We start from the raw sequence: 47,960 nt of genomic DNA, 5'->3' as shown, positions 1-47,960 counted from the left end.
AGGTTCGGATAGATAGGGAATCTGGCGCAGAGGTCGGCGACTTCTGCTTTGACCTTGGCCTCGACCTCGGCATTGCCGTCTTCGCCATTGGCGGCCAGACCGTCGACCACTTCGATGATCCAGTCCGCGATCTGGCGGAATTCGACCTCGCCGAAGCCGCGCGTGGTGCCAGCTGGAGAACCCAGACGGATGCCCGAGGTGATGGTCGGCTTTTCCGGATCAAACGGCACGCCGTTCTTGTTGCAGGTAATATGCGCCCGGCCCAAAGCCTTCTCGGTCGCGTTGCCCTTCACACCTTTGGGGCGCAGGTCGACCAGCACAACATGGGTGTCGGTGCCGTGGGTCACCGTGTCCAGACCGCCCTTGATCAGCTGATCCGACAGCGCCTGCGCGTTGGTAATGACCTGCTGGATATAGGTCTTGAACTCGGGGCGCAGAGCCTCGCCGAAGGCAACCGCCTTGCCTGCGATGACATGCATCAGAGGACCACCCTGAATGCCGGGGAAGATCGCCGAATTCACTTTCTTTGCGATATCTTCATCATTGGTCAGGATCATACCACCACGAGGTCCACGCAGGGTCTTGTGGGTTGTCGTGGTCGCCACATGCGCGTGCGGGAAGGGGCTTGGATGCTCGCCTGCGGCCACCAGACCGGCGAAATGCGCCATGTCCACGTGCAAATAGGCGCCGACCATGTCGGCGATCTCGCGCATGCGGGCAAAGTCGATCTGACGCGGGATGGCCGAGCCACCTGCGATGATCAGCTTGGGGTTATGCTCTTTCGCCAGCGCCTCGACCTGATCGTAGTCGAGCATGTTGTCTTCTTTGCGGACACCGTATTGCACGGCGTTGAACCACTTGCCCGACTGGTTCGGGCGGGCACCGTGGGTCAGGTGACCACCGGCATCCAGGCTCATGCCCAGAATGGTGTCGCCGGGCTGGATCAGCGCCTGGAACACGCCCTGGTTCGCCTGGCTGCCCGAGTTCGGCTGCACGTTGGCAAAGCCGCAACCAAACAGCTCTTTCGCGCGGTCGATGGCCAGGTTTTCGGCAATGTCGACGAACTGGCAGCCGCCATAGTAGCGACGGCCGGGATAGCCTTCGGCGTATTTATTGGTCATCACCGAGCCCTGCGCCTCCATCACGGCGGCAGAGACAATGTTTTCCGACGCGATCAGCTCGATCTCGTCGCGCTGACGGCCCAGCTCGGACGTGATCGAGCCAAATAGCTCAGGATCACGGTCCGATAAAGACTGGGTGAAAAAACCTGTGTCACGGAGATTGGCGTTCATGATAGCTCCACATGTCTGGGGTATTGCTTGCGGATTTCCTATCGGAAACCCTGCCGAGGCAACAGCTTTAAAGCGACGAATTGCACGGCGTGGGCGTCAACTCTGGCCTATTGGGGAAAGGTATGTTTGTTTCGGAACCAAATGTGCAGCACCGGAAACCGGAAAATGAAAAAGAGAATCGCTTTTCTCGCAAGCGAGGCTGATGTCGCGCAATCAGCCCGCGAGGTCCTGGTCGCCAAATACGGAAACGCTGCGCCACGTGATGCGGATGTGGTGGTGGCGCTGGGTGGCGATGGGTTCATGCTGCGCACGCTTAAGAACATGCAGCACCTCGATGCGCCGGTATACGGGATGAACCGCGGGACCATCGGGTTCCTGATGAACACCTATTCTGACACTGATCTCTTGGAACGTCTCGATGACGCCGAGGTGGAGGTCATCAATCCTCTGGCCATGCGCGCCATGGATCAATCCGGGAAATTGCATGAGGCGCTGGCGATCAACGAGGTCTCCTTGCTGCGCGCAGGTCCGCAAGCAGCGCGTCTGAAGATCAGCGTCGATGGCCGCGAAAGGATGGGAGAGCTTGTCTGTGACGGCGCGCTTCTGTCTACGCCTGCGGGATCGACAGCGTATAACTATTCGGCCCACGGTCCGATTTTGCCGATCGGGGCGGATGTGTTGGCCCTGACCGCGATTGCTGCATTTCGACCCCGTCGGTGGCGCGGGGCCTTGCTGCCCAAAACCGCAACAGTTCGCATAGACGTGCTGGATGCCGACAAACGCCCGGTGATGGCCGATGCCGATTCTATTTCCTTTCCTGACATTGATTGGGTCGAGATCTGCTCGGAATCCGAAATCACCCATCGCATTCTTTTCGACCCCGGACATGGCCTTGAAGAGCGCCTGATTTCTGAACAATTCACTTAGAATTTCGTCAGTTTTGAAAAATAATTTTTCCTTGTGTGAACAAGTTCACATGCGAGTGAGCATGCAATAGGTAATGTGATCTTGCCTGGAGAACACGCTTAGGTGGGAGTGAGTGGCCACCAAACAGCGTTTTCGACATACTTGCGCATTTTTTGCGCTGGCGAGGGTGGGTGGTGCCACGCTCGTTATCTGAAATCCAGGCATATTTAAGCAAGCGGACCCCGGGCACAAAAACCCGGGGTCGATTTTTTTGGGGGGGTCAGTCGGAGCGGGTCATTCGCTCCCAAAGAGGTTTGCACATCTGCCCGACCCGCGCCTCGATCGCCGCTGCCGCATCGACTGCCAGATCTTCACGCCAACGACGCGCTGCGATCTGAACATTGATGGGCTGCAGGCCGTTGGGCAATTCTGCCAGTCTTGCCGGAACGCAGGCGGCAGGCAGGCCAAGGAAGTTCATCGCATAGGAATAGACCGCGCAGCCGAGAACCTCATGCACGCCCTCGGCCCCTTCGGTGTCGCGGTCCGGTTTGAAAAAGGGTTGAGGCAGGAACGGGGACAGGACGAGGGGGTAGTCTTCCATAAACAGCGACCATTCACGGGCATAGTGGCTGCGTTTGGCGAGCATTCGCAGCAGCTCGGTCTCCACGATAGGTGGGAATTCCTGAAAATAGACCTCGAAGATATCCTGGATGGTTTGGGAACCGGCCGCCTGGATATCGGATTTCAGGAGGGTCAGAACCTCACCCATCAATGTGCGGTATCCGATGCGACCACATTCGAAGACATCAGGGGGATCGACCTCGTCGACCCGATAGCCCGCATCGACCAGCGCGTCGCGCGCAGTGTCCAGCGCCTTTTCGACCTCTGTATGAAGGGCGTATCCGAATGTGTTCTTGGTAAAGGCCACTTTGATCGGAGCGTCCAGAGCCTCACCCCACCATGGCAGAGGAACATGAAACGGGTCGCGCGGGTCCGAGGCGATCAGGCTGGGCATCGACAGGGACAGGTCTGCTGCGGACCGGGTGATCAGGCCCTGAACGGACATGGATTGGGCGAGTATTCCTCGCTCGGCCGTTTGGCTGGGGTTCCAGGCGGGAACGCGACCAAGGCCGGGTTTGACTGTCAACGCTCCGTTGGCGGCAGCCGGAAACCTGAGGCTTCCGCCAATGTCGTTTCCATGCGCCAACGCGCCGATCCCGGCCATGACGGCCGCCCCGGCACCGCCCGATGACCCTCCGGCCGAGATATGCCGACCCCAGGGGTTGTGCGTGCGCCCATAAAGCGGATTGTCCGTGTCGGCGCGGAAGGAAAACTCGGGCGTGTTGGTGCGACCGATCACGATGGCCCCGGCATTCTGAAGGTTTGACACAACCGGCGCGTCATTAGGGGCGATGACATCCTTCAGCGCCACTACTCCATTTGTCGTCGCGTGGCCCTTTTGGTCGACATTTATCTTGATGGTCACCGGCACCCCATGCAGCGGCCCGGTCGGTGCCCCGGCCGCCCGCGCCTGATCTAAGGCGCGCGCGCGTAGCAAGGCTTGCTGGCTCAGATCCTCGACCACGGCGTTCAGGCCGGGATTGACGGCGTTCATGCGAGAGATGGAGGAGGCCACGGCGTCTTCCGCGCTTAGATCGCCATTGCGGGTCAGGGTGGTCAGCTCAGTGGCGCTGAGTTGCCAGATTTTGCTTTGAGTCATGGGCCCTCACTGTCTTAGCAAGACAGTAAGGGGCCTGTTTCAGGTTGCAAGAGGGGGCCGCGCTACTGAGCGTAACCAATCGTCTGCAACGCGTCCTTGATCTCGTCCAAGATGGCTGGATCGTCGATGGTCGCGGGCATCTTGTAGTCTTTGCCATCGGCAATCGACACCATGGTGCCTCGCAGAATCTTGCCCGAGCGGGTCTTGGGCAGGCGGTCCACCACCACGGCCAGTTTAAAGGCAGCCACAGGGCCGATTTTGTCTCGGACCATCTTGACGACCTCGTTCGACACCTCGGTATGGTCACGGTCGGCACCGGTATTCAGGCACAGGAAGCCCACCGGCATCTGACCTTTCAACTGGTCGGAAACGCCGATCACGGCACATTCGGCGACGTCAGGATGGGCGGCCAAGACCTCCTCCATCCCGCCGGTCGACAGTCGGTGGCCCGCAACGTTGATCACGTCATCGGTACGCGCCATGATATAGAGGTAACCGTCCTCGTCGATCATGCCCGCATCGCCGGTCTCATAGTAGCCGGGGAAATGGTTCAGGTACGAGCTTTTGAACCGCTCTTCGGCGTTCCACAGCGTCGGCAAAGTGCCCGGAGGCAGCGGCAGCTTGACCGCAATCGCGCCCAACTCGCCCGGTTTCAGCGGATGGCCGCCTTCGTCGAGGATCTGAACGTCATAGCCTGGCATCGGCTTGGCCGGAGATCCCAGCTTGACCGGAAGTTCCTCGATCCCCAGCGGGTTTCCTGCAATGGCCCAACCGGTCTCGGTCTGCCACCAGTGGTCGATGATCGGAACGTTCAGCGCGTCCTGCGCCCAGGTGATGGTGTCGGGGTCGGCGCGTTCGCCTGCAAGATACATGGCGCGCAGACCGGACAGGTCGTACTTGCCAATCAGCTCACCCTTGGGGTCTTCACGCTTGACGGCGCGGATCGCGGTGGGGGCGGTGAAGAAACTGCGCACGTTGTGTTCGGAGATCACCCTCCAGAAGGTGCCCGCGTCGGGGGTGCCGACGGGTTTGCCCTCGAACACGATGGTGGTGTTGCCGTGGATCAGCGGGGCGTAGCAGATGTAGGAGTGCCCAACGACCCAACCCACATCCGAGGCGGCCCAGAACACATCGCCCGGATCGACATTGTAGATGTTTTTCATCGACCAGTTCAGCGCAACAAGGTGCCCCGCGGTTGGACGCACGACGCCCTTGGGCGCGCCTGTGGTACCAGAGGTGTAAAGGATATAGGCCGGATCATTGCCTGCGACCGGCACACATTCGGAGGGCTCGACACCGTATTGGAACCCATGCCAGTTGAAGTCGCGCCCCTCGATCAGCTGAGCCACTTCCTGTTCACGCTGGAAGATGACGCAGAAATCGGGCTTGTGGCTTGCCAGGTCGATGGCGCCGTCCAGCAGAGGTTTATAGTGCACCACGCGACCCGGCTCCAACCCGCAGGAGGCGGCTATGATGGCTTTGGGCTTGGCATCGTCAATCCGCACAGCCAGTTCGTTGCTGGCAAAGCCGCCGAACACCACCGAATGCACCGCGCCCAGACGGGCGCAGGCCAGCATCGCTTCGAGCGCTTCGGGGATCATCGGCATGTAGATGATGACGCGGTCGCCTTTTTCAACGCCTTTGGCGCGCAGCGCACCGGCAAGCGTTGCCACCCGGTTGCGAAGTTCGACATACGAGATTTCGCGCTTGGTATGGGTGATAGGGCTGTCGTAGATGATGGCGGTCTGTTCGCCGCGCCCATTTTCCACGTGGCGGTCGACGGCGTTCCAGCAGGTATTTACCTGAGCATCGCTGAACCATTCATACAGAGGAGCGTTGTCGGCGAACAAGGCTTTGCTGGGTGCCGAGACCCAATCAATGCCTTTGGCGGCATCCATCCAGAACGCCTCGGGGTCGTTTTTCCAGCTATCGTAAACGTCTTGATATGCCATCAGGCCCTCCTCCCAAAATCGCTGCGATAGTTGTTAGGCAGCGAAAGGGCAGCGGGCAAGCGGCGCGCGTGACGGCGCGTCAGTTTATCGCGAAATATTTGCAGGATGGTCGAAAACAGCCTGCAAATTTTTGCAAACATCAAGATTTTATGGAATTTAGCAGGTTCAAAATAGGAATTTGCAAACCTGCAAATTTATGACTGCAAAGGGCGCAGGCTGAGTCGGGCAGCCAGACACCCATTGGATGTCTGGCCTAGATCTAGCCGCTCTAGCCGTAGTGGGTTACGGGCGTGCCGGCGATTGCTGCCATGTTCAGCAAGCCTCTGGAGGTGATCGAAGGGGTCACGATATGTGCCTTGTTGCCCATGCCCATCAGGATCGGGCCAACTTCGATTCCGTCGGCTTTCATCTTCAGAACGTTGCGCACGCCACTTGCGGCATCCGCATGCGCGAAGATCAGGACATTCGCGGCACCTTCGAGGCGTGAGGCGGGGAAAATACGCTCGCGCAGTTCGGGGTTGAGGGCCGTGTCTAGGTTCATCTCGCCTTCATAAGTGAAGTCGCGCGGTTCGCTGTCCAGAATGGCAATTGCCTCACGCAGTCGCTTGCCCGAGCCTTCAGCTTGGTTGCCAAATTGCGACTGCGAGCAGAAGGCAATCTTGGGCTCAAGCCCGAAACGCCGCACGTGGCGGGCTGCGCCCAGGGTAATCTCGGCCAGTTCCGCCGGATTAGGCAATTGCCGTACATGAGTGTCGGCGATGAATAGCGGGCCGTCCTCTAGAATCATCAGCGACAAAGCCCCGTGTGGGCGCAGGTCAGGGGTGCCCAGAACCTGTTCGACGTAATTCAAATGCCAGCGGTATTCACCGAACGTGCCGCAGATCATGCTGTCGGCTTCGCCGCGATGAACCATGATAGCGCCAATCGCGGTAGAATTCGTACGCATGATCGCCTTGGCCAGATCGGGTGTGACGCCGCGGCGCTGCATGATCTGGTGGTATGAGTTCCAGTAGTCGTAGTAGCGCGGATCGTTTTCCGGGTTCACGATCTGCAGATCCTTGCCAGGACGGACGACCAGACCCAGACGCTCACAACGGGCCTCGATCACTTCGGGGCGGCCAATCAAGATCGGAGTTTCGGTCGTTTCTTCAAGGATGGCCTGTGCAGCGCGCAATACACGTTCATCCTCGCCCTCGGCGAAGACGATCCGGCGGCTTGAGGCTGCGGCGGCCTCAAACACGGGGCGCATAAGAAGGGCAGATTTGAAGACGGTCTGGTTCAGCTTTTCCTTGTAGGCCTCAAGGTCGTCGATCGGACGTTTGGCAACGCCGCTCTCCATTGCGGCCTTGGCGACCGCCGAAGATACGATCCCCACAAGGCGTGGATCGAAGGGTTTAGGGATCAGGTAGTCCGGGCCAAACGTCAGTTGCTCACCCTTGTAGGCAGCGGCGGCCTCGGCGCTTGTGGTGGCGCGGGCCAATTCGGCAATGCCTTCGACGCAGGCAATCTGCATCTCGTCATTGATCTCGGTCGCGCCGACATCCAATGCCCCCCGGAAGATGAATGGAAAACAGAGCACGTTATTGACTTGATTTGGAAAATCACTGCGTCCGGTCGCGATGATCGCATCAGGCGCGACTTCACGCGCGGCTTCGGGCAGGATTTCGGGCGTCGGGTTGGCCAGAGCGAAGATGATCGGGCGGGCGGCCATTTTCTCGACCATCTCGGGCGTCAGAACATTTGGGCCGCTTAGGCCCAGGAACAGATCGGCCCCACCAATCACGTCGTCCAAGGTGCGTAGGTCGGATTTCTGGGCGAACTGATCTTTGTGTGGGTTCATATCCTCGGCGCGGCCCTCATAGACCAGCCCGTGAATGTCGCACAGCCAGATATTCTCGCGTTCGACGCCAAGTTTAACCAGCATGTTGAGACAGGCGATCCCGGCCGCTCCGCCACCGGTCGAAACGATTTTAATGTCCTCGAACTTCTTGCCGGCGACGTGCAGAGCATTGCGGGCGGCGGCTCCGACAACAATGGCGGTTCCGTGCTGGTCGTCGTGAAAAACGGGGATGTTCATGCGCTCGCGACAAAGCTTTTCGACAATGAAGCAATCGGGGGCTTTAATGTCCTCAAGGTTGATTGCGCCAAAGGTCGGCTCCAGCGCGCAGACGACATCGGCCAGTTTTTCGGGGTCAGGCTGGTCGACCTCAATGTCGAAGCAGTCGATTCCGGCGAATTTCTTGAACAGGACGGCCTTGCCCTCCATCACCGGTTTCGAGGCGAGGGCACCGATATTGCCCAGACCCAGAACAGCGGTTCCGTTCGACACCACTGCCACAAGGTTGCCGCGCGCCGTATAGTGTTCCGCGTTCGAGGGGTCGGCCTTGATCTCAAGACTGGCCTCGGCCACGCCCGGCGAATAGGCGCGGGCCAGATCCCGGCCGTTTGCCATCGGCTTTGTAGCCTTGATTTCAAGCTTTCCGGGCTTGGGATGGGCGTGATAGTCAAGCGCGGCCTGCCGCAAGCTGGGTGTGTCAGACATCGGCGGTAAAGCTCCCTTCAAAATTTGATTTAGCCTTAAACTATTTTTTTCGACTTGGCTATGCCGCGTCTGAAGCTTGGCAAAGCCCGACCGTTTCCTTGATTAATTGTCGCAAAATTTTTACAAACCGCAAATTCCTGCGAATTGCCCTGAGACCCCAAAATGCCCAACGACCTCAAAATGACATCCTCCGAGGTGTTCTCGCCATCCCGCTTCCGCTTTGGGGTGGACCGGTTCTGGTTCTGGGCTGCGCTGGGCGTTGCGGCTTTGATCCTCGGGTGTATCGCCTTGTTCCCCTTGCAGGCTGAGGTGTTCAATCAGGAAGGCGGATTGATCGAGACGATCTCGGCGGCTGGCTTGTTCACGGCTGGGGTTGTGGCCTTGGTTAAATACCGAGGCCTCGCCCGGCTTTACATCGGCGTGGGGTGCCTGCTTCTGGCCGAGCGGGAGCTTGAGGCGGATATTTACGCGGAAGGCTCTGTGCCATTTGCGGTGCTAAGCGGCTTGGACAGCCTGCTTGACATGACGCTGGTGCGTGTTGCCTTAGCGATCGTCGTGCTGGGGGGCGTGCTGTGGCACGGCATTCCCAACGCGTGGCGGGCGGTCAGGGTTCAAGCGCCCTTCCTGGCGATCTTCGTGTTGGCCGGGCTGGCTGCAGTTGTGGCGCAGGGAATCGAAGAAATCTCGGGCCTGTATGAGGCCACGATGTCCTCGGTTATGAAGACGCGGCTATTTGTTCTGGAAGAAACGCTCGAGATGTATTTTTCGATTGGCATTCTGGCGTCGGTTCTGATCGGATGGCCGAAAGAACCGACTGACGAGAGCTTGCATGACCCAGACAGCGCACGCGGCGAACACCCGCGCTGAAATCCGTTTGCCGACGCAGGAGCTGCGCGACGATATTCCATTCTACACCAAGGTGTTGGGGATGCAGATGGATATGATCTATCCTGCTGACGATCCTCGAACTGCCGTGTTTTCCGGCCATGGCCTAAGGGTGCGGATCGAGAAGGACGCGCCCGAAACCCCCGGCACCTTGCGCATTCTGACCGAAAACCCCGAGGCGTTTGCCAACGGCGACCGGGTTCTGGTCGCTCCGAACGGCACACGTATCGAAATCGAGGACCTCGACCCCCCGCTAGTGATGCCCGAAACGGTGCATTCCTTTGTCGTGCGCAGGCTCAAGGATCAGGCGCCGTGGATCATCGGGCGGGCCGGGATGCATTATCGCGATCTGGTGCCGGATCGTTTGGGCGGGTCGATCATTGCCAGCCATATCCGCATTCCCGATGGTGGCCCCGTGCCGGATATGGTGCATTTCCATAAGGTCGGGTTCCAGCTGATCTTCTGTATCCATGGCTGGGTCGATGTCGTTTACGAAGATCAGGGCGACAAATTGCGTCTGACCGCCGGGGATTGCTTTATCCAACCGCCGGAAATCCGCCATCGCGTGCTGGAAGCCTCGGACAATGTGCAGGTGATCGAGATTGGGGTTCCGGCCGAACATGTCACCGAAATTGATCACGAAATGGAACTGCCGACGCCGCATCTGCGCCCCGACCGGGAGTGGCAGGGGCAACGTTTTGTCTACAATCAGGCGAAAGATGCGGATTGGGTGCCGTTCCGACTGCCGGGTTGTATCTGCCGCGACACTACGATTGCCGAGAACACCAAGGGCGTTGCTGGTGTTCAGGTCGTCCGGCGCGGGCAGGGCGAGCCGGTCTGGGCCAGCCACGACACCGACATCCATTTCACCTTCGTCATGAACGGAGAGGTCACTCTGGAGGGCGAAGGCCGTGACCCCTATCAACTGGAGCAAGGGGATGCCTTTGTGATACCACCGGGTATGCGTACACGCTTGTCGCAGCCCTCTGACGATGTTGAACTGCTCGAGGTGACCTTGCCGGGGGTGTTCAAGACGGTGCTGGAATAAATGCGTGGTGGGGCTTCTATTCGCCCCTCGTTTTCCGGTAGGGTCTGAATTTCTGACCAACTGATCAAAAAATGGGGAATCGCCATGTCGCTTAAAGATGCCGCCTTGAAGGTCCGCGAAAACGCCCATGCGCCTTATTCGAACTTCAAGGTGGGCGCGGCGATCCTGTCGGGCTCGGGGGGGCTCTATGTTGGATGCAATGTGGAGAACGTGGCCTATCCCGAAGGCACCTGTGCCGAGGCGGGCGCAATTGCTGCCATGGTCGCTTCGGGCGAGACTGAACTGGCCGAGGTCTATGTCGTTGCCCAAAGCCCGCAGCCGGTGCCGCCTTGTGGTGGCTGCCGTCAGAAACTGGCCGAGTTTGGCGCGCGGGACGTAAAGGTCACTTTGGCGACAACCGACGGCGCCGAGCTGGAAACCACGATCGGACAGCTTTTGCCCGGCGCATTTGACGCCTCGCATATGCAGGACAGCTGACCGCATGGATGCCCGTTCGATCATCGCTAAACTGCGCCGCAGCGAAGTGCCCACCGGGCCAGAGCTTGCGTGGTTTGCCCAAGGCCTAGCCGATGGCAGCGTCAGTGACGCGCAGGCTGGGGCCTTTGCGATGGCCGTCTGCATGGGAGGGCTGGGCGCGCAGGGTCGTGCCGACCTGACCGTGGCGATGCGAGACAGTGGTGACGTGTTGCGCTGGGATCTGGATGGCCCGGTGATCGACAAACACTCCACGGGCGGAGTTGGCGATTGCGTCAGCCTGATCTTGGCTCCGGCTCTGGCCGAATGTGGGGCCTATGTGCCCATGATCTCGGGCCGTGGGCTGGGCCATACAGGCGGGACGCTGGACAAACTTGAGGCGATTCCGGGCGTCACCACTCAGATCGGGCAAGAGCGTCTGGCGCAGGTATTGCGCGACACCGGGGCCGCGATTGTCGGCGCGACGGGGCAGATCGCGCCTGCGGACAAGCGCCTCTATGCGGTGCGGGATGTGACGGCGACCGTGGAAAGCCTCGATCTGATCACGGCCTCGATCCTGTCCAAGAAACTGGCGGCAAGTCCTGATGCGCTGGTACTGGATGTCAAAACCGGCAGCGGTGCGTTCATGAAGACCATTCAAGACGCGCACGAGCTAGCTCAGGCGCTGACCGCAACTGCTAACGCTGCCGGCTGCCGAACCTCGGCCGTTATTACCGATATGAACCAACCACTCGCCTCGGCGCTGGGCAACGCCTTGGAGGTGGCCGAGGTCATGAAGGTCCTGACCGAAGGGTGCACGTCTCCTCTGGCCGAAATCTCTGCCGAATTGGGCGGGGTGTTGCTGGCGGATGCGGGTATCTCTGAAACAGTGGATCAAGGCCGCGCCAAAATCGCGGAGATCATTCTGGATGGCAGCGCCGCTGAACGGTTTGGTCGCATGATGGCCGCCGTTGGAGGCCCCGTGCGATTTGTTGAGACGTGGTCACGGTTCCTGCCCGAAGCCAGCGTGATCACCGAGGTTCCATCACCGCGCGACGGGTACATCACGGCCATTGACGGCGAAGCTTTGGGGCTGGCCGTGGTGGCTCTTGGCGGTGGACGTCAGGTGGAAAGCGATGTGATCGACCCGGCGGTGGGTCTGTCAAACATGGTACGGCTGGGCGAGCGGATCACCAAAGGCGCGCCATTGGCCGCTGTTCACGCGGCGCGTGAGGACGCGGCGGCTCAGGCGACCCAGAGCGTATTGGCGGCGATCACGATCGGAGATACTCCGGTTGCCGTGCCCGATCTGGTGCATGAGAGGATCACGGCATGAGCCGCGCCTTTCTCGTCGTGATGGACTCGGTCGGTATCGGCGGAGCACCTGATGCAGGCGCGTTCTTCAACGGGGATGTGCCTGACACCGGGGCCAACACACTGGCCCATATCGCGCAAGCCTGTGCCGAGGGGCGGGCTGAGGACGGGCGCAGCGGCTTGCTTGCGCTGCCCCATCTGGATGCGCTGGGTCTGGGTGCTGCGACGCGTCTGGCTTCGGGCGACGCAACGCCAGGGCTGGCGGCTCAACCAACTGGCCTTTGGGGATGCGCGCGCGAACTGTCGCCGGGCAAGGATACGCCCTCGGGCCATTGGGAATTGGCAGGGCTGCCGGTGCCGTGGGACTGGCACTATTTTCCCGACAGGCAGCCCGCATTTCCTCCCGATTTGAGTCAAGCAGCAGCGCAAGCTGCGGGGACCGAGGGTATTCTGGGCAATTGCCACGCATCTGGAACAGCCATCATTGCCGAGCTGGGGGCCGAGCATATGCGCACCGGCTGGCCGATCTGCTACACGTCCGCTGACAGCGTGTTTCAGATCGCCGCGCATGAGGGAAACTTTGGCCTCGATAACCTGCTTGCGATGTGCCGGACACTCGCGCCCCGTTTGCACGAGATGAAGGTGGGCCGTGTCATCGCGCGGCCCTTCGTCGGCTCGTCGGATGCGGGGTTCACGCGCACAACGAACCGCAAGGACTTTGCCATCTTGCCGCCCGCACCCGTGCTGACGAACTGGGTTCAGGACTCAGGCCGCCGCGTGCATGCCGTTGGCAAGATTGGCGACATCTTTTCGATGCAAGGCATCGACACGCTGCGCAAAGGCTCCGATGCCGAATTGATGGGGCATCTGTCCGACCTGGTGGATGAGGCCGAGGATGGCAGCCTGAGTTTTGCCAATTTCGTCGAGTTCGACAGCCTCTACGGTCATCGTCGCGATATCAGCGGCTATGCTCGTGCGCTGGAATGGTTTGATCGGGGAATCGGAGCCATCCTACCTAAGCTGCGCCCGGATGACATGCTGGTATTGACGGCGGATCACGGCAATGACCCCAGTTGGATCGGCACCGACCACACCCGAGAACAGGTGCCGGTTTTGGTGGCCGGAAATGGCTCAGGCCAACTCGGTCAAATCCATTTCACCGATGTTGCCGCCAGCATCGTCCATCACCTGAATGTACCGGCGCAAGGACCGGGAAAGAGCTTTTTATGAGTGTCGCAGACCTTCCGAAAATCGAATTGCACCTGCACCATGAGGGTGCCGCGCCGCCCGCATTCATCCGGCAGTTGGCGCATGAAAAACGCATCGATCTGAGCGGCATCTTCAAGCCCGATGGCAGCTACGACTTCCGCGACTTCGCCCATTTCCTCAGCGTCTACGAGGCCGCGTGTGAGGTCCTCAAATCGCCCGAGGATTTTCGCCGTCTGACCCTGGCAATCCTTGAGGAAAGCGCCGCCAATGGGGTGGTGTATTCCGAGACCTTCCTCAGCCCCGATTTCTGCGGCGGTGGCGATCTACACGCGTGGCGCGACTATCTGAACGCCATTCAGGACGCCGCCGATGAGGCCGAGCGCAAGTTCGATATCACTCTGCGCGGCGTGGTCACCTGTGTCCGCCATTTCGGCCCGGATCAGGCCAAGATCAGCGCCCGGTGCGCCGCGGAAACCGCAGGCGATTGGATCACCGGCTTTGGCATGGGCGGAAATGAGTCCATTGGTGCCCAGGGCGACTTCAAATGGGCTTTCGATTGCGCCCGCGAGGCCGGTTTGCGCCTGACCACCCATGCGGGTGAGTTCGGTGGTCCAGAAAGCGTGCGTGACGCGGTCCGTGACTTGGGTGTTGAACGTCTCGGCCACGGCGTTCGCGCCATTGAAGACCCTGATCTGGTGCATGAACTGATTGACCGGGATGTCACGCTTGAGGTCTGTCCGGGATCAAACGTGGTTCTGGGTCTCTACCCGGATTTCGCTGCGCATCCGATTGCGCGGTTGCGAGACGCCGGGGCGAAAGTCACCGTTTCCACGGATGACCCACCATTTTTCCATACCACAATGCGGCGTGAATATGAGATGTTGCAGGCAGCCTTTGATTGGGGTGCCGAAGACTTCGCAGCCCTGAATGAAACGGCCCTGAACGCCGCCTTTTGCGACGAAGACACCCGCGCGCGGGTCAAGAAAAGACTGGAGAACACATGAGCGAACACCTGACCGTCGTTGACCACCCGCTGGTGCAGCACAAACTGACGCTCATGCGGGACAAGGGAACCTCGACCGCCGAATTCCGCCAGTTGCTGCGGGAAATCACCCTGTTGCTAGCCTATGAGGTAACTCGCGAGCTTAAGCTGACCACCCGCCATATCGAAACCCCGATGGAGGAGATGGACGCACCTATTCTGGCTGGCAAAAAGCTGGCCCTGGTCTCGATCCTGCGCGCCGGGAACGGGATGTTGGACGGGGTGCTGGAACTGATCCCGTCGGCCCGTGTGGGGTTCGTCGGGCTTTACCGCGACGAAGAAACGCTGAAGCCGGTTCAGTATTACTTCAAAGCGCCCGAGGGCCTGAAAGACCGGTTGGTCATCGCAGTTGACCCGATGCTGGCCACCGGCAACAGCTCGGCCGCGGCGATTGATCTCCTGAAAGAGGCGGGCGCAACCGAGATCCTGTTCCTTTGCCTGCTAGCGGCACCAGAAGGGGTGGCGCGGATGAAAGAGGCCCATCCGGACGTGCATATCGTCACGGCAGCGCTGGATCGTGAGCTGAACTCGAAAGGCTATATCATGCCCGGCCTCGGTGATGCCGGAGACCGTATGTTCGGCACCAAATAAGCTCGATCACTCGCTGCAGATGTTTTGAAGCTGGACCCAATCGCGGTCCGGCAACACCTGTTCCAGCGTGCGTCCGGCCATCGGGTCGGCCTCAATCAGGCCAAGAACCGTTTCCCCGGTCACATCCCGCGCATAGGCATATGGGGTCGAGGGCAGGGCGGCCTGTGCAAAAACTGCCAGCAGCGCCTCATCCGTCAGGGACGGACGGGGTTCCGACAGGACTTGCTCGGTATAGCTGTCGACGATCTCGGGCGTCAGGCCTCCGGTCGTCAGCAGGCGAAAGGCCGAGGACGCGCCGGTTCGGTCCAGAACATCATCCAACGGGTCTTGTGCCGCGATACGGGCGCGCTCGGCAATGACATAGCCGGCGGCCACGGCGGGATCTTCATGATCCTCGACCAAGGCCCGGTTCAACAAGACCGTCCCGCCCGGCAGGCTAAGGCTGTCTTGCACTCCTGCAGGCAGAATGATGATTTGCCGCACGCCCGTGCGCTTGGCCAGCCGATCCAAAGAGGCCCGCGCATCGCGTGAGGCACAGGCGCGTCCCGAAACCCGCTCGATTCGTTTCAGAATCTCATCGCCGATGTCCTGCCGTTTGACCTCGGGCACAACCGAGACCACGTGGTTTTGCAGTGCCCCGGGCAACCAAAGCAGCAACACCGCCAAAACCGCGGCGACGACGCCTGCAACGCTGACCCAACGCAACCGACCGGGATGCGGACGCGAGCGGTCGATGGCGCGCTGCAGCCGGTCGATAGCCTCGAGCATCGTCTTTTCGCTTTCGGCCAGTTCCAGCGTTTCCTCCGGGTCGCCGTCAGGGTTGAAAATCGCAGGGAAACTGCCCGGATTCTGCCGCTCCAACGCGGCCAGAGACCAGTGCGTCAGTGCTCGGTCATTGAAATCCAAGATCGTCAGGGTCGCCTCACCGATTGAGACCACAACCTCGCGCCGCTGTTCATCGGGCGAGGAGCGCCACAGACCGGTGGCTTCGATCCGCTGATACTGTTTCAGGGCCGTCATCTGGATTGGGCTGCTCGTGTTTTTCTTTTGCCAAAGCATAGCATGTGGAAATCGCGGGGCGCAAACCTGTTGCGCAGGCTTTCAGAAATATGCTGGATGGCACAAGCGCTGTTGCGCGCATCTAACCCGAGACAGGACATGCAGCCAGGCAAAGAAACGCTCCCCTTTTTGGCCTCAGTGCTGATGGTCTCGGCAATGGCCATTCTTGGTGTGATCGACAACGTGGTGATCCTGCTGGCCGAAACCATTGGGCTGTGGCAGTTCCACCTCAGCCGTGCCGTTTTGATGTTGCCTCTGATCATCGGGCTGTCCCTGTTGGGTTTGGGAAGTCTGCGGCCAAAACGGCTGCGATTTGTCTTGCTGCGCAGCGTTCTGATCGCGACGGGCATGCTGTTCTATTTCGCCTCGCTGGCGTTGATGCCGATTGCGCAGGCCCTGGCGGGCTTGTTCACCTCGCCGATGTTTGTGCTGTTGATTTCTGCATTGGGCCTAAAACAGGTCATCGGACCCTGGCGCATCGGCGCGGTTCTACTGGGGTTCGTGGGCATCCTGTGCGTGTTGCAACCCAACCCGACCGAGTTTGATGTCAGGACCTTTTTGCCGGTCGTTGGAGGGTTCTTCTACGCGCTCAGCGTGATCGTCACGCGGACCTATTGCTCGGACGAAAGCACAGTCGCCCTTCTGGCCAACAACATGCTTGTTCTGGGCATTGCCGGGGCCATCGGTTTAATCGTTTTCACGGCCTTTCCCGTGTCCGGACCCGACGGTCCCGAAGGTTTTGTGACCCGTGGTCTGGTCCTTGATATGCGCGCTGCCTTGCCATGGGTCGTGGTGCAGGCCGTCGGGTCCACCGTGGCCGTCTTCATGATGATCAAGGCTTATCAGGTCGGAGAGCCCTCATTCGTTGCCGTGTTCGAATATTCGATCATGATCTTCGGTCCTCTGTTCGCCTGGGTCGCTCTTGGACAGACGATCGGAGTGATGCAGATCTTTGGCATCGGTCTGATCGCAACAGCCGGCGCGGTTTTGGGCTGGAGAGCCAGGCGCGCGGCCCCCGAGCAGGAGGTCGCATGATCATTTCTCGCGGCCGCCGCTACGTGTTCGTGCACATGCCCAAGACGGGGGGAACCTCACTGGCCTTGGCGCTGGAGCAGCGGGCCATGAAGGATGACATCCTGTTAGGAGACACGCCTAAGGCCCTGAAACGGCGGCGCCGCGCCAAGGAACTGACCGCGCGGGGGAGGCTGCACAAACACGCGACGCTTGCGGATATAGACGGGGTGTTGCCAGAGGGTGAACTTGAGGCAATGTTTGCCTTCACGCTGGTCCGCAACCCGTGGGACCGCATGGTCAGCTACTATCACTGGCTACGTTCTCAGAGCTTCGCGCATGAGGCCGTCACCCTGTCGCAGCAATTGGAGTTCGAGCCTTTTGTCCTGCACCCAAACATCCGTCGTTCATTTCAGGATCATCCGGCGCGGCGCTACATGACCCGCGCGGATGGGGTCGAACAGTGCCAGCTGTTCCTACGGTTGGAACAGTTCGAACAGGACGCGCAACCTCTGTTTCGCCATCTGGAGTTTGAGGTGGAATTGCCCCATATCAACCCCTCGGAGCGGCAGGCAGACTATCGGGCATACTATTCCGACAGATCCGCCCAATCCGTGGCAGAATCCTGCGCAGAAGACATCGAGAGATTCGGCTACGCTTTTGACGTGACTTCCAGCCTATAGTTTCCGATCGGTCGATAAACCCACTCCTGCACTGCTTTCTGTCGCGAAAAACCCCTCGTTTTAACCCAAATTGGGCGTAAATACGGCCAAACTAAGACGGAAAACCGCTGCATCTGCTATCTCTTGAGATGTGAGTATTTGTGCCAAAAGGGGGTTCGGCACGTGTTGGAAGTAGTGAGTTTTTCGGATGTTTCCGAGTATCATGACGATGCGGATCTGCCAGTTGCGCTGGACGCAGTGTCATCGCGCAGAGGAGGGTTCCTGCACGGAACCAAAATCGCGACCACCAGTGGATGGAAGCTGATCGAACGTATCGCCGCTGGCGATCTGGTTCGAACGCTGGATCACGGTTTCAAAGAAGTCCGCAGAGTCTCGACCAGTTGGGTCAATATCCCGGCAGGTGAGAGGCGGTCGGCCCATCTACCGATCTTTGTGCCTGCGCGGGCGGCCTATAACGGGCGCGCGGTTTGGTTGATGCCGGAACAGGGTGTCGCGCTGGATCGCGGCAAACTGGACCTGACGGATCAAGGTGTTTCTGTTTTGCCTGCGCGGGTTCTGGACGGCGCATGTCGGTTATCATCGCAATCTCCGGGATCGTCGTTCGAGGTCACGACACTGTTCTTCGACCAGGACGAGGTGATCTATATCGAAGGTGGTTTGCAAGCCTATTGTCCTTCAGGGCGCTTCAGTCGCACGTCTGGTCAGGCAAAAGAGTACACAGTGGCTGACGAGGACGCTGCGACTGCATTGGTCGGTGCGCTCGCTGCAAGTGGTGAGATTTCGGCACTGGCAAACCCATTGGGCGCTTTGCCTGCTCCGATCCCGACGGATCCGATTTTCCCGATCCGCCCCGCGGCGGGTATTCGCAGGCCCGGTCGGCCGGGTCGACCAAGTGCGCCGGTTCTGTTTCTCCGGCCTGAATGGCAAACCGCTCCGGCTGTTCAGTAAGGAAGACGCAGGCGCAAGGGGAGTTGCGCCTGCGTCGTTGTTTTAAGCGGCTTTGGCGTCCGGGTTGAACCGGCCATAGAAGCTCTGACCTTTTTCGGCCATTTCACGCAGCAGCGGCGGGCAGGCGAAACGCGCGCCATAGGCCTCGGCCAGTTGATCACAACGCTCGGCCGCGTAGGGCGTGCCGATGATGTCCAGCCAACTGAGCGGACCACCGGACCAAGGCGCAAAGCCCCAACCCAGAATTGCGCCCACGTCACCTTCACGAATATCTTCCAGAACGCCTTCTTCCAACGCACGGACGGCTTCCAGAACCTGTGCGAACATCAGACGTTCCTGCACTTCGATCAGGTCAGGCTGCTCAGCGGCCAGAGGGTACTTGTCCTGCAGACCCTTCCAATATTCGACGCGTTTGCCCTTCTCGTCATAGTCGAAGAAGCCTGCATTGGCTTTGCGACCCAAACGGCCCTGTTCCTCCATCCAGAAGATCAGATCGTCCGAGGGGCTTTCGGGATAGGCATTGCCCATCGCCGCTTTGGTTGCACGTGCAATCTTGGCACCCAGATCAATCGAGGTTTCATCGGTCAGCTGGATCGGTCCCACTGGGAAGCCCAACTGACGCGCCGCGTTGTCGATCAGGATCGGGCTGACGCCCTCGGTGATCATGCGGGCACCTTCGTTGATGTAAGGGATGATGCAGCGGTTGGCGTAGAAGAAGCGCGCATCGTTGACCACGATCGGCGTCTTGCGGATCTGGCGCACGTAGTCCAGAGCCTTGGCGACCGCGCGATCACCAGTTTCCTGGCCTTTGATGATCTCGACTAGGAACATCTTCTCAACGGGTGAGAAGAAGTGGATGCCAATGAACTGCTCGGGCCGGACGGAAGCCTTCGCCAGATCGGTGATCGGGAGGGTCGAGGTGTTCGAGGCAAAGATGCAATCCTCGGGGATGATGGCCTCGACCTTTTTGGTCATATCGGCCTTGACGTCCGGGTCTTCGAAAACGGCCTCGATGATCAGGTCGCAGCCTTTCAGACGCTCTAGATCAGGGGTTGCAGTGATCTGCGCCAGAAGGGCCTCTTTTTTCTCAACCGTGGCTTTACCGCGCTTGATACCCTTGTCCATGTAGCTTGCTGAATAGGCCTTGCCCTTGTCGGCGGCAGCCTGATCACGGTCGACCAGAACAACCTCCATCCCGGCCTGCGCCGAGACCAGAGCGATACCGGCGCCCATCATGCCTGCGCCCAGAACGCCGACCTTTTTCACGCGTTGATCGGCCACATCCTTGGGGCGGACCGCGCCTTTCTCCAAGGCTTCCTTGTTCAGGAACAGCGACCGGATCATGGCCGACGACGAGGGGTTCATTAGGACGTTGGTGAACCAACGCGCTTCGATCTTCAGGGCGGTGTCGAAGTCGACCAGCGCCCCTTCGTAGATCGAGCTCAGCAGAGCCTTGGCCGCCGGGAAGGCGCCTTGGGTCTTGCCATTCACCATCGCGTTGGCGCCGACGAAGGTCATGAAGCCAGCAGGGTGGTAGGGCGCGCCGCCGGGCATCTTGTAGCCCTTGGCGTCCCAAGGCTTGACCAGATCGGCGTCCTTGGCGTTCAGAACCCATTCCTTGGCTGCTGCGACCGGATCGTCCGAAACATCGTCGATCAGCTGTGCGCCCTTGGCTTTCTTCGGGTCCATCATCTTGCCTTCCAGCAGGACCGGAGCGGCCGCCATTGCACCAACCATACGGCTATAGCGCATGGTGCCGCCGCCACCGGGGAAGATGCCCAGCAGAATCTCGGGCAGACCAATCTTGGCTTTGGCGTTCGAGGTCATGACGCGGTGATGACAGGCCAGAGCGATCTCGGTCCCGATCCCGGCGCAGGTGCCGTTGATGGCACAGGCGATCGGCTTGCCGCCCTTCTTGGTCTTGGGGTCCATGCCCGCCAGTTCCAACTTGCGCAGGATGTGGTGGCCGCCCATGACGAAGTCGAACAGCGCCTGCGCCGGTTCATCACCGGCCTCCTGACGGATGGTGGCCAGCGTGTTCAGGTCCATGCCACCCGCGAATGAGCCATCTTTGCCCGAGGTAATAACGATCCCTTTGATCTCATCATCGCTCAGTGCTTGATCGATCAGTTGGCTGACCTCCTGAAAGGCCTCGCGGGTCAGAACGTTCATGGATTTGCCCTGAGCATCCCAGGTCACAAACGCGACGCCGTCCGCGTCTTTGGTCAGAGTGAAATCAGTCATTGTCATCTCCAATCTGGTCAGCCGTCAGTGGGCTGCCGTCTTTCCGGGTGAAAGAGAATCCGTTCTCATCATCCTTCACCATCATGTCTATGTCGCTGTAGTAGCCGGTCTCGGTCGGGGTCCGTGTGCCCACCACCAGAAAGGTCGCGGGCGCATCGGTCTTGTTCACAAGGTGATGGCCGTTGGCCTCACCTGCTGGCCAAGCGGCGCAGTCACCGGGCAGCATCTCATACTCGCCATCGTCTTCGATCAGCACGCATGTGCCGGACAGCATGATGGCAAACTCATCCTGCTGCATGTGGTAGTGGCGTAGCGAGGACATCCCCGCAGGCTCCAACCGCACGATGTTAACCCCGAACTGGGTCAGCCCGCCTGCATCTCCGAGGCCCTGGTTGAAACGGCCCGAGACCGCCTCTGCCAGTTTGCCCGGATAAGAAGAGCCGCCTTGAAAGGGGATCTGAGAGAGATCCAGCTTGGGCATCAGACCCGCTCGATAATGGTTGCCGCGCCCATGCCGGATGCAATGCAGAGCGTTGCCAGACCGGTTTCCTTGTCTTGACGCTCAAGCTCATCCAGCAGCGTGCCGATGATCATGGCACCGGTTGCGCCCAGCGGGTGACCCATTGCGATCGAGCCGCCGTTGACGTTTACCAGCGCCGGATCGACGTCGAACGCCTGCTGGAAGCGCAACACGACCGAGGCGAAGGCTTCGTTCACTTCGAACAGGTCCAGATCGCTGATTTTCATGCCGTTGTCGGCAAGGATTTTCTCGGTTACCGGAACCGGGCCGGTCAGCATGATGGTCGGGTCGGTGCCGATCTTCGCGGTTGCCTTGATACGGGCGCGCGGCTTGAGGCCGTATTTCTCACCGAATTCCTTGTTGCCGATCAGAACAGCGGCCGAGCCGTCCACGATGCCCGAGCTGTTGCCCGCGTGGTGGATGTGGTTGATCCGCTCCAGATGCGGGTATTTCAGCATCGCGACTTTGTCGAAGCCGGGCATTTGCTCACCCATCATCTGGAAGGACGGGTTCAACGCGCCGAGGCTCTGCATGTCGGTACCGGGGCGCATATATTCGTCGCGATCCAGAATGGTCAGGCCGTTTTGGTCTTTGATGGTGATGACCGACTTCTCGAACCGGTTGTCTTCCCAAGCCTCTGCCGCGCGTTTTTGAGACTCTACGGCCAGTGCGTCGGCGTCGTCACGGCTGAACCCATACTCGGTCGCGATGATGTCGGCCGAGATACCCTGCGGTACAAAGTAGGTGTCCATTGCCAGCGTCGGGTCTACGGCAATCGCGGCACCGTCGCTGCCCATGGCCACGCGGCCCATCATCTCAACACCACCAGCGATATAGGCGTCGCCCGCGCCGCCTTTAACCTGGTTCGCGGCCAGGTTCACGGCTTCCATGCCCGAGGCGCAGAAGCGGTTGATCGCAAGACCGGGGATCGACTGGTCGAGGTCAGAGGCCAGAACCGCCGAGCGCGCCAGACAGCCGCCTTGCTCCATGACTTGGGTGACGTTGCCCCAGATCACATCCTCAACGGCGTGGCCTTCGAGGTTGTTGCGTTCCTTTATCGCGTTCAGGGTCAAGGCGGACAGGCGCACCGAGGTTACCTCGTGCAGGCTGCCATCCTTACGGCCCTTGCCGCGCGGAGTGCGCAGGGCGTCATAAATGTAAGCTTCGGTCATGGGTCTTCTCCTTAAGCTCGATCCGACGGGTTGCCGGGCATCAGGTCATAGGGGTGTTTCCAGCCGGGCTGCTCGGACAGGCGAGTCAGCCAGGCGTCGATGTTGGGCCAGTCGGCATGGTCGAAGCCGAATGGTTCGGGATAGTAGAGGTAGCCGCAGCAGCTGAGATCAGCGTTGGTCACGCTGTCCCCAACAATCCAGTCGCGGCCCTCAAGGTGGTTGTTCAGAACATCGTAGGCCGCTTTTAGACGGCCTTGGTTGAAAGCAATCACATCGGCATTGCGATGTTCTTCGGGCAGGAAGTTCATCAGAAACCGCGTCATGCCGGCCATCGAGCTGAGCTTGTGGTTATCCCACAGCACCCAGCGAAAGATCTCGTAATTCTCTTCCCGCGTCTTGCCGCCGAACTTGCCGGATTTTTCGGTGACATAAGCCTGGATCGCACCAGATTGGGAGGTTTTGAAGTCACCGTCGATCAGGAAGGGCGCTTCGCCCATTACGTTGACATCCGAGCGGAACTCGGGGCTGCGGGTGACACCTTTGAAGAAATCGACAAAGACCGGCTCCCACTCGAGGCCGGACATTTCCAGCGCCAGAGCGGCTTTGTATGAATTGCCGCTTTCACCGAAGCAGTGCAGTTTTATGGTCATGCGGTCGCCCCTCCCGTGGCGTTTTTTTGCATCGTCCGCCCAAGCTTTTCGGCCTTGGTGCCTAGCGCTTGCGTGCCTCCAACTCGGAATTGAAGAGGCGCAACCGATGGGTCAGGTTGTCTTCGTCAATGACGCTGTTGAAATTCTCGAACAGAAAAGACAGCGCTTCGCCTTCATCCAACCCGGCCTCGCGGGCGAAGCCGCGGAGTTTGCGATAGCCGTCCTCTGTCATGGCAACCGGGAAACGGCGGGTCAGGCGAAAGCGTTTGGGCATTCTGTCTCCTCCGAATAGTAGGGCCCAGGCGGTGTCGCCCGAGCCCAGACTTTGATCAGAAGTTCGCCGCGTCCAGAACCATCACCGTGTCTGCGCCGGTCTGAATGCGGGAAAGATGCATCGCTGTCGCGGGCAGGCGGCGGGCCATGTAGAACCGGCCGGTATTGATCTTGGTCTCGTAGAACTCTTTGTCCGAGGCCCCACCGTCCAGCGCGTCTTGAGCGGCCTTCGCCATCTGTGCCCACATCAGGCCCAGGCAGACGTGACCGAACATGTGCATGAAGTCATAAGACCCGGACAGAGCGTTGTTGGGGTTCTTCATGCCTTCTTGCATAAAGTACATGCCAGCGGCCTGCAGATCCTTGGATGCGGCTTTCAGCGGTTCGATGAAGGCTTTGTCATAGGCTTCGTTCTGGCCCGCGTTTTCCTTACAGAAGGTTTTGACCATTTCGAAGAACGCCATGACGTGCTTGCCGCCATCCTGCGCCAACTTGCGGCCGACAAGATCAAGCGCCTGAACGCCGTTTGCGCCTTCGTAGATCATGGCGATACGGGCGTCGCGGGTGTATTGCGACATACCCCATTCTTCGATGTAGCCATGGCCGCCATAGACCTGCTGCGCCTGAACGGTCATGTCGTAGCCTTCGTCCGTCAGGAAGCCCTTGATGACCGGTGTCAGCAGTGAGATCAGCCCATCTGCGTCCTTGTCGCCCGAGCGGTGCGCCTTGTCGATCATTGTCGCGCCCCACAGGATGAACGCACGCGCGCCCTCGGTGAAGCTTTTCTGATCCATCAGGTTGCGGCGGATGTCGGGGTGAACGATCAGCGGATCGGCGGGGCCGTCCGGGTTCTTCACACCTGTTACGTCGCGGCCCTGCAGGCGGTCTTTGGCGTATTCAACAGCGTTCTGATATGCAGCTTCGGCCTGCGACAGGCCTTGCATGCCCACACCCAAACGCGCTTCGTTCATCATGGTGAACATGGCGCGCATGCCTTTGTGTTCGTCGCCCAGCAGCCAACCGGTGGCCTCGTCATAGTTCATGACGCAGGTCGAGTTGCCGTGGATGCCCATCTTCTCTTCGATCTTGCCGACCGAAACACCGTTGCGCTCACCCGGGGTGCCGTCTTCGTTCACGATGAACTTGGGCACGATGAACAGCGATACGCCCTTGATGCCCTCGGGGCCACCGGGAATTTTAGCCAAAACCAAATGGATGATGTTGTCGGCCATGTCGTGATCACCGGCCGAGATAAAGATCTTCTGGCCCGAGATTTTATAGCTGCCGTCGCCCTGAGGTTCTGCTTTGGTACGCATCAGACCCAGATCGGTACCGCAATGCGGCTCGGTCAGGTTCATGGTGCCGGTCCATTCGCAACTGATCATGTTCGGCAGGTACTTATTCTTCTGCTCGTCCGAGCCGTGTGCCAAGATCGCCGAGGCTGCACCGTGGGTCAGGCCCTGATACATCGTGAACGCCTGGTTCGCGCCCGAGAACATCTCGCCTACGGCCGTCCCAATCACGTAGGGCATGTTCTGGCCGCCATACTCTTCCGGCATGTCGAGGCCAGTCCAGCCGCCTTCTTTCATCTGCTCGAAGGCATCCTTGAAGCCTGTGGGTGTGTAAACGATACCGTTTTCCAAACGGCACCCTTCAGTGTCGCCGACAACATTCAGCGGGTGAAGAACATTGCTGGCGACCTTGCCTGCTTCTTCCAGAACGGCACCGGTGAATTCGGCCTCTAGTTCGTTGTAACCCGGAATGTCAGAGTCCGAGATTTTCAGGACATCATGCAGGATGAACTGCATATCTTTGGTTGGCGCGTTGTAGACGGGCATGTGAAGCTCCCTTAATTCATATGTCCGGAGGGCAGGGCGAAGTTATTCGGCCGCCTTCTTTTCCTGTTTCATCGAGGCGATGACTTTCTCGCCCCAGCGCAACTGCTCTTTCAGATCGTCGATGGCCTGCGTCAGCTCTTCTCGGCGCGATTCCATATCGGCCAGACGTTCGCACGCGATTTCATAGGTGCGCGACATCTGGGTCACCTGCTGGTCGCCCACGTGATACAGGTCCAGAAGCTGGCGAATCTCCTCGAGGCTGAAACCAAACCGCTTGCCGCGCAGAATCAGCTTTAGCCGCGCGCGGTCGCGTTTGGTGAACAGACGCTTCTGACCCTCGCGGATCGGAAACAGAAGTTCCTTCGCCTCGTAGAACCGCAAGGTGCGGGGCGTGACATCATAGGTCTCGCACATTTCACGGATGGTCATCAGATCTTCGGTCATTCGTCATACTCTCGTCACTGGCGTCGTCCGAATAGAGTTGCGCAGTTGCTGGACGCTTTACAACATGTAGGTGACGTTTACGTAATCTAGACGCTGCGTCATTTCTAAGTTGACGTAACTTCCAGTCGCGTAATGACGGGTTTTGCGAAATTTTCTTTCCCTAGGGGCAAGGGAAATTCGCCCTCAGACTGGTCCTAGGACGCGATTCCAAGGTGTATTGCTTGTTCTCACCAGAACCCTGAAGGGCCGGGGTGTTCTACTTGATGGACTTAGCCGTTTGGTCCCGAAGCTGTTTGAGGGCATCCATCGCCTCGTCAAGCTGGGCGCGCTGCTGGCGCAGCTCTTCCATCTGACGATCTGCCATTTCCACGAACGTCGCCATCTGAGCTTCGTTGCCTTGATCTTCGTAGATCAACAGCCATTGGCGAATCTCTTCCAAAGGAAACCCGAATTTCCGGCCGCGCATGATCAGGGTCATGCGGGCACACTCTCTGGGGCCATAGTACCTGGATCGCCCTTCACGATCGGGCTGCAAAAGCTCGATATATTCGTAGTAACGCAGAGTGCGCGGAGTCACGTCGAACTCGGCACACATCTCTTTGAATGACAAACGGTTGTCGGACATTCGGGGTCTCCTCGGCAGCAACCTAGGACGTCATGCGAACAAGCGCAACAGGTGGGCTTGCCCTTTGATCGGATGGCGGCTCATAAAGGGGTAAGACAACAGGATATGATCATGGTCGACAAAGCAAAGCTAGCCCGCCAGTTTATCGAAGCTATTCCGCATGCGCGCGCGATGGGCCTTCATCTTAGCCAGATCGGGGAAGGTGAAGCCGAGATAACAATGCCTTACAACGAAGATCTTATCGGAGATCCGCGCACGGGTGTGGTCCACGGCGGCGCGATTTCGACCATCCTGGATACCTGCTGCGGGGCCGCAGTCATGAGCCATCCGTCTTCTCCGGGCGGAACAGCGACGATTGACTTGCGCATCGACTATATGCGCGCTGCCACGCCGGGGCAGAGCATCACCGCGCGGGCCAATTGCTATCACATCACCCGAAACGTCGCCTTCGTGCGGGCAACGGCGATGGATGACGATCTTGACCTGCCAGTGGCGACCGCTTCGGGGTCGTTCACGGTTGAGGGGAAGTAATATGGCCCGTTCCCGTCCCGAACCCATGCAAGTGGTCAAACAACGGCGCGACGCCGCCTTGCGCGCATTGGTTGATGGAGTGCCCTATATCCGGTTTCTCAACATCAGCTTCGACCGGCGCGGGGATGAACTGACCGGCGTGCTGAACTTTGACGAGAAACTGATCGGCAACCCATTTCTTCCAGCCCTTCATGGCGGCGTTACAGCGGCGTTTCTCGAAGTAACGGCCGTGATCACGCTGAGCTGGGAGCATATGTTCTCGGACATCGAAAGTGGTGAAATTGACGCCGAGGCCATCGTTACGGATGAATCGATCCGCTTTCCCAAAACCATCGACTTTACGGTCGACTATTTGCGCTCGGGCCTGCCGCGCGATGCCTATGCGCGCGCCTTTGTGAACCGGGCCGGACGGCGTTACGCCTCGGTTCGGGTTGAGGCCTGGCAAGACAACCATGCCAAGTTGTTTGCGCAGGCGACGGGGCATTTCTTGATGCCGCAACAGCCCCGCGACAAGGGCTGAGAATGCAGGATGCCTCGGCACCCATAACTCACAAACGGGTGCTGAAGATCGCGGTTCCCATTGTGCTGTCGAACGCGACCGTACCGATCCTTGGGGCGGTGGATACCGGCGTTGTCGGGCAGATGGGGGCGGCTGCTCCGATTGGCGCGGTGGGCATGGGCGCGGTGATCCTGTCCGCGATCTACTGGGTTTTCGGCTTTCTTCGCATGGGTACAACGGGCCTTGCCGCGCAGGCGCGTGGGGCCGGAGAGAGCGCCGAGATGCGCGCCTTGCTCATTCGTGGGTTGATGCTCGGCGGGGCGGCGGGCCTTGTGTTTATCCTTGCCCAGGTCGCGATCTTCAGTGGCGCGTTTTGGCTATCCCCGGCCAGCCCCGAGGTTGAAACACTCGCGCGCTCTTACCTTGAGATTCGGATCTGGGGGGCACCCGCGACCATTGCCTTATATGCGATCACAGGCTGGCTGATCGCTGTTGAGCGGACGCGGGGAGTGTTCCTTCTACAGATCTGGATGAACGGTCTCAACATCGTGCTTGACCTTTGGTTCGTTCTTGGGCTGGGCTGGGGCGTCGAAGGCGTGGCGATTGCAACCCTGATCGCGGAGTGGACCGGTTTGGCACTGGGTCTGTGGCTGTGCCGGGATGGGTTTGCCGGGCAAATCTGGCACGACTGGCCGCGCATTTTCGATGCCACCCGGCTGCGGCGGATGGTGCAGGTGAACGGTGATATCATGATCCGCTCGGTTCTGCTGACGGGCTCGTTCACCACCTTCCTGTTCGTCGGGTCCGATTTGGGAGACGTCAATCTGGCGGCCAATCAGGTGCTGCTGCAATTCCTGGAAATCACCGCTTTTGCGCTGGACGGATTCGCCTTTTCTGCCGAGGCGCTGGTCGGAGGCGCGGTTGGCGCACGGGACCGATACCAAGTGCGGCGCGCCTCGGTCATGGCGTCTCAGTGGGGTGTCGGTGGCGCGGTGCTTCTCAGTGCCGTTTTCTTCTTTGCAGGTCCGGTGCTGATTGATCTGATGTCCACCTCTCCCGAAGTACGCGAGGCAGGACGCACGTTCCTGTTCTGGGCGGCCTTGGCTCCGATCATCGGTGTCGCAAGCTGGATGTTCGACGGTATCTACATCGGAGCCACATGGACCCGCGACATGCGCAATGCGATGCTGCAATCGGTAGCGATCTATGTCGTCGCTTTGTTCATTCTGGTACCCGCGTTCGGCAACCATGGTCTGTGGGCCGCGCTGATGGTTCTGAACCTGGCACGCGGCGTGACGATGGGCTGGCGCTATCCGAAGCTTGAAGCTCAGGTGGCCTAGAGAAGGGCGAGTAGATTTTCAGGCGGGCGGCCAATTGCGGCTTTACCGCCCGAGATGGCCAGAGGACGTTCGATCAGGATCGGGTTGTCTGCCATGGCTTGGATCAGCTCCGCATCCGGCGCTTCCTTTGAAAGGCCCAGCTCCTTGAACCGCTTCTCACCCGTGCGCATCATCTCGATGGCAGGCAGGTCCAGCAGGGATTGCGCGGCGCGCAATTCGTCGACCGAGGGGGCGTTCTCAAGGTACTTGCGAACCTCGATCTCTGCACCGCGCTCTTCCAGCAAAGCCAATCCCATGCGGGATTTTGAACAACGCGGGTTGTGCCAATATTCGATCACAGCCAATCCTCTCGTTTGCTGCCCACAGCCTGTGCAACGGTGTCAAACCCATCGCGGGCCAATAAGTCATCAAGACCCTGTGCGATATCGGCAGCCAGGGACAGGCCGCCATAGACCATCGCGGTGTAAAATTGCACCGCCGACGCGCCTGCGCAGATCTTGGCGTAGGCCTGTTCCGGCGAGCTGACACCGCCCACACCGATCAGAGGGATTTTGCCGTCGGTCAGCTGGCTCAACAGGGCCAGAACGCGGGTGGATTTCTCAAACAGAGGCGCACCGGACAGGCCGCCTTTTTCGTCCTTGTGCGCGCTAAGCAGCCTGTCGCGCGACAGGGTTGTGTTGGTGGCGATGACCGCGTCCACACCCGTCTCAGCACCCACTTCGGCGATGTCCTGCAATTCATCTTCGGTCAGGTCAGGCGCGATTTTCAGGAAAATGGGCAGAGGGCGCGGCAGAGCGTCCCGCGTTTCGATCACACCACTCAACAAAGCGCCAAGGGCCGCCTTGCCCTGAAGGTCGCGCAGTTTTTCGGTGTTGGGGGAAGAGACATTGACCGTCGCGAAATCAAGATGCGCGGCGCAATGGGCCAGCACTTTGGCAAAATCACCGGGCCGATCATCGCTATCTTTGTTGGCCCCGAGGTTCAGGCCGATCACCGCATCCTTGGGGCGGTTGGCCAACCGCTCGGCCATCACCTCCATACCTTCATTGTTGAAGCCAAAGCGGTTGATGGCGGCTTTGTCTTCGGTCAGGCGGAACAGGCGGGGTTTCGGGTTGCCGGGTTGCGGGCGCGGGGTCACCGCTCCGACCTCGATGAAACCGAAACCGGCACGGGAGAGAGGGGCCAGAACCTCTCCGTTCTTGTCGAACCCGGCGGCGAGGCCTACGGGGTTGGGCAGACGCAGCCCTGCGAGTTCGGTCTGTAGACGCGATGACGTCACCGGTCCGGGCGTTGGGGCCAGGCCGGCCTGCAAGGCCTTGATCGACAGACCATGGGCCGCTTCAGGGTCCATGCGGTGCAGGGCGGCGAGGCCCAGTTTCTCGGTCAGTTTCATCCGAAAGACGCGCCTCCTTGCGCGGTGCCACAGCGGATCAGGCGGGAGTTTGCGACTGCGGCCTGACGGTGAACCACCGCAGACCGGTAAACCGAGTCTGTTACCATCTCAAGAAACGCATGGGCTGTAGGATATCGGGCAATGAACACTTCATCCCAAACCTCGTCCTGCGGTCCGATCAATGTGGTTTGAAACGCCCCACGCCAAAGGATCGACGCGCCGATCCTGGCGACAATCGGGGCGGTCTCAGCCCCATAATGGCGATAGGCTTCGGCGCCCGTCAGATCTTTATCTGCCAAAGCATGGCCCACCGGGTAGTCGGCCTTGGCGCGAAACTTGACAAGGTTCAGCATCTCGATGGGTTGATCCCGATCCAATGCCTTGAAGGCTTCGAACTGTTCGCGGTCAGGATCAATATAGGCGGTCATAGCATCTCGCTCGGGAATTGGTGGGTTTGGCCGTCAAAGGGCAGGGGGCGAGCCCAGGCCACGTCGCTCAGCCGGATTTGGCGGTAAAGATGCGGAAACAAGGCCCCACCGCGCGACACTTCCCATTTCAAGTCGTCGCCCATGGCGTCAGCGTTGCAGCCAAGCAGTGTCAGACCTTCAACCCCAGCAAAGTGTTTGCCAGCGGTTTCCGCCGCCTGTTTGGCTGTCGAAAAGTGGACGAACCCGTCAGCGATATCAATTGGCGCGCCATCAGTTGCGCCATTTGCCTGCAAAGCGGCCCATTCCTCGGCCCGGAATATCTTATAGATCAGCATGAAGGTCTGATGCCCCGCATAGCCTGTGGAATCAAGCCGGATTTCCCCCTTTGACTCTTCCACCGCATCAGCGCACGATCCCGAAAAACAATGACAGGGAGTTTCAACATGGTAAGCCGCCTTTTGACGTCGGTCGCGATCCTCGGCCTGAGCGCAGGCATCGCCGCCGCCGACTACAAGCTGACCATTCTGCACACCAACGACATTCACAGTCGGATCGAGTCGATCAACAAATACGACTCCACCTGCGATGCCGAGGATGAGGCCGAAGGGAAGTGCTTTGGCGGTGTGGCGCGCTTGAAAACGGCCGTTGACGCTAAGCGCGCTGAACTGGCGGATGAGAATGTGCTATTGCTGGACGCCGGCGATCCGTTTCAGGGCTCGTTGTTCTACACGACCTACAAAGGTGCCGCCGAGGCCGAGTTCATGGAAGCGATCGGTTATGACGTGATGGCCGTCGGCAACCACGAATTCGATGACGGCCCCGAAGGTCTGGCCGCCTTTATCGATGCGGTCAGCTTTCCCGTGATCTCGGGCAATCTGGACCTGTCGTCTTCGGCAGAGCTGAAGGACAAGGTGCAAAACCACGTGGTGCTTGAGGTGGGTGGCCAGAAGATCGGCATCATCTCGGCCCTGGCCACGGATACTGTGGACACGTCCAGCCCGGGCAAGGACGTCGTTTTTCAGGATGAGGTCGAAAGCCTGAAGGCGGATGTGGCTGCTTTGGAAGCTGAAGGTGTAGACATCATCATCGCGTTGAACCACGTGGGTCTGGCTCAGGATATCAAGATCGCCGAACAGGTGCCCGGCCTTGATCTGGTTGTTGGGGGGCACTCGCACACCCTGCTGTCCAACACGGACGAGGACGCGGCTGGTGCATACCCGGTGATGGTGGGCGATGTTCCGGTGGTTCAGGCCTACGCCTATTCGAAATATCTGGGCGAGATCACCCTGACCTTTGATGATGACGGCAATCTGATTTCGGCAGAGGGTGAGCCGATTCTGTTGGATGCCTCCGTCACACCGGACGAGGGCATCGCGGCACGCGTCGCAGAAATGGGCGCCCCGATTGAAGAGATGAAAGGCCGCGTCGTAGCCAGCTCAGCTGCAACAATCGAAGGCTCGCGTGATGTCTGCCGTGTGCAGGAATGCGAGATGGGCAATCTGGTTGCAGATGCCATGCTGGACCGCGTTGCGGATCAAGGCGCTCAGATCGCGATTGCGAATGCGGGCGGTCTGCGTGCCTCGATCGACGAAGGCGAGGTTACCATGGGCGAAGTCCTGACGGTCCTGCCGTTCCAGAACACCCTGTCGACCTTTGAGATCAACGGGCAGGGCGTGATCGACGCGCTGGAAAATGGTGTCAGCCAGGTCGAAGAAGTCAAGGGCCGCTTCCCGCAGGTCGCAGGCCTGACCTTTACATGGGACCCCTCAGCCGCCCCGAACGAAGGGCGCGTCACCGAGGTGATGGTCGCGGATGGTGACGGTTTTGCTCCGATTGATCCCTCGGCCACATATCTGGTTGTGACCAACAACTACGTGCGCAACGGCGGTGACGGCTACAGTGTCTTCGAAGGCGACGACAAGAATGCCTATGACTTCGGCCCGGATCTGGCTGATGTGACGGCGGAATATCTGGCCGAAAATGCGCCCTACCAGCCTTATCTGGATGGTCGCATCAAGCAGAAGTAAGACCTGAAAAGCCGTGCCCGTGGGGTGCGGCTTTTTCTTTTGGCTGAAATCGCATCCCGCAACGATCCGGGATTGGACGACGGACTGATGTGCGGACGGTTTGCAATCACTTTGCCCAATGACGCGATGGCGCAGCTGTTTGCCGCGCGCCCTGCCAATGCCTTGCCCGAGGTGCCCAACTATAACGTCTGCCCGACCAATCAGGTGCATGTGGTCCGGGCCGGAGACTCGGGCCGTCAGTTGGATGCGCTACGCTGGGGTTTTCTGCCCCATTGGTACAAGGCCGAAAATGCAGGCCCCTTGTTGATCAACGCACGGGCCGAGACACTGGCCGAAAAACCCGCTTTCCGCGACGCCTGCCGATCGAGGCGCTGCCTGATCGTGGCGACGGGGTTCTATGAATGGACCAAGTCCCAGCAGGGCACGCGCCTGCCGTGGTACATCCACCGCAAGGACGGTGCGCCTATCGCCTTTGCAGGCGTCTGGCAGGACTGGGGGCCGGAAGAGGCGCGACAATCCACCTGTGCGATTGTGACGACACAGGCGAACCAGAACCTGTCGACCATTCACCACCGGATGCCATTAATCTTAGAATCCGACGATTGGTCCCTTTGGTTGGGAGAGGCGGGCAAAGGTGCGGCGCGGTTGATGCAACCGGGTGCCGAAGACGTGCTGGAGTTTCATCGTGTCGACCCCGCCGTGAACTCCAACCGGGCGTCTGGCCCGGACCTCATCGAAGTCATCGAGGACTAGCTGCGAATGCGTTCCCCTTGCATGCGCCCAAAAGACAGGCTTTTGGTATGGCACTGAAATTCACAGATCTACCGCAGCTCTACGCGCACGGGTTCGATACAGTTATCGATGTCCGCAGCCCGGCAGAATTTACTGAAGACCACCTGCCGGGGGCGATCAATCTGCCGGTTCTGGACAATGAAGAACGCGCGCGGGTCGGTACGATCTACAAACAGAAAAGCCCTTTTCTGGCGCGAAAACTCGGGGCGGCATTGGTGTTCCGTAATGCAGCAAACCATATCGAGCATCGCCTCAGCCATCATGAGGGGAACTGGCGGCCCTTGGTCTATTGCTGGCGCGGAGGGCAACGCTCGGGCTCGTTTACATGGACGTTGCAGCAGATCGGCTGGCAGGCGGATGTCGTCGATGGAGGTTATCGGACCTATCGTCGGCTGGTGAAGGCTTACCTATACGACCAGCCGCTGCCCTTCCAACTGATCGCGCTGGATGGCTACACCGGCACCGCCAAAACCGAGTTGTTGCACCATCTGGATCGCCGCGGCGTACAAGTGGTTGATCTGGAGGGGCTTGCCAATCATCGCGGCTCGTTACTGGGCGAAAGGCCAGGTGGGCAGCCCAGTCAGAAAGCCTTCGAATCCTCCCTGTCAGCCGCATTTTGCGCGTTGGACCCATCTCGCCCTGTGGTGGTTGAGGCGGAATCGTCGAAAATAGGCGATCGCATCCTGCCACCCAGCGTCTGGACCGCGATGTGTGCCGCACCGCGTATTCATATAGACGCGCCTTTGTCTGCCCGGTCGGCTTACTTGACTCAGGCGTATGACGACATCTTGTCGGATACCGAGCGCCTTCGGGATCGCTTGTCTCCACTGCGATCTCATCGCGGGCATGAGGTCGTGGACGGGTGGTTGAACCTCATGTCGTCCGGCGACAAACAAGCTTTGACGCGTGCGTTGATGGAGCAGCACTATGATCCAGCCTATGCCAAATCCCAGCGTCAACACCCGGCCAAGATTTTGGCGCGGATCGAGATTGCGCAGTTGGATGACAATGGCCTGAGGGGCGCGGCGGATCGCATCAAAAACACGCTGGATCAGCTTTGAAGGTTCAACCCCGGAGTGTCGGTCAAATGCCCGATCCGCGCGGCCGGGTAGCCCGCCGCTCGCAGATCCTCAAGCAATTTGTCGGCGATCTCGGGTGCTACCGCAGCCAGCAGTCCGCCCGCTGTTTGTGGGTCGAACAACAGCGACGCTTTGCCGTCCCTAGGCAGCTCGGGAGCTATAGAGCGGTTGTCTGCAAAAAGCGTCGATTGGATGCCGGCGTCGCTCAGCTCGATGGCTCCGGGCATCAAGGGGACGGCCTCAAGATCAAGCAAAGCACCGCAATCTGATGCCTCGCACAACCCGTTCAAGTGCCCGGCCAAGCCGAACCCTGTGACGTCGGTCATCGCATGGGCCCCTGCCAGAATGCGCGACGCTGCGCCTTGCGGTTGGGTCATCATCTCATAGGCTTGCGCGACCGTTGCGCCTTCGGCCCGTCCGGCCATTTCGGCAGCCATCAAAACGCCGCTGCCGATGGGTTTGGTCAGGATCAGCACATCGCCGGGCCTGCCGCCCGCCAATGTGATCGGGTCCTTGGCGCAAAGCCCTGTCACCGTGAAGCCAATTGTCATCTCATCGCCCATCGAGCTGTGGCCGCCGACGATCTCGGCTCCGGCGTCTCGCATGACGTCGCTGGCGGTTTGCATGATCTCGGAAAGCGTCCGTTCTTGCAGGTCAGAGGACATGCGCGGCAGGATGAGAGTGGCCGTTGCAGCCTGCGGCGCGGCCCCCATAGCCCAAATGTCCCCCAACGCATGGACCGCAGCGATACGGGTCATCAGGGCGGGGTCATCGGTGACGCTGCGCAGGTGGTCCGTGGTGATGACCTGCCGCGCAGTCCCGGTTGTCAGCAGCGCGGCGTCATCGCCCGGCATTGCCGTCACGTCTTGGCGCAATGGCTCGGGCAGCGCAGCCAGAGCGCCGCGCAGCGCGCCGCGCCCGAGTTTCGCCCCACAGCCGCCACACATGGGTTTGTCACCAAGGGTTTCGGCCATACCGGCGGCGTGCGCGCGCGGGAGGGGTGGGGTCGCCATGGCAGGGAGATCGCGGAACTTGTTCATGAAGCTCTGGTCGATATGGTCCTTCCAGCACCACATCAGAGCGCCGCTGAAGGACGTGCCCAGACGCTCGGCCAACGCGGACTTGCCGCCCAATGAGATAAGCTTCAGATAGTCCTTCTGCGGCACATAGCGCTGCATGATCCCAGCCCCCAGCGCCGCGCGCAGGTTGTTGAACAATACTGGCGCCTCGCGCACCGCGTAGACGCCTGCTTTGGGGCGCGGGTTCTCGGTCAGGTGGGCGCAGTCTCCGGCGGCGAAGATGACGGGGTCGCTGGATTGCAGATGGCCGTTCACGCGGATGAAACCTTCTTGCAGGTCCAGCCCGGTGTGCTGGATCCAGCTATAGGGTCTCGCCCCCGCAGCGCCGGTCACAAACTCGGCAGGGATCTGGCGGCCATCGTCCAGTGCGACATGATCTGCGGCGATCTCTTTTATTGAAACTCCCTCGAGCACGTCGATGCCAAGACCGGCCATAGCCTTGCGGATCGTCGCTGCGGCCTTGGGGCCGGTCGCTGTCAGGGCCGAGGCATTTTCGATCAGCGTGATCCGCGCGGGTCTGCCCTTGGTTTCCAGCGCGTGGGCCATGGCCATCGCCAGCTCGACCCCAGCGACGCCTCCGCCTATCACGGCCACCGAGGCAGGGCCGGTGCTGTCTAGATATGCAGTCCAACGTGCGGCAAAGGCGCCCAAGGGTTTGGCCGGAACGGCATGGTTTGCAAAACCAGGCAGGGCGGGCATGTCCGAGGTGATCCCGACGTTGACCGAGGCGACATCGAATGCCACCGGAGGCCGTCCCGGCACATGCACATGGTGCTGGTCAGTGTCGATCCCCTCAACCGCGCCCAGAATGACCCGTGCGCCCGCGAAACGGGCCAGACGGACCAAATCAATGTCCAGATCAGAGCGGGAGTAGTGACCGGCGACAAAACCGGGCAGCATCCCTGAATAGGGCGCAGTCGGGCCAGGGTTGATCACCGTTACGCGCGCGCCGGGCAGAGGGTTCATGCCCCATTTGCGCAGCAGCAAAGCATGGGTGTGACCTCCGCCAATCAAAACCAGATCACGGGTCAGGGGCAGCGGAGGGTTATGCATCTGGCTCAGTTCGTGCTGTGATCAGGGACGTCTTCAACCTGCTCGACCGCGTGGGTGGCCCAAAGCTCATCCTCGCCCGCATCCGGCAGATCCTGCGGCTTTTCATGACGATGAATGTGCCATTTGGCAATGAACAGGGCCGTGATCGGGGCCGTCAGAAACAAAAACAGCGTGATCAGCAGCTCATGCATCGACAGTTTGCCCTCAAGCAGCACGGAATGTGCGATCGAGGCCAACAGAACGCCGCCGACACCCAGCGTTGTCGCTTTGGTCGGCGCGTGCAGGCGCGACATGGGGTCCTTCAGCTTGATCATTCCAAACGACCCAACGAAGCCGAAGATACCCGACATGATCAGGAAGGCGGCGATCAGCAATTCGACGAGAAATGTCATGTCGCCCTCACTCGATAATGTTGCCGCGCAGCATGAACCGCGCATAGGCCACTGTTGAAACAAAACCCAGCATGGCGATGATCATGGCAGCCTCGAAGAAGATCTCGGTGCCTTGATCCAGACCGTACAGGATCATCAGCGCGATGGTGTTGATCACCATCGTGTCCAGCGCCAGAACGCGGGTGCCGACACCATCGGCGGTGATGATCCGCCACAGGCACATCATGATAGCGGCTCCGAAGCAGGCGAAGGCGAAGTAGATCGCATAATCAATCATTCGAAAATCTCCTTCAGGCGGCGTTCGTAGCGCTGTTTGATCTGATCGCGTACGGCCTCGGGGTCGGGTGCATCGAGGCAATGGACCAGAAGGTTGTGCCCTTGCGCCGACAGATCACAGCTGACGGTGCCCGGAGTCATGGTGATTGTCCCGGCCAGTACGGTGATTGCCTCGGGCGTGCGCAGTTCAAGCGGGACGCAGATCCAGTTGGGCTGTCGGGCGTCGTCGCGTTTGAAAAGGATGATCCGGGCGACGGTGATATTCGCGATAACGATGTCCCAGAGCACCACCAGGATGTACTCCGCTACCATGGGCCAGTTGCGCAGTTTGGGGCGATCTGGCCAGTAGGGTTGGGTGATAAAAGGAATGATGATCCCGAGAATCAAACCAAAAACGAGCGAGTTTAACGACCCGTTATTGGCAAGGAGAACCCAGACCAGTGTCAGCAGAAAGCTCAGGTGAGGGTGTGGGAATATGCGGTGTAGCAGCTTGATCATTCTGCCTCTCCCAATACGGCCGAGATGTAGTCTTCGGGTGTGAACAGTTGCTCGGCGGTTTTGTTGGTGTATTCGAGCGCGGGGCCTGCAAACAAGGTCAGCAGGATCAGACCGCCGACCAGACCGAAGACCGCTGTAAATGCCAGTCCTGGGTGCGGTTCAGGGGCGGGTTGAGGCTCGGCGTCTTCCTCTTCGGGCTTAGGGTTATGGTCCACGTCGTGGCTTTTCCAAAAGATCAACGTGCCGGCCCGTGCCAGACCAACGATAGTGACAAAGGATCCGATCAATATGACCGCCCAGACCGAGGTTGCGTCAGGTGCATCCCGGGCCGCATCCAGAACCAGCAGCTTGCCGATAAAGCCGGACAGCGGAGGCATCCCGGCCATCGCAATCGCCCCCACAAAGAACAGCGCTGAGATCAATCCGGTCTGCGCCATTGGCTTCGTGGGCGCGATGGCGCCTCCTCGGCGTTCCATCACCAGATCGGCGACAAGGAACAACAGGGCCGTCGCAAGCGTCGAGTGGAACACGTAGTACAGCGCGGCTGCACTGGCATCCGGCGTGAACAGCGAAATGGCAATCAGCAGCGTACCCATCGAGGCGATAGCACAAAAGGCGACCATTCGCGCGATATGTTGCGAGCCGAGGATGCCGATGGCCCCGACGGCAAGCGTAACTAGCGCGGCAGGTTGCAGCCAATTACCAACCAGCCCTTGCGTTGCCTCGACCTCCGGGCCGAAGGCCAGAGTGTACATCCGGATGATCGAATACGCCCCAACCTTGGTCATGATCGCGAACAGGGCCGCCACGGGTAGGGGCGCGTTGGCGTAGCTGGCAGGTAGCCAGAAATGCAACGGTAGAACGGCGGCCTTGATACAGAACACCAACAATAGCAACACAGCGCCAACCCGCAGCAACGCGGTATCCTCGGGCGGTATCTCGGCCACGCGCAGGGCAATGTCGGCCATGTTGAGCGTGCCAGTCACACCATAGAGTGTGCCCAGGGCAAACAGGAACAGGGTCGATCCCAGCAGGTTATAGGCCACGTATTGCACGCCAGCCTTCAGCCTGACCGCTCCGCCGCCATGGGTCATCAGACCGTAGGAGGCGATCAGTAGGACCTCGAAGAACACGAACAGGTTGAAGGCGTCTCCGGTCAGGAAGGCCCCGCATACGCCCATAATCTGGAAGTGGAACAGGGCGTGAAAATGTTTGCCACGCTCGTCCCAACCCGAACCGATGGCGTAGAGCACAATGGGCAGGGCCAGCAGGGCGGTCAGCAGAACCATCATGGCTGACAGCCGGTCCAACACCATGACGATCCCGAAGGGGGCGGGCCAGTTGCCCAGCTCATAGACCTGAATGTCGCCTCCCGCCGCCTGCGCGGTGATGGTCAGGGCAATGCCCAGCAGGGCAACAACCCCCGCGACCGAGAAAATGCGCTGCAGGTCGAGGTGATAGCGCAGGACCATGATGATGAAAGGGGCAAGGATCGCAGGAAGGACGATCGGCGCAACGATCCAGTGGTTCATGCGTCTTCTCCCGGCGCGTCCACGCTGTCATGCGGGCTCATGTCGATATGGTCATCCTTCGAGGACAGATAGGCCGAGAGCGAGATCATCACGATCACCGCCGTCATCCCGAACGAGATCACGATGGCTGTCAGCACCAGCGCCTGCGGCAGCGGATCGGTATAAGGGACGTCTTCGTATTTGTTCAGAACGGCAGGCGAATTCAGCGCCAGACGTCCGGTTGCGAACAGGAACACGTTCACCGCATAGGTGATCAGCGACAGGCCAAGAATGACCGGGAATGTTCGACGACGCAGGATCAGGAAAATCCCGGCGGCGGTCAGAATACCTACGGCAGAGGCAACGAGCGCTTCCATCAGGCCTGCTCCTTCTCTTGTTCTTCTTCCGGCGGAGCATCCCGCAGCGGGTTGATATCCATCGGGAACTCCTGCGCCATGCCCGGCTGCCATGCAAAGCGGGACAGGCTATCCAGCGCCAGCATCACCGCGCCTAGAACCGCGAGGAATACTCCGGTGTCGAACAACATGGCGGTGGCCCATTCAAACTCTTCCAGCGGTGGCCAGTTGATGTAGCCGAAATCGCTGGTCAGGAAGGGGCGTTCATTGAACCAAGCGCCAAGACCGGTGGCGGCGGCGATCAACACGCCCCATCCGATGGTGCCGTGATAGTAGAACCTTTGCCGTTCGATCGCCCAGGTGTAGCCGCTGGCCATGTACTGCATCAGATAGGCGATGGCGACGATCAGGCCGGCGATAAAGCCGCCTCCGGGCTGGTTGTGGCCACGGAAGAAGATGTAGGCGCCCACCATCAGGGCAATCGGCATCATCACGCGGGTCACGACGACCATCATCAGCGGATGCGAGTCGCCCGATTGCGGCCAGTGCGGCTTGCGGTTCAGCAGGTAGCCTCGGACATTGCTGCTCAGGACCGCTTCGGTCAGGGCAAAGATGATCAGCGCCGCGATGCCCAGAACGATGATCTCGCCAAAGGTATCAAAGCCCCTGAAATCCACGAGGATGACGTTCACCACGTTGGTGCCGCCACCACCTTTGTACGAGTTGGCAAGGTGGAATTCGGAAATCGTCGGGAAGGCGAAATCACGCAGCATGATCGCATAGACCAGAGCACCTGTCCCAAGCCCGGCCACGACCGAGATCGCGGCATCCCGCCAACGCCGCGCGGCGGTGCTGTCCCATGGGGTCTCGGTCGGCAGGAAGTTCAGCGACAGCAGCAACAGGATCATCGTCACCACCTCGACTGAGATCTGCGTCAGTGCCAGATCCGGAGCCGAGAGGTAGTTGAACGCAACCGAGACGATCAGCCCGACAACACCAATCAGAACCAGCGACAACAGGCGGTTACGGTGGAACCACATGATGCCCAGCGTTGCGCCGACCAGACAGATCCAGCCAACGATCGGAATGATCTGCGCAGGCAGCGGCACGCGGGTTTCAACTCCGATCGTCCCGGTGGAATAGGCGTAATAGCCAAGCCCGACGGTAAAGGCGACAAAGATGATCGCATACCGGCTGAGGACACCATTGTGCAGCTCATCCGTGATCCATTGGCTGAGGCGGGTGAAGGCGTGGATCACGGCCTCGAAGATCACCTTGGCCTCAGGCCGGGGCAATGCGTTCCAGAATTGCTGGGCGCGTTTGTGTTGCGACATCAGTAACAGACCGCCCAGCGTGGCGACAACGGACATATACAGCGCAGGGGTAAAGCCGTGCCACAGTTTCAGCGAATAATAGGGCAGCTTGTCGCCACCGATCACGGCGCTGGATACGACGGCCACCAGCGGGCCGACGATGGCCGCTGAATAAAGGCCGATCAGCACGACCAGAACGACCATGAAGGCGGGTGCCAGCCAAAGCCCGACCGGAGGGTCATGCGGATGGGCCGGGTAATCCTCGCGCTTTGGTCCAAGGAAGACATGGCTGACAAAGCGGAAGGAGTAGGCCGCCGAGAACAGCGCTGCCAACAGGGCCAGACCCGGCACCAGATAGTGAGAGTTCAACCAAGTGGTGTGGACGGTTTCCTCCAGCATCATCTCTTTTGACAAAAAACCGTTCAGCGGAGGCAGACCAGCCATGGACAAAGCTGCGATGGTGCCAATGGTGAAGGTAATCGGCATCAGATGACGCAAGCCGCCCAGCCGTTTGACATCGCGCGTTCCGGTTTCGTGATCCACGATCCCGGCGGTCATGAACAGCGCGGCTTTGAATGTCGCGTGGTTGATGATGTGGAACACCGCGGCCACGGCTGCAAACTTGGTGCCAAAGCCCAGTAGCATTGTGATCAAGCCCAGATGTGACACGGTTGAGAACGCTAGCAGCGCCTTCAGATCGTCCTTGAACAGGGCGATCACGGCCCCCAATAACATGGTCACCAGACCGGTCGTTGCGACGATATAGAACCACGCCTCCGTCCCCGCCAGAACCGGCCACATCCGCGCCATCAGGAATAACCCGGCCTTTACCATGGTGGCCGAGTGCAAATAGGCGGAAACCGGCGTCGGGGCAGCCATCGCGTGAGGCAGCCAGAAATGGAACGGGAACTGCGCCGATTTGGTGAAACAGCCCAGCAGGATCAGGATCAGCGCGGGCAGATAGTAGGGCGAGGCCTGGATCAGCTCTTTGTTCTGCAAAATCACGCTGAGGTCATAGGACCCGACGATATTTCCCAAAATCAGCATCCCGGCAATCATCGCCAAGCCACCGCCTCCGGTGACGGCCAGCGCCATGCGGGCGCCTTGTCGGCCTTCGGGCAGGTGTTTCCAATAACCGATCAACAAGAATGAACTGAGCGAGGTCAGTTCCCAGAAAATGAGCAAAAGCAGGATGTTATCGGACAGAACAATCCCAACCATCGCGCCCTGAAACAGCAGCAGATAGGTGTAGAACTGCCCCATCGGGTCTTCGCGCGACAGGTAGAACCGCGCATAAAGGATGATTAGCAGGCCGATGCCGAGTATCAGCAGAGCAAACAGAAAACCCAGCCCGTCCAGCATGAAATTCGCGTTCAGCCCCAGCCCAGGTATCCAGTCAAACCGCGCTGTCACGACATCGCCGCGCATCACACTGGGGATATGGATCAGCAACCCCATCAAGGCGAGGAAAGTGGTCAACCCTGCGGCCGAGGCGGCTGCATTTCGTCCCGCCCGTATCAGGAGGGCTGGGAAAACAGCTCCGAGGAAGGGAAGGGCCGCGATGAGGAATAGGGACAAGTGCGATACTCCGGTCTGGGCGGTCAATATGACAGATTTTGTAGGATAATTTAATGATTGTCCAAAAATTGCAAGGTTTTGACAGATGTTAAAAGGTGTATATCGAACCTATCTTTCTGCGTGATAATGACGCGAACTTGATCCTGCTGCCGGAATTCCCCGGCGCGCGATTGCAACCCTTGTGATAGAACCAAGCCATGAGTGCAGGAGAACGCCATATGGCAGACGGGAAAAGCCGAACGCGACGGTGGGTATTGATGGGCGGGGCAGGCGCAATTGCCGCAGGATTTGCCATTCGTGAGTACCGTTTGATCCCGCAGGACTACACGGGCGGCCAACTGGAAGTGACGCAGGCGCATCAGAAAGCCGTCGCCGGAGATGTGTTGCTGGTGGACATCCGCACACCTCGGGAATGGAAGGCCACAGGCGTCGGGCAAGGGGCGCAGCCTCTGGATATGCGGCGCGAGGATTTTATTCCGGCATTGGTGCAAATGGCGGGCGGTGACATGTCCGCCCCGGTGGCGTTGATTTGCGCGCGCGGGGTCCGCTCGGCACGGTTGAGCAACCAACTGACCGCAGCCGGGTTTACCAATATCATTGACGTGCCCGAGGGCATGTTGGGTTCGGCCGCGGGGCCGGGCTGGGTGCGGGCCGGTCTGCCGGTTGAGACCTTTGTTGAGGGGGCATGATGAAACACAAATACTGGCTATCGTTCTGTCTGGCCGCAGCGGCGCAACCGGTCTTGGCCGATTGTGGCCCGGATGAAGGCACCTGCGAGATCGCTTTGGGCGCGTATCACATCGAACTGCCCGAAGCTGAAAACCCGCCTCTGGTCGTGTTCCTACATGGCTACGGAGGCAGCGGCTCAGGAACGATGAACAATCGCAGTATGGTCGAGCCTCTGCTAGCGCGCGGCTATGCGGTGATGGCACCGGAGGGGTTGGAGCGGCCGGACCGGGGCGGCATTCAAAGCTGGAACTTCTATCCAGGCTTTGGTGAGCGTGACGAAACGGCCTTTCTTAGCGAAGCGGTGGATGACGCTGCAGAACGGTTTGGCATTGACGGCGAACGCGTTGTTCTAGGAGGGTTTTCCGCCGGCGGTTTCATGGTGAACTATCTCGCCTGCGACGCGCCCGAGACCTTCTCGGCCTATGTCCCCGTCTCAGGTGGTTTCTGGCGTCCGCATCCTGAATCCTGCGCCGGGCCGATCCGCATGTTTCACACCCATGGCTGGATCGACAATGTCGTTCCGCTCGAAGGGCGTTTGCTGGGCGGTGGCCGTTTCCATCAAGGCGATATCTTTGCCGGGCTTGAGATCTGGCGTGAGGCAAATGGCTGTGTTGATACCAAGCCCAGCGGATTCTCGACCACGGGCCAGTTCATGCGGCGCAACTGGATGGGATGTGCCGAGGGCAGCGCGCTGGAATTTGCGCTTTTCCCCGGCGGTCATACCGTGCCCAGCGGGTGGGCGGATATGATGCTGGACTGGTACGAAGGATTGCCCGGCGGTTGATTATTCCGCCGGGGTCATGCTGCCCTTGCCCTCGATCAGACGCTTCAACTCATTTCGATGACGACGGGCCGAGCGGGTGATGGCGGGCTCGGCAAAATCCTCGCGCATGCCGACCATACGGCGGGCGGTACCAGCCGACACACCGCTGAGCGCCGACAGCGGAATCGCTAGCGCAAGGCTGATCGCAATCGGGGCCAACCAGACCGAGACCAGCCCGGCCAGAATACCAACGCTAAGTGCTATGCCACTGACGGTTTCCAGAGCGTGGCACAGGACCAGCGTGCGTAAGGAATAGCTGCCACCGTCACGCGCCTGCGGGGACCAGCCCTTTTGGATGCCCAATGCCGTGCGGAATACAGCGATCATCTGCTGCACCATTAGGATTGGCGCGTAGAGGATCGACAGGATGACCTCGAAAAGGAACGAGGTGAAGAACCGCCGCCAGCCGCCGAAATCGGAATAGCGCACTCCACTGAGAGGAAGGGCGGCAACACCCAGAACCTTGGGGGCCAGAAGCATCGCATACATGACCAGAATGATCAGTACATGGCGTGTCTCAGACATCTCTGGCCATTGCGGGAACAGAGGGTTGTCGGGACTGAAATAGTGCAGGACCGAGGCGTCCTCACCCTGACCAATCAACGCCCACATAAGCAGTAGCGCAAACCACAGCGGGGACATCAAATAGCCGACCGCCCCGTGGAACATATGAAACCGCGAGACGGACCGGAACCCGCGCGAGCCCAGCAGTTTCAGATGTTGCAGGTTCCCCTGACACCAGCGGCGGTCCCGCATGGCGTGGTCGATAAGGGTGGGTGGTGTTTCTTCGTATGAACCACGAATGCGCGGCAGGAACCGAACGGCCCACCCGGCACGGCGCAGCAGACCGGCCTCGACAAAGTCGTGGCTCATGATCAGCTTTTCCTGCCCGTTGAAGGCGCGCAGCTTGGGCAGTCCGGCACAGGTGGCAAAAGCCTTTGTGCGGATGATGGCGTTGTGGCCCCAATAGTTGCCCTCTTGCCCACACCAGCGGGCCAGGCCTTCGGCAAACGCGATGCCGTAGACGCCATTGGCGAATTGCTGCATCCGGGCAAAAACCGACTGAGCACCAATGAGTTGCGGGTAGCTTTGGATCAAGCCCGCGCTTGGATCACGCGCCAGAGAATCCGTCAGACGGGCAATCGCGCGGCCCGTCATCAGGCTGTCGGCATCCAACACCAGCATGGCGTCCCAATCGGCGCCCCAGCGGCTGACCCAATCGGCGATATTGCCAACCTTGCGGTCGGTATTCTGTTCGCGACGGCGGTAGTAGAGCTTCAGGTCGGGGGCCAGCGTGGTGCGCAGCGCCTCGATACTGGCTTGCTCTTGCGCGGCGATGTCCGGATCGCGGGTGTCCGAGAGGATGAACATCGCGTATTCATGCTGCCCGCCCCGGGCGCGCAGCTCTTCCAGCATGGTTCGGGCATTGCCCAGCACGAACCACGGCACCTCGTTGTAGGTTGGCATCAGCAGGGCAACGCGCAGCGGCTGCGCGCGGTCTTGTCTGACCGGGCGCTCTTGCCGGGACAGAGAGATCATGCCCAGCAGCACGGTGCAGACCGTGAAGGAGATCCAGAAGAAGTTGAACGAGATCAGGGCCAGTAGGATGGCTTCGACAAGGTTGATGCCTTCAGATCCGAACCAGTCGCTCATGACCCATAGCAAACCCAGCGTGGCTGCCATTGCTGGCGAAAACGCCAGCGCGCGCCAGAACCCGGCCGATGGGCGGGCACCCGCAGGTACCTGCACATCACGGAAACCGCTGCGGAAATCCTGCGCGGGCATTGCCAGCGGTGCCTCGGGTGGCATGATATGCAGGTCGCGGCTCATGCGGTCCAACGGTACAGCCAGACTTCGGAGGCGGGTTGCTTGCCGACCAGCAATTGCGCGCGAAGCTCCACATGGTCTCGTTCGCCCGGCTGGAACGAGAACGCCAGACGCACACCGCCGGTATCGGGGTTACGCTGCAACACACCGTCCGAGGTTTTCGCATGAGGCGAATTGGCGAAAATGCTGACCGCCTCCAGATCATCGAACAGAGGGCTGGGCTCAAAGTCGATCACGGCCAGACGGCCCTCGCCAAAGGTGTTCTCACCCATCGCCGTGTTGATGACCCGAGGCATCGGCGTGCGCTGTGGTTCCTCGCCCCAGACAAGGCGATAGCTCAGGTCAACCTGGCTACCGGCGGCATAGGGTTCTGCGGGACGCCAGTAGGCGACGATATTGTCGTAGATCTCCTGATCGGCGGGGATCTCGACCAGCGTCACCGTGCCCTTGCCCCAATCAGAGCCGGGTTCGACCCACAGGCTGGGACGCTTATGATAGTTCGCCTCAAGATCCGCATAGTCCGAGAACTCGCGCTTGCGCTGCATCAGGCCAAAGCCCTGAGGGTTCATGTCCACGAAAGACGAGATTTGCAGACGAGTCGGATTCGCCAGCGGACGCCAGATCACCTCACCCGCGCCGTTGCGGATCAGCAGCCCGTCACTGTCATGGACAGCCGGGCGGAAATCGTCGAACCGGCTGTGATTGGTCTGATCGAACAGGAACATCGAGGTACCGGGCGCGATACCCACATGCGGCAGCTCTTCGCGTGGGAAGAGGGTGGCCTCGATATCCATGATGCAATCGGCACCGGCGGTGACGTTAAAGCGGTATGCACCGGTCACGCTCGGGCTGTCCATCAGGGCGTGGACAACCATGTTGCGCTGACCGGGTTCGGGTCGTTCCAGCCAAAAGCGGATGAATTCGGGGAATTCCTCGCCATCCGGGTCGCCGGTTTTCAGGGCTAGGCCGCGGGCAGACAGGCCGTAGACTTCGTGCAGACCAATGGCGCGGAAATAGCTGGCCCCCTGCCAAACGCAGAATTCATCGGTCTTACCGGGGCGGTGCATTTCCGTACGCAGACGCAGGCCCGAGAACCCAAGCGTTTCGTCGATTGGAAGGGTCGGGACCTCTTCGGCCTTGTCAAACATCTCAAGGTCGAAAGCGACCGGCTTGGCCATCCCGTTCTCGACAGTCGAGACCTTGACTGTGCGCGGGAAATACAGGCCGGGGGTGAAGAAATCGACGTTGAAGGGGGTCTCGGTCTCGTACCAAAGCGCGCGGTCCAGCCGGAACCGGATCGAGCGGTATTGCGTATAAGTCAGGTCCTGCCATTCCTGCGGCACCATCTCGCGCTCGGCAAACGGACGGCTGGCCAGTTCACGGGCGAGTTCGATCACGTCATTGCGGTCGAACGGAACCTCTGACCCTGAGGCAAAGGTGGCCGGCGCCAGAAACAGCGCAGAGGTCGAGGCCAGAAATGCGCGGCGAGTCAGATTCATTTCTTTGATTTCCATGGCTGAGATTTGAACCAGGCGGCCAGATAGGCCACCCCGATGATCATGGCAAAGCCAATCATGTTGGCGACAAAGACACTGGCAACATCGCGCTCGGTCTGATCCAGCGCGACCCCGATCAGGCGCGCTGCGGCCATCGAGAAGACAAAGACCGCCAGCGATTGCTGCCCGACTTTAGTGATCAGTTTCAGAACCACCTGCCAGATGCGCGCGCCCAGAGAGTGCCCGGTGGCGATCAGACGGTGACCATGCGCACCTGCAACGACCCAGCCCAGATAGGCCAGCGACAGGAAGTGGATGTAGCGGAACAGGCCGAACTCGGTCTTGCCGCGCAGTTCTTTGGTCAGAGGCCACAGTTCGCGGATTTGTTCGGCCAGCCCGGGGGCCACGGATTGAACCCACAGGAAAACCTTCCACGACCCAAAGGGCGCGGACAGAACCAGAAAGGCAATGGCCGCCCAGATCAGGGTTTTTGATACCGGAGGAGCTGGAATCCAGCCG

Annotated in this window: 46 protein-coding genes (1 of these 46 cut by a window edge); 19 read left to right on the top strand and 27 right to left on the bottom strand. The window is 59.9% G+C overall.

The genetic code is table 11. The annotated features are described in order from the left end of the window. On the bottom strand, positions 1–1,292 hold a 1,292-nt coding region (gene glyA / locus ACP15L_RS03890; RefSeq protein WP_170641070.1), incomplete at its 3' end, for a serine hydroxymethyltransferase. Positions 1,293–1,433: 141 nt separating this feature from the next. Between glyA and ACP15L_RS03885 the strand changes: the two genes are divergently transcribed. After that, the gene (locus tag ACP15L_RS03885) at positions 1,434–2,219 is read left to right on the top strand and encodes an NAD kinase (RefSeq protein ID WP_425083212.1); all 786 of its coding nucleotides are present in this window, start codon (positions 1,434–1,436) and stop codon (positions 2,217–2,219) included. 259 nt (positions 2,220–2,478) lie between these two features. Here ACP15L_RS03885 and ACP15L_RS03880 read toward each other — a convergent pair whose 3' ends face one another. The 3 genes from ACP15L_RS03880 to ACP15L_RS03870 all read right to left on the bottom strand — a co-directional run bounded on the left by ACP15L_RS03880 (position 2,479) and on the right by ACP15L_RS03870 (position 8,412). Then, positions 2,479–3,918 (bottom strand): amidase family protein, encoded by a 1,440-nt coding sequence (locus ACP15L_RS03880; protein WP_425083193.1) that lies wholly within the window; start codon positions 3,916–3,918, stop codon positions 2,479–2,481. 62 nt (positions 3,919–3,980) lie between these two features. Then, positions 3,981–5,870 carry a propionate-CoA ligase PrpE gene (gene prpE / locus ACP15L_RS03875; RefSeq protein ID WP_425083192.1) on the bottom strand — a complete coding sequence of 630 codons (1,890 nt, stop codon included), beginning with the start codon at positions 5,868–5,870 and terminating at the stop codon, positions 3,981–3,983. A gap of 268 nt (positions 5,871–6,138) precedes the next feature. Further along, entirely contained in the window at positions 6,139–8,412 is a 2,274-nt protein-coding gene (locus ACP15L_RS03870) for an NADP-dependent malic enzyme (protein ID WP_425083191.1), read from the bottom strand. 162 nt (positions 8,413–8,574) lie between these two features. Between ACP15L_RS03870 and ACP15L_RS03865 the strand changes: the two genes are divergently transcribed. From ACP15L_RS03865 to upp, 7 genes are all read left to right on the top strand, one after another. Further along, entirely contained in the window at positions 8,575–9,279 is a 705-nt protein-coding gene (locus ACP15L_RS03865; RefSeq protein ID WP_425083190.1) for a hypothetical protein, read from the top strand. Beyond that, positions 9,242–10,345, top strand: a complete 1,104-nt coding sequence (locus ACP15L_RS03860; RefSeq protein ID WP_425083189.1) for a cupin domain-containing protein — start codon at positions 9,242–9,244, stop codon at positions 10,343–10,345. Before ACP15L_RS03865 ends, ACP15L_RS03860 begins: the two co-directional genes overlap by 38 nt. Before the next feature lie 84 nt (positions 10,346–10,429). Beyond that, positions 10,430–10,822: a cytidine deaminase gene (locus ACP15L_RS03855; protein WP_425083188.1), complete on the top strand. Its 393-nt coding sequence runs from the start codon at positions 10,430–10,432 to the stop codon at positions 10,820–10,822. 4 nt (positions 10,823–10,826) lie between these two features. Then, positions 10,827–12,134 (top strand): thymidine phosphorylase, encoded by a 1,308-nt coding sequence (locus ACP15L_RS03850; protein ID WP_425083187.1) that lies wholly within the window; start codon positions 10,827–10,829, stop codon positions 12,132–12,134. After that, the gene (locus ACP15L_RS03845) at positions 12,131–13,342 is read left to right on the top strand and encodes a phosphopentomutase (protein ID WP_425083186.1); all 1,212 of its coding nucleotides are present in this window, start codon (positions 12,131–12,133) and stop codon (positions 13,340–13,342) included. Before ACP15L_RS03850 ends, ACP15L_RS03845 begins: the two co-directional genes overlap by 4 nt. Then, positions 13,339–14,325 carry an adenosine deaminase gene (locus ACP15L_RS03840; protein ID WP_425083185.1) on the top strand — a complete coding sequence of 329 codons (987 nt, stop codon included), beginning with the start codon at positions 13,339–13,341 and terminating at the stop codon, positions 14,323–14,325. The genes ACP15L_RS03845 and ACP15L_RS03840 overlap by 4 nt, the downstream gene beginning before the upstream one ends. Beyond that, positions 14,322–14,954: a uracil phosphoribosyltransferase gene (gene upp, locus ACP15L_RS03835; protein WP_170374268.1), complete on the top strand. Its 633-nt coding sequence runs from the start codon at positions 14,322–14,324 to the stop codon at positions 14,952–14,954. The genes ACP15L_RS03840 and upp overlap by 4 nt, the downstream gene beginning before the upstream one ends. 6 nt (positions 14,955–14,960) lie before the next feature. On the opposite strand, the gene ACP15L_RS03830 is transcribed toward upp, so the two are convergent. Next, positions 14,961–15,974: a hypothetical protein gene (locus tag ACP15L_RS03830; RefSeq protein WP_425083184.1), complete on the bottom strand. Its 1,014-nt coding sequence runs from the start codon at positions 15,972–15,974 to the stop codon at positions 14,961–14,963. Between the two features lie 138 nt (positions 15,975–16,112). Between ACP15L_RS03830 and ACP15L_RS03825 the strand changes: the two genes are divergently transcribed. The 3 genes from ACP15L_RS03825 (at position 16,113) to ACP15L_RS03815 (ending at position 18,655) form a co-directional block, all read left to right on the top strand. Continuing rightward, positions 16,113–17,048 (top strand): DMT family transporter, encoded by a 936-nt coding sequence (locus ACP15L_RS03825; RefSeq protein ID WP_425083183.1) that lies wholly within the window; start codon positions 16,113–16,115, stop codon positions 17,046–17,048. Beyond that, entirely contained in the window at positions 17,045–17,707 is a 663-nt protein-coding gene (locus ACP15L_RS03820) for a sulfotransferase family 2 domain-containing protein (protein ID WP_170666333.1), read from the top strand. The genes ACP15L_RS03825 and ACP15L_RS03820 overlap by 4 nt, the downstream gene beginning before the upstream one ends. A 162-nt stretch (positions 17,708–17,869) precedes the next feature. Then, the gene (locus tag ACP15L_RS03815; protein WP_425083182.1) at positions 17,870–18,655 is read left to right on the top strand and encodes a Hint domain-containing protein; all 786 of its coding nucleotides are present in this window, start codon (positions 17,870–17,872) and stop codon (positions 18,653–18,655) included. Between the two features lie 42 nt (positions 18,656–18,697). On the opposite strand, the gene ACP15L_RS03810 is transcribed toward ACP15L_RS03815, so the two are convergent. The 8 genes from ACP15L_RS03810 to ACP15L_RS03775 form a co-directional block, all read right to left on the bottom strand. After that, a complete protein-coding gene (locus ACP15L_RS03810; protein ID WP_425083181.1) occupies positions 18,698–20,899 on the bottom strand; it encodes a 3-hydroxyacyl-CoA dehydrogenase NAD-binding domain-containing protein in 2,202 nt (733 codons plus the stop codon). Further along, positions 20,892–21,380, bottom strand: a complete 489-nt coding sequence (locus tag ACP15L_RS03805) for a cupin domain-containing protein (protein WP_425083180.1) — start codon at positions 21,378–21,380, stop codon at positions 20,892–20,894. The genes ACP15L_RS03810 and ACP15L_RS03805 overlap by 8 nt, the downstream gene beginning before the upstream one ends. Beyond that, the gene (locus ACP15L_RS03800; RefSeq protein WP_170767050.1) at positions 21,380–22,591 is read right to left on the bottom strand and encodes an acetyl-CoA C-acetyltransferase; all 1,212 of its coding nucleotides are present in this window, start codon (positions 22,589–22,591) and stop codon (positions 21,380–21,382) included. The genes ACP15L_RS03805 and ACP15L_RS03800 overlap by 1 nt, the downstream gene beginning before the upstream one ends. A gap of 11 nt (positions 22,592–22,602) precedes the next feature. Continuing rightward, entirely contained in the window at positions 22,603–23,241 is a 639-nt protein-coding gene (locus ACP15L_RS03795) for a glutathione S-transferase family protein (RefSeq protein ID WP_425083179.1), read from the bottom strand. A 61-nt stretch (positions 23,242–23,302) separates the two neighbouring features. Then, complete coding sequence (locus tag ACP15L_RS03790) at positions 23,303–23,515, bottom strand: hypothetical protein (RefSeq protein ID WP_170374251.1); 213 nt, start codon at positions 23,513–23,515, stop codon at positions 23,303–23,305. 55 nt (positions 23,516–23,570) lie between these two features. Next, positions 23,571–25,352: an acyl-CoA dehydrogenase C-terminal domain-containing protein gene (locus ACP15L_RS03785; protein ID WP_425083178.1), complete on the bottom strand. Its 1,782-nt coding sequence runs from the start codon at positions 25,350–25,352 to the stop codon at positions 23,571–23,573. A gap of 42 nt (positions 25,353–25,394) precedes the next feature. After that, positions 25,395–25,796, bottom strand: coding sequence for a MerR family transcriptional regulator (locus ACP15L_RS03780; RefSeq protein ID WP_170374246.1), 402 nt, complete (start codon positions 25,794–25,796; stop codon positions 25,395–25,397). Positions 25,797–26,052: 256 nt separating this feature from the next. After that, entirely contained in the window at positions 26,053–26,421 is a 369-nt protein-coding gene (locus ACP15L_RS03775) for a MerR family transcriptional regulator (RefSeq protein WP_170374244.1), read from the bottom strand. A gap of 111 nt (positions 26,422–26,532) precedes the next feature. On the opposite strand from ACP15L_RS03775, the gene ACP15L_RS03770 reads away from it, so the two are divergent. Genes ACP15L_RS03770 through ACP15L_RS03760 form a run of 3 tightly spaced genes read left to right on the top strand, consistent with a single transcriptional unit; the run spans position 26,533 to position 28,791 of the window. Next, the gene (locus ACP15L_RS03770) at positions 26,533–26,952 is read left to right on the top strand and encodes a PaaI family thioesterase (protein WP_170676658.1); all 420 of its coding nucleotides are present in this window, start codon (positions 26,533–26,535) and stop codon (positions 26,950–26,952) included. Between the two features lies 1 nt (position 26,953). After that, entirely contained in the window at positions 26,954–27,472 is a 519-nt protein-coding gene (locus ACP15L_RS03765) for a PaaI family thioesterase (RefSeq protein ID WP_170374239.1), read from the top strand. A gap of 2 nt (positions 27,473–27,474) precedes the next feature. Continuing rightward, positions 27,475–28,791, top strand: coding sequence for an MATE family efflux transporter (locus tag ACP15L_RS03760; RefSeq protein WP_425083177.1), 1,317 nt, complete (start codon positions 27,475–27,477; stop codon positions 28,789–28,791). On the opposite strand, the gene arsC is transcribed toward ACP15L_RS03760, so the two are convergent. Genes arsC through ACP15L_RS03740 form a run of 4 tightly spaced genes read right to left on the bottom strand, consistent with a single transcriptional unit; the run spans position 28,788 to position 30,947 of the window. Then, positions 28,788–29,129, bottom strand: a complete 342-nt coding sequence (gene arsC / locus ACP15L_RS03755) for an arsenate reductase (glutaredoxin) (RefSeq protein WP_425083176.1) — start codon at positions 29,127–29,129, stop codon at positions 28,788–28,790. The genes ACP15L_RS03760 and arsC overlap by 4 nt on opposite strands. Continuing rightward, positions 29,126–30,184: a quinone-dependent dihydroorotate dehydrogenase gene (locus tag ACP15L_RS03750; RefSeq protein WP_425083175.1), complete on the bottom strand. Its 1,059-nt coding sequence runs from the start codon at positions 30,182–30,184 to the stop codon at positions 29,126–29,128. Before ACP15L_RS03750 ends, arsC begins: the two co-directional genes overlap by 4 nt. Further along, the gene (locus ACP15L_RS03745) at positions 30,181–30,612 is read right to left on the bottom strand and encodes a DUF1330 domain-containing protein (protein WP_425083174.1); all 432 of its coding nucleotides are present in this window, start codon (positions 30,610–30,612) and stop codon (positions 30,181–30,183) included. The genes ACP15L_RS03750 and ACP15L_RS03745 overlap by 4 nt, the downstream gene beginning before the upstream one ends. Then, on the bottom strand, positions 30,609–30,947 hold the full coding sequence (locus tag ACP15L_RS03740) for a DUF952 domain-containing protein (protein WP_425083173.1): 339 nt from the start codon (positions 30,945–30,947) through the stop codon (positions 30,609–30,611). Before ACP15L_RS03740 ends, ACP15L_RS03745 begins: the two co-directional genes overlap by 4 nt. A 108-nt stretch (positions 30,948–31,055) precedes the next feature. On the opposite strand from ACP15L_RS03740, the gene ACP15L_RS03735 reads away from it, so the two are divergent. From ACP15L_RS03735 to mnmH, 3 genes are all read left to right on the top strand, one after another. Beyond that, positions 31,056–32,639, top strand: a complete 1,584-nt coding sequence (locus tag ACP15L_RS03735) for a bifunctional metallophosphatase/5'-nucleotidase (RefSeq protein WP_425083172.1) — start codon at positions 31,056–31,058, stop codon at positions 32,637–32,639. Positions 32,640–32,726: 87 nt separating this feature from the next. Then, positions 32,727–33,392 (top strand): SOS response-associated peptidase, encoded by a 666-nt coding sequence (locus ACP15L_RS03730; RefSeq protein ID WP_425083211.1) that lies wholly within the window; start codon positions 32,727–32,729, stop codon positions 33,390–33,392. Positions 33,393–33,439: 47 nt separating this feature from the next. After that, complete coding sequence (mnmH, locus tag ACP15L_RS03725; RefSeq protein ID WP_425083171.1) at positions 33,440–34,492, top strand: tRNA 2-selenouridine(34) synthase MnmH; 1,053 nt, start codon at positions 33,440–33,442, stop codon at positions 34,490–34,492. On the opposite strand, the gene selD is transcribed toward mnmH, so the two are convergent. Genes selD through ACP15L_RS03690 form a run of 7 tightly spaced genes read right to left on the bottom strand, consistent with a single transcriptional unit; the run spans position 34,483 to position 42,566 of the window. Beyond that, positions 34,483–36,642, bottom strand: coding sequence for a selenide, water dikinase SelD (gene selD, locus ACP15L_RS03720; RefSeq protein WP_425083170.1), 2,160 nt, complete (start codon positions 36,640–36,642; stop codon positions 34,483–34,485). The genes mnmH and selD overlap by 10 nt on opposite strands. A 5-nt stretch (positions 36,643–36,647) precedes the next feature. Beyond that, on the bottom strand, positions 36,648–37,034 hold the full coding sequence (locus tag ACP15L_RS03715) for a Na+/H+ antiporter subunit G (protein WP_170374220.1): 387 nt from the start codon (positions 37,032–37,034) through the stop codon (positions 36,648–36,650). A gap of 7 nt (positions 37,035–37,041) precedes the next feature. Further along, complete coding sequence (locus ACP15L_RS03710; protein WP_152457439.1) at positions 37,042–37,311, bottom strand: K+/H+ antiporter subunit F; 270 nt, start codon at positions 37,309–37,311, stop codon at positions 37,042–37,044. After that, positions 37,308–37,805: a Na+/H+ antiporter subunit E gene (locus ACP15L_RS03705; protein ID WP_170467657.1), complete on the bottom strand. Its 498-nt coding sequence runs from the start codon at positions 37,803–37,805 to the stop codon at positions 37,308–37,310. The genes ACP15L_RS03710 and ACP15L_RS03705 overlap by 4 nt, the downstream gene beginning before the upstream one ends. Continuing rightward, positions 37,805–39,340: a monovalent cation/H+ antiporter subunit D gene (locus ACP15L_RS03700; RefSeq protein WP_425083169.1), complete on the bottom strand. Its 1,536-nt coding sequence runs from the start codon at positions 39,338–39,340 to the stop codon at positions 37,805–37,807. Before ACP15L_RS03700 ends, ACP15L_RS03705 begins: the two co-directional genes overlap by 1 nt. Continuing rightward, a complete protein-coding gene (locus ACP15L_RS03695) occupies positions 39,337–39,696 on the bottom strand; it encodes a Na+/H+ antiporter subunit C (RefSeq protein WP_170374216.1) in 360 nt (119 codons plus the stop codon). The genes ACP15L_RS03700 and ACP15L_RS03695 overlap by 4 nt, the downstream gene beginning before the upstream one ends. Beyond that, entirely contained in the window at positions 39,696–42,566 is a 2,871-nt protein-coding gene (locus ACP15L_RS03690) for a monovalent cation/H+ antiporter subunit A (RefSeq protein ID WP_425083168.1), read from the bottom strand. The genes ACP15L_RS03695 and ACP15L_RS03690 overlap by 1 nt, the downstream gene beginning before the upstream one ends. Before the next feature lie 218 nt (positions 42,567–42,784). Here ACP15L_RS03690 and ACP15L_RS03685 point away from each other — a divergent pair, with 218 nt between their 5' ends. Continuing rightward, a complete protein-coding gene (locus tag ACP15L_RS03685; RefSeq protein WP_425083167.1) occupies positions 42,785–43,255 on the top strand; it encodes a rhodanese-like domain-containing protein in 471 nt (156 codons plus the stop codon). Further along, positions 43,255–44,079 (top strand): alpha/beta hydrolase family esterase, encoded by an 825-nt coding sequence (locus tag ACP15L_RS03680; RefSeq protein ID WP_425083166.1) that lies wholly within the window; start codon positions 43,255–43,257, stop codon positions 44,077–44,079. Before ACP15L_RS03685 ends, ACP15L_RS03680 begins: the two co-directional genes overlap by 1 nt. On the opposite strand, the gene mdoH is transcribed toward ACP15L_RS03680, so the two are convergent. The 3 genes in view from mdoH to ACP15L_RS03665 are tightly spaced (each overlapping or abutting the next) and all read right to left on the bottom strand, a layout consistent with a single transcriptional unit that may run on beyond the window. Continuing rightward, complete coding sequence (gene mdoH, locus ACP15L_RS03675; RefSeq protein WP_425083165.1) at positions 44,080–45,948, bottom strand: glucans biosynthesis glucosyltransferase MdoH; 1,869 nt, start codon at positions 45,946–45,948, stop codon at positions 44,080–44,082. Beyond that, the gene (locus ACP15L_RS03670; RefSeq protein ID WP_425083164.1) at positions 45,945–47,444 is read right to left on the bottom strand and encodes a glucan biosynthesis protein; all 1,500 of its coding nucleotides are present in this window, start codon (positions 47,442–47,444) and stop codon (positions 45,945–45,947) included. Before ACP15L_RS03670 ends, mdoH begins: the two co-directional genes overlap by 4 nt. Continuing rightward, on the bottom strand, positions 47,441–47,960 hold the 3' end of the coding sequence (locus tag ACP15L_RS03665; RefSeq protein WP_425083163.1) for an OpgC family protein. 701 nt of this gene lie beyond the right edge of the window; the window shows 520 of its 1,221 coding nt (coding positions 702–1,221); its start codon lies beyond the right edge, outside the window; it ends in the stop codon at positions 47,441–47,443. Before ACP15L_RS03665 ends, ACP15L_RS03670 begins: the two co-directional genes overlap by 4 nt.

The organism is Ruegeria profundi, from assembly GCF_049800715.1.
In the GTDB taxonomy this organism is placed as follows: domain Bacteria; phylum Pseudomonadota; class Alphaproteobacteria; order Rhodobacterales; family Rhodobacteraceae; genus Ruegeria; species Ruegeria profundi_A.
This window is presented reverse-complemented; position numbering and strand designations above follow the sequence as displayed.

What these genes read in the sequence shown, in the direction of transcription:
- ACP15L_RS03860 (WP_425083189.1), top strand. Translation starts at nt 9,242, where the DNA reads ATGACCCAGACAGCGCACGCGGCGAACACCCGCGCTGAAATCCGTTTG.
- ACP15L_RS03670 (WP_425083164.1), bottom strand. Translation starts at nt 47,444, where the DNA reads ATGAATCTGACTCGCCGCGCATTTCTGGCCTCGACCTCTGCGCTGTTT.
- ACP15L_RS03770 (WP_170676658.1), top strand. Translation starts at nt 26,533, where the DNA reads ATGGTCGACAAAGCAAAGCTAGCCCGCCAGTTTATCGAAGCTATTCCG.
- ACP15L_RS03790 (WP_170374251.1), bottom strand. Translation starts at nt 23,515, where the DNA reads ATGCCCAAACGCTTTCGCCTGACCCGCCGTTTCCCGGTTGCCATGACA.
- ACP15L_RS03700 (WP_425083169.1), bottom strand. Translation starts at nt 39,340, where the DNA reads ATGAACCACTGGATCGTTGCGCCGATCGTCCTTCCTGCGATCCTTGCC.
- ACP15L_RS03745 (WP_425083174.1), bottom strand. Translation starts at nt 30,612, where the DNA reads ATGACCGCCTATATTGATCCTGACCGCGAACAGTTCGAAGCCTTCAAG.
- ACP15L_RS03740 (WP_425083173.1), bottom strand. Translation starts at nt 30,947, where the DNA reads ATGCTGATCTATAAGATATTCCGGGCCGAGGAATGGGCCGCTTTGCAG.
- mnmH (WP_425083171.1), top strand. Translation starts at nt 33,440, where the DNA reads ATGGCACTGAAATTCACAGATCTACCGCAGCTCTACGCGCACGGGTTC.
- ACP15L_RS03840 (WP_425083185.1), top strand. Translation starts at nt 13,339, where the DNA reads ATGAGTGTCGCAGACCTTCCGAAAATCGAATTGCACCTGCACCATGAG.
- ACP15L_RS03805 (WP_425083180.1), bottom strand. Translation starts at nt 21,380, where the DNA reads ATGCCCAAGCTGGATCTCTCTCAGATCCCCTTTCAAGGCGGCTCTTCT.
- ACP15L_RS03800 (WP_170767050.1), bottom strand. Translation starts at nt 22,591, where the DNA reads ATGACCGAAGCTTACATTTATGACGCCCTGCGCACTCCGCGCGGCAAG.
- ACP15L_RS03760 (WP_425083177.1), top strand. Translation starts at nt 27,475, where the DNA reads ATGCAGGATGCCTCGGCACCCATAACTCACAAACGGGTGCTGAAGATC.
- ACP15L_RS03775 (WP_170374244.1), bottom strand. Translation starts at nt 26,421, where the DNA reads ATGTCCGACAACCGTTTGTCATTCAAAGAGATGTGTGCCGAGTTCGAC.
- ACP15L_RS03715 (WP_170374220.1), bottom strand. Translation starts at nt 37,034, where the DNA reads ATGACATTTCTCGTCGAATTGCTGATCGCCGCCTTCCTGATCATGTCG.
- ACP15L_RS03865 (WP_425083190.1), top strand. Translation starts at nt 8,575, where the DNA reads ATGCCCAACGACCTCAAAATGACATCCTCCGAGGTGTTCTCGCCATCC.
- ACP15L_RS03885 (WP_425083212.1), top strand. Translation starts at nt 1,434, where the DNA reads ATGTGCAGCACCGGAAACCGGAAAATGAAAAAGAGAATCGCTTTTCTC.
- ACP15L_RS03870 (WP_425083191.1), bottom strand. Translation starts at nt 8,412, where the DNA reads ATGTCTGACACACCCAGCTTGCGGCAGGCCGCGCTTGACTATCACGCC.
- ACP15L_RS03850 (WP_425083187.1), top strand. Translation starts at nt 10,827, where the DNA reads ATGGATGCCCGTTCGATCATCGCTAAACTGCGCCGCAGCGAAGTGCCC.
- upp (WP_170374268.1), top strand. Translation starts at nt 14,322, where the DNA reads ATGAGCGAACACCTGACCGTCGTTGACCACCCGCTGGTGCAGCACAAA.
- ACP15L_RS03845 (WP_425083186.1), top strand. Translation starts at nt 12,131, where the DNA reads ATGAGCCGCGCCTTTCTCGTCGTGATGGACTCGGTCGGTATCGGCGGA.
- ACP15L_RS03830 (WP_425083184.1), bottom strand. Translation starts at nt 15,974, where the DNA reads ATGACGGCCCTGAAACAGTATCAGCGGATCGAAGCCACCGGTCTGTGG.
- ACP15L_RS03780 (WP_170374246.1), bottom strand. Translation starts at nt 25,796, where the DNA reads ATGACCGAAGATCTGATGACCATCCGTGAAATGTGCGAGACCTATGAT.
- ACP15L_RS03695 (WP_170374216.1), bottom strand. Translation starts at nt 39,696, where the DNA reads ATGGAAGCGCTCGTTGCCTCTGCCGTAGGTATTCTGACCGCCGCCGGG.
- mdoH (WP_425083165.1), bottom strand. Translation starts at nt 45,948, where the DNA reads ATGAGCCGCGACCTGCATATCATGCCACCCGAGGCACCGCTGGCAATG.
- ACP15L_RS03685 (WP_425083167.1), top strand. Translation starts at nt 42,785, where the DNA reads ATGGCAGACGGGAAAAGCCGAACGCGACGGTGGGTATTGATGGGCGGG.
- ACP15L_RS03810 (WP_425083181.1), bottom strand. Translation starts at nt 20,899, where the DNA reads ATGACTGATTTCACTCTGACCAAAGACGCGGACGGCGTCGCGTTTGTG.
- ACP15L_RS03730 (WP_425083211.1), top strand. Translation starts at nt 32,727, where the DNA reads ATGTGCGGACGGTTTGCAATCACTTTGCCCAATGACGCGATGGCGCAG.
- ACP15L_RS03855 (WP_425083188.1), top strand. Translation starts at nt 10,430, where the DNA reads ATGTCGCTTAAAGATGCCGCCTTGAAGGTCCGCGAAAACGCCCATGCG.
- ACP15L_RS03765 (WP_170374239.1), top strand. Translation starts at nt 26,954, where the DNA reads ATGGCCCGTTCCCGTCCCGAACCCATGCAAGTGGTCAAACAACGGCGC.
- ACP15L_RS03825 (WP_425083183.1), top strand. Translation starts at nt 16,113, where the DNA reads ATGCAGCCAGGCAAAGAAACGCTCCCCTTTTTGGCCTCAGTGCTGATG.
- prpE (WP_425083192.1), bottom strand. Translation starts at nt 5,870, where the DNA reads ATGGCATATCAAGACGTTTACGATAGCTGGAAAAACGACCCCGAGGCG.
- ACP15L_RS03750 (WP_425083175.1), bottom strand. Translation starts at nt 30,184, where the DNA reads ATGAAACTGACCGAGAAACTGGGCCTCGCCGCCCTGCACCGCATGGAC.
- ACP15L_RS03680 (WP_425083166.1), top strand. Translation starts at nt 43,255, where the DNA reads ATGAAACACAAATACTGGCTATCGTTCTGTCTGGCCGCAGCGGCGCAA.
- ACP15L_RS03880 (WP_425083193.1), bottom strand. Translation starts at nt 3,918, where the DNA reads ATGACTCAAAGCAAAATCTGGCAACTCAGCGCCACTGAGCTGACCACC.
- selD (WP_425083170.1), bottom strand. Translation starts at nt 36,642, where the DNA reads ATGCATAACCCTCCGCTGCCCCTGACCCGTGATCTGGTTTTGATTGGC.
- ACP15L_RS03785 (WP_425083178.1), bottom strand. Translation starts at nt 25,352, where the DNA reads ATGCCCGTCTACAACGCGCCAACCAAAGATATGCAGTTCATCCTGCAT.
- ACP15L_RS03735 (WP_425083172.1), top strand. Translation starts at nt 31,056, where the DNA reads ATGGTAAGCCGCCTTTTGACGTCGGTCGCGATCCTCGGCCTGAGCGCA.
- ACP15L_RS03710 (WP_152457439.1), bottom strand. Translation starts at nt 37,311, where the DNA reads ATGATTGATTATGCGATCTACTTCGCCTTCGCCTGCTTCGGAGCCGCT.
- ACP15L_RS03795 (WP_425083179.1), bottom strand. Translation starts at nt 23,241, where the DNA reads ATGACCATAAAACTGCACTGCTTCGGTGAAAGCGGCAATTCATACAAA.
- ACP15L_RS03820 (WP_170666333.1), top strand. Translation starts at nt 17,045, where the DNA reads ATGATCATTTCTCGCGGCCGCCGCTACGTGTTCGTGCACATGCCCAAG.